Raw genomic sequence first — 57,671 nt, 5'->3', positions numbered from 1 at the left:
ATGCGGCCTCCGGACCGTATTCCCTCAAGATTATGACGATTGTGGCCGTATCGCTGCTGCCTTTTGTTTTGGGCTATCAAATTTGGAGTTACTTCGTTTTCCACAAACGGGTACATGAGAAGGAGCATCTGGAGTACTGATGGGAAAAGATCTGCTGGGATACAAAGGCGCCAAGACGGTATTCTTCCTTGTCGCCGCATGTACCCTGGCACAGAGCATGGCCATCCTCCTGCAAGCCAAATGGCTGGCGGAAGCCGTATCCGCCCTGTTTGCGGGATCAACGCTGCAGGAGCAGGGGGAGACCATTGCCTTGTTCCTGCTTGCATTTCTGGCACGCCACGGGATCTCGGTCGTGCAGCAAGGAATCGCGCAGCGCTTTGCCGAGGAGACGGGCACGAGCCTGAGAAAGCAGCTGCTGGAGGAGCTGTTTCGGAACGGGCCATCCTTTGTCCGGTCGGAAGGAACAGGCAATGTGGTTACGCTTGTGCTGGAGGGCATCGGCAAGTTCCGCAAATATGCGGAGCTGACCATACCTCGCATGATGGGGGCGGGCATTACCCCGGCGCTGGTATGGCTGTACGTTTTCATGACGGACCGGATCTCGGGCATTATTCTGCTGGTGACCATGCCGATCCTGATCGTGTTTCTCATTCTCGTGGGACTTGCCGCGAGAAAGCAGACCGAGCGGCAGCTGGATTCCTACCGGATGCTGTCCAATCATTTCGTGGATTCGCTGAGAGGGCTGACCACCCTGAAGTTTCTGGGACAGAGCCGCAAGCACGGCGCGAGCATACAGCAGGTCAGCGAGGGGTATCGTGCAGCTACCATGCGGACGCTGCGCGTGGCGTTTCTGTCCTCTTTTGCGCTGGATTTCTTTACGATGCTGTCCGTGGCGTCGGTTGCGGTCAACCTGGGCCTGCGCCTCATTAACGGCAGCCTGGAGCTGCTGCCCGCGCTGCTCATCCTGATCCTCGCACCGGAGTATTTCCTGCCGGTGCGCATGGTCGGGGCGGACTTCCACGCCACGCTGGACGGCAAGCAGGCAGGGGAAGCGATGCAATCCATCATCCGGGAAGCCCGGAAGGGGCACACGAGCGGAAGCTCGGGTCCTGTTACCACGGAGGGTTTGGCTAACGGCGCGGGTCCATTCGAGCCAACGGGAGCGCTTGAAGCCCCGGCGGCAGAAACGATGGAACGAACCCCAACGGGCCTAACATTTAAAATTCAAAATAATTTCTCGGGTCCCAGCCGCAGACCGCAGACAACATTCCGATGGGAAAAGGACAGCGTGCTGGAGCTCTCCGGTATCGGCGTCAGACACGAAGAACAAGGGCCGGCTTCATTGGAGGAGGTCACCTTCCGAATACCGGGACAACGCAAGATCGGCATCGTCGGGGAGAGCGGAGCCGGCAAATCCACGCTGATCGAGCTGTTAGGCGGCTTCATGGCGCCAACATCCGGAGCGATGGCGCTGAATGGCATGATGCTGGAAGAATCGAACCGACGCGAGTGGCGGTCGGAGGTCACCTATATGCCGCAGCAGCCGTATTTGTTCGGGGCAACCTTGGAGGAGAACGTGCGCTTTTATGCGCCGGAGGCGTCCAGAGCTCAAGTGGAAGCGGTGGTAAAGGCGGCCGGTCTGTCGGAGCTGGTCGAAAGCTTGCCGGGCGGCCTTGCGGAGATGATCGGCGGCGGCGGACGCGCTTTGAGCGGCGGCCAGGCACAGCGCGTGGCTTTGGCCAGGGCGCTGCTTGGCGGCCGGCAGGTTCTGCTGCTGGATGAGCCGACGGCGCATCTGGATATTGAGACGGAGTATGAGCTGAAGGAGACGATGCTGTCCCTTTTTCAAGACAAATGGGTATTTCTGGCGACGCACAGGCTTCACTGGATGCAGGATATGGATTATATCATCGTTATGCACCAGGGGCGCGTTGCGGAAACGGGAACCCACGAGGAGCTTATGGCACGACAGGGCGTCTATTACGGACTGATGACATCGCAGATGGAGGGAGTACAATGAAGCAGGAATCGTGGTTTCGACCCTATGTAACGGCAAATTTCTGGCGCTTTTTGCTCATTGTCACGCTGGGCGTGCTCACCATTTTGTTTGCCGGGATGCTCATGTTCACATCCGGTTATTTGATCTCCAAATCCGCCCTGCGTCCGGAAAACATCCTGATGGTGTACGTGCCGACCGTAGGGGTTCGCACCTTCGGCATCGGACGGGCGGTGATCCATTACGTGGAGCGCCTGGTGGGGCATGATACGATTCTTCGCATCCTGTCCCGCATGAGGCTTCGGCTGTACCGCATTCTGGAACCGCAAGCCCTCCGTTTATCCTCCCGGTATCGCACCGGGGATCTGCTGGGCGTGCTGTCCGATGACATCGAGTATTTGCAGGACGTTTACATCCGGACGGTTTTTCCATCGATTGTTGCGCTTGTGTTATATGCCGGGGTCATTTTGGCCGTCGGCCAGTTTGATCCGGCATTCGCCCTTCTGCTCGCACTGTATATAGCGGTGCTGATTCTGGTGCTGCCGCTGATCTCGCTGCTGCTCACCAAACGGAAGAATCGGGAAGTGAAACAGGCCCGCAGCCACCTCTACCGGAAGCTGACCGACGCGGTGCTGGGCATTCATGAATGGTACGTCAGCGGCCGGCAGGCGGAATTCCTGACCCGTTATGAGGCGGATGAAGCCGAGGTGGACCGGACCGACCGCTCGCTTAAGCGCTGGTCGCGCTTGCGCGCCTTTATCGGTCAAGGCGTGGTTGCCGTGACGGTGGTCTCGGTGGTGTATTGGTCGGGACGGCAGTATGCGGACGGTGCCATCGACGTTACGCTGATCGCGGCTTTCGTGCTGGTTGTGTTCCCGTTAATGGATGCATTTCTGCCGGTGTCCGAAGCCGTTGAGCGGATTCCGCAGTACGGCCAATCGGTCGCAAGGCTCCGGGCGATTGAAAGCGCGGATGCCTCCGAAGGGCGGCAGGACCTGCCGCAGATGCTGGATAAGGCAGAGGTGGAATCCATCATAAGCCGCGGCGTTCATGTGAAGGCGGACGGCGTCAGCTTCCGCTATGATCAGGGGGCAGACGGCCCATCGGGGCTGGAACCATCCGGCGTGGACAGGGAGGCGTCTGCATTAACCGATGTGTCGCTGGATATTGCTCCCGGCGCCAAGGTAGCCGTCATCGGACGCTCCGGTGCCGGCAAATCTACCCTGCTGCAGCTGATCCAGGGCGTACTGGCGCCATCGGGAGGAAGCCTTACCCTAGGCGGCGTGGAGTCTGCGCGTTTCGGCGATGAGATCTCTTCCGTCATTTCGGTATTGAACCAGAGTCCGCACTTGTTCGACACAACGCTTGCGAACAATATTAGGCTTGGATCCCCGGACGCCACGGAGGCTGAAATCCGGGACGCCGCCGCCATGGCACGGATTGAACCGCTGGTAGCCTCCCTTCCGGAAGGACTTGGCACCCGCATGCAGGAAGCCGGGCAGCGTTTCTCCGGAGGAGAGCGCCAGCGCGTGGCTTTGGCCCGAATCCTGCTGCAGAGGACGCCTGTTGTCATTCTGGATGAGCCCACGGTCGGGCTGGATCCCAAGACCGAGCGGGAACTGCTGTCCACCATATTCGCCAGCCTGCAGGACCGCACCTTGATTTGGGTGACGCATCATCTGGTCGGCGTGGAGCGCATGGATGAGATCCTCTTCATGGAAGACGGTCGAATCGTTATGCGGGGCACCCATGATGAGCTGATGGAGCGATATCCGCGGTATCGGAACTTGTACCGTTTGGATCGTCCGGCGGTATAGACAGCTGAGGCGATTTACCAGCAGAAGAACCGGCCTTTCAGGAGGTTGGTTCTTCTTTTTGTTGCGTTCTTTTTTCTTATAAGTCCGATAAAAGATCGGAATCCACGCGGCTTCTGGAAAGATGTAACATTAGTCTTAAGCAGGATCAAGGGTTCATTACAACGTTAGGGGTGTGGTATAGGGTGGATTCGAAACGGTTGGTGAACGTATTTCGTCATTTTGCTGAGCGGGAATGTCCGGGTTCCAGCGTGTTCTATGAGTATTTGGCCCGGCATATTGCCGATGATGAAGAGGTGCTGCAGGTCGCTGCGTTGGTTCCGTCCGGCCAGCCCGTGCCCAATATGCTGTTCGGAGCGGTTCAATACTTGCTGCTTCAGGGCGAGGGTCCGGAGCTGAGGGCGTATTACCCCGGCCTTGCGGAGCACCCGAAGGAGATGGCCTCCTGTTATCCCCATTTCCGGGCATTCGTGCTGGAGCATGAAGCAGCCATTATCGGAATCCTGAAGCGCAAACGGGTACAGACGAACGAAGTCCGTCGCTGCGCGTACCTGTATCCGGTGTTCTGCTCCATTTATGACAAGGTCCGGAAGCCGCTTGCCCTGGTGGAGCTTGGAACGAGTGCCGGATTGCAGCTGCTGTGGGATCAATACAGTTATTCCTATGGAGACACGGCGAGTTACGGCCTTACGGAATCGAAGGTGCGCATTACATCGGAGATCAGGGGAGACCGCAAACCGTTCCTGCCGGCCTCCAGTCCGCCGGTTGTTTACCGGATGGGGATCGATCTGCATGTGAATGACGTACGGAACCCGGAACATTTCTTATGGCTGCGAGCTTTGATTTGGCCGGGCAATCACGATCGGGTGTCCATGCTGGAGCATGCGGCGGAGGCGTTGAAGCAGCAGTCAGACGTACGTTTCCGGGAGGGGGATGGGACGGTGCTGCTGCCTGACATCGTGAAGGAGATTCCGGAAGAGGCCGTGATCTGCGTGTTTCATACGCATGTGGCCAACCAGATTCCGGAGGCGTCCAAGCAAATATTGCTGCGGCATCTGAGCGAGATTGGAAGCAAGCGCGATATTGTGCACGTCTACAACAATATGCAGGATGAGGATCTGCATGCCGATTATATCCTCGGGGGCGTGCCGAGCAAGTTTACGACGGCACGCACGGATGGGCATGCGCGCTGGTTCGAGTGGCTGTTATAAGGCAGGGAGATGATTGACTTAGCCTGAATAAGGACGGCGAACGGAACGGTGATGGCCGTTCGTTACAAGTCATATGCCCGTAAACGACCGCGAGCCCGGAAGGCAGCCGGGCTGAGACTTAGAGAACAACAGCCGCAGCCTTCATCGCGTATATTTTTTTATTGGGCAAGTCTGTGTCATAATAGGAGAGATGGAATATAAAGCGCTTTATGCTATGCGATTGAACCCGAGGATCGGGCTCTTCCATGGTGGAAGGGCTCTCGTTCAGGGCATGGCAGCATTCAAGGAGACCAAAGGAGGAAGTTGGGATGGATTATCGTATTGAGAAGGATACCCTGGGTGAGATTAAAGTGCCTGCGGATAAGTTATGGGCAGCGCAGACACAGCGCAGTTCCGAGAATTTCCGGATAGGAACCGAAACGATGCCGAAGGAGATCATTCGGGCGTTCGCGATATTGAAGAAGAGCGCGGCCATCGTCAACGGCAAGCTCGGCAAGCTGGATGCAGATAAGGTGGATGCGATCACAACCGCGGCCGATGAGATCGTGGACGGCAAGTGGGATGAGCATTTTCCGCTGGTGGTTTGGCAGACCGGCAGCGGCACGCAGTCCAACATGAACGTGAACGAAGTCATTGCGAATCGGGCCAATCAGCTGCTCGAGCGAAAAGACAGCACGCTGCGCGTTCATCCCAACGATGACGTCAACAAATCCCAAAGCTCCAACGATACGTTTCCGACGGCGATGCACATGGCTGCGGTCGTGGCCATGGAAGATCAGGTGATGCCTGCGCTCCGCCGTTTGAAGAAAACGTTCGAGAAGAAAAGCGATGAATATAAGGACCTGATCAAAATCGGCCGTACGCACCTTCAGGATGCAACGCCGCTGACGCTCGGACAGGAAATCAGCGGCTGGCACCGGATGCTGGAGAAGTGCGAATTGATGCTGGCTTCGGCCGTAGAACCGCTGCGCGAGCTGGCTATTGGCGGCACCGCCGTGGGTACCGGCATTAACGCGCATCCGAAATTCGGAGAAATGACGGCGGCCGAAATCAGCCTGCAGATCGGAAAAAGCTACACGTCCGCCAGCAACAAGTTCCATTCGCTGACCAGCCATGACGAGATCGTATTTGCCCATGGGGCGCTGAAGGCGCTGGCTGCCGATCTGATGAAGATCGCCAACGATGTTCGCTGGCTGGCAAGCGGTCCCCGTTCCGGCATCGGTGAGCTCACGATCCCTGCCAACGAACCGGGAAGCTCCATCATGCCGGGGAAAGTAAATCCAACCCAGAGCGAAGCGCTGACGATGGTGGTCTGCCAAGTGATGGGCAACGATGCCACGATCGGTTTTGCGGCAAGCCAGGGCAATTTTGAGCTGAACGTCTTCAAGCCGGTCATCATTTATAATTTCTTGCAGTCCGTGCGTCTGCTGGCGGATGCCATGGATTCGTTCGACCAGAATTGCGCCATCGGCATCGAAGCCAATCTTGACGTGATCCGCGCGAACATGGAGCGGTCGCTAATGCTGGTGACGGCGCTGAATCCGCATATCGGATACGAGAATGCCGCCGCCATCGCGAAACGTGCGCATAAAGAAGGGACAACGCTTCGCGAAGCGGCGCTGGCAAGCGGTCTGCTTAGCGGAGAGGATTTTGACCGGATCGTCCGTCCGGAAGAAATGATACATCCGAAGGAATAGGGGAGTTTTCTTTTGAGCTTTATTTCTAGGCAGGTTTCCCGTTGAACCAAGGGCCCATTTCACCACGGTGAAGTGGGCTTTTGTTGATTAGAGATTGTTACCCACCGAGCCGAACGCATTCGATCATCGCAAGAAAAACATCACGGAACGCCGCTCGTCTGCCGCGAAAGTGCTTCAATCGTTTATCTCCGGCTTCGCAGCGGTTATAATATGGTGACAGCATCTGACAATACTTCACAAACAAACGTAAGAAGGATGGATGATAACTTGAAGAAACATCAATGGATGGCTACGCTGCTCTCTCTGATATGCACCGGGCTCGGGATGTTTTATATCGGGACGCCGGGCATGATCATAGGCGGAATGCTGCTCATGGCGCTGCAGGGAGCGGCTTTGTTTATTTTTTTCATGACACTGGGATACTTGGGCTTGATTATCGGTCCGCTAGCAATTGGGATTCATATTATAGGTTTGATCATACCGGTCATCTACTTCAGCTACCGATCGCCAAGGAAACCGATGTTCGACGAGAAGCGGCGGCGTCAGCTCGCCTCCCCTTGGAAAATCGTCGTGCGGACGATCATCGGACTGGCCTTGTTCGCAGGGTCGATTTACGCCGGGTACACCTGGGGATCCGCCCCGTTCATGAAGACGGCTGCAGAGAAACGCGAGGTTCAGGAAGCGGCGGAGTCCTATCTGGAACAGAAGTACAACGAACCCTTTAAGGTCACGGACGTGGATTATACCTGGGCCATAGGCTCGTATCATCTTACGGCTCATCCGGAGCAGGCGCCAGAGCTTGAATTTACGCTGAGCAGTAATGAAGCCAGCCCTCCCGTCATATCGAATGATACCTACCTGAACCGGCTCTGGGGACAGCAGCTGAGGGACCGGCTGAAACCTCTGCTGGATGAGCTTTATCCGGGCCAGGCGTTTGGGGAGGCGTATGTGAACGCCGGTGCCGAAACACTAGAGCGTGATTATAGCCAACTGGCGAATAGCGCCGAGGGTGATGTCAGTCAGAACATCAGATTGATCGTATTCGCGGATTTGACGGCGGATAGTCTGGCGCAGGAGAAGGAACGGGTGCTGGAGCTGATTCGGCGGCTGCCTTCGGTGACGGTGCCGGGGGAGACGGATCTTGCCATCGATTATTATGCTGCGGATTTGAAGACGGCGGAGAGCGTAAAGAAGGTGGAGCAGGATATCGATTATATGAAGGGGAAAACCAGTACTTACAGCTTCAGGGTGTTCGACATTTCGGACATTACGTCCGCGGAAGACATCGAGATCAGGGGGCTGGAATGAGGAATTTTGCAGGAGTATAAAATCGATTCTAGATTCAGAAGCCAGGCGGAGTGGATAACTCCGCCTGGCTTCTTGTTGATGAATCATGATCCAACATGTGAAGGGAGCCTTCGTTAATGCAGGGACAGCTGGATGCTGCGTCCTTTCGGCGTCTTCGTCATGGTCAGCTTTAAGTTCAAGGCCTTGGCCATGTCGCGGACAGGGACGTAGAGGGTGTTCTTTATGAACAGGGGACCGTCGTACTTGCTCTTGTCCAGCTTGCAGTGGTCCGATTCTTCGGCACACAGCCTCGCCGGTTTATAAATGTCGATATCGTTCACGCTCATCTCTTGCGTAGCCCGCCGTACGATCGTATATCCCCAGCTGTCGTTTCCCCATACCGATACTGGGGGACCGCTTGCCGCTTTCAGGTCATATTGATGAAAGTTGTCCAGCTCCTCCTGCAGCGTATACGAGATTTCGTATCCCATTGCATCGGCTAAGGATTTGAGCGGAACGTACGCCTTGCCTTTGCGAACATGGACGTCCTTTATATGGGTGCCGCCGACGTTTACGTAATAGCCTTCCGCTTCGTTAGCGGCTGCTTGCTCGCCCTGCCAGATGAGGGAAGCGGCTAACAGGACGCTGGTCAGCGCGAAGAGCGATATCCTTCTGAATTTCTCGATCGTCATAACCTCCTTGCATATCGAATGGGTGTTAGGAAGCCGAATGGGGAGCCTATCTACTATATAGACTCTTTTTCCGATCCATTGGTTAGCCCGTTTTCGTAAGAAAATAAGGACAAGCCTGCGAATGTAAGCTCTTTAGGAACCTTGATTCAGGCTGGCCTGCAGCTGTCAGCAAGGAATCCAGCACCGCAATGATCCGGTATTGACGCCATTATGGGGAAGCCGATGGGGGAGGCAGATAGCATGCATGATAAAAGGACGGATCAAGCTGATGCGCTTGATCCGTCCTTTTATTGTGGGGCTGGCTTCTTATGTCATGGAGAAGCACCAATGCATAGGGTTGAACCGGCTTCGCATTACATGCTCACGGTATTCCTGGCATCCCGGTAACCCGACAACTTGTTAACGAAGAAGGTGATCAGGAACGAACAGAGCAGGCTGGCTGCCATCGAGATCAGGAAGCCCATCGTGTTATTCGATGTAATGGGCCCGATGAAGGAGGGCACATAGGCCGTCCCCCGGACCCCGAACAAACCGACGAGCATGCCGCCAAGTCCAGCCGAGGCAATCGCTCCGGCAAATACAAGCTTGTTCGAAAACATGAACGGATAGGCGGCTTCAACGAAGGTGCCAAACCCCATGTTGATGGCGAATCCGGGGGCTGCGACGGCGGCTTCTCCCTTATCCCGCGGAGCGATAATATTGGCTAGCGTGATGCCTGCGGATACCATCACCAAGCCGACCATATCGACCGCGCCGAGGAAGCTGTTGCTGGTTGTTTCCATCTCCAGCAGCACAATCGGCAGGATGGCCGCATGATAGACGCCGCCGATGATGGCGGGCCAGATCAGCAGGCCGGCAATCAATCCGGCCATGGCGGGACTCCAGGAGACAAGCGTCTCGATCAGGAAGCGGATGCCTTGCCCTGCGCTCAGCGCAATCGGCGCAATCAGGAAGTAGACCAACAAACCGGCAATCAGTCCCGACACGCCGCCGGCAACAATGTTGACCGTCGTAGCGGGGAAACGCCACTCCACGCATTGACGGAATATGTAATGGACGATAATGCCTGCGCCGATCCCGCCGATGATGCCGCCGATAATGCCTCCTTCGACGGACAGAACGCCTGCCACGATGCCCGCCACGATGGACACCTCGTCCAACTCGGAGACCTGTTTGGCTGCAATGACGGCAACGATGACCGGCAGCGCCTTGATCAGCAGGTCAAACACTTCGGTCAACGAAGATAACCCCGGGATTTTGCTGACCGCCAGGATCAGGGCCATGCCGATGAAACCGGGGAGAGACGCCATCATGATGCCCCGAATATTGATTCTTCGCCATGGAGACGAGCTGCCGGACACCGCATGGATATTTGCGGACGCATTCCCGATGACCGGCCGGTACGTAAGCCGCCAATGCTTGCTGAGGGAAGTGACAAAGGTGACCGCGCGGGTTCTGTTGGTTGTTCCGGTTGTGCCGGAAGCGGCAATGACATGTGCGCCTTTGGTTTGGATGATGGCCATGGAGGTACCACCCGTACCCGTCACCGGGAGGCGGAATTTGGCAGCGGCCTCAATGGCATGCCGGTTGCTGCCCTCCGGATCGGCGCTCATGACGATGATGCCGTCAATTTCGCCGAGTTCAATCTGCTCGGCAATCTCCCGGTCCAGCCGCTCGGCCGCCTGATTGACCTGCTGAAGGGTGCCTTCAGCGACAATGATGGGCTCTCCTTGGGAAGAGCTCCAGCTGTAAAGAGCCGCAGGCGTCGTATCCTTGGCTGCGTCCATGGAGACCTGGGCAGCGATAAACTGCAGGGCCCCGCAAGACAGGCCTGCACTCTCCATCTGCATCAAGATCTCATCCAGCAGCTTGCGCGGGTCTTTGCCGCCGAGATTGTACAGATTGCCGCCGCTGCTTCCGATGATGGCGATTTGACGATTCATGACTTGCTGCCCCCAATACGTTAGAAATTAGATAATTTCTATATTACAGCAGAGTTATAACTTATTAAAGTGTTAAAATGCGATCCCGCCAAACCAAAAGCCGCCATGCATACCCGGTAAGGGCTGCATGGCGGCTTGGTCATCCTGTTATCTATTCGTTGCTTTCGCTGGCCGCTGCAACGGCAGAGGCTTCTTCCGCCGCTTCTTCAGGCGTTTCTTTGACGATTTGCAGCTTCGTGTAACGGTGGGTCTTCTTCTCGATGACGGTGAACGTCAGGTCATTGTACCTCCACGTATCGCCTTTGGCGAGTTCGGAGTTATGACCGTACAGCCAGCCGCCGATCGTATCCAGGTCATCGGTGCTCAGGTCCGTATGAAGCAGGTCGTTGATCCGGTTAATGGATACCTTGCCGTCTGCGATGATGCGGTTCGGCTCAGGCTGGGTCAGCTCGCGCTCTTCATCTTCGTCGAATTCGTCGCGGATCTCGCCGACGATCTCCTCCAAAATATCCTCGATGGTGATCATCCCGGACGTACCGCCGTATTCGTCGATCAGGATGGCCATATGTGTGCCTTCCTGCTGCATTTTTCGAAGCAGCTTCTTGATCGGAATCGCTTCGGATACCGTCATGGCCGGATGAATCAGCTTGGTCAAGTCGATATTGGAATTGTCATCGAACTCCAGGAAGAACTGTTTGGTGTTCACCATGCCGACGATCTGATCCTTGTCTCCGCGAACAACCGGGAACCGGGTGTACTGCTCGCGCTTGATAATCTGCAGGTTGGCGGCAAGCGGCTTGTCAACATACAGACAGATCATATCGGTACGGGGTACCATAATCTCTTTGGCAAGCATATCATCAAAAGCAAAAATTCGGCTTACATAACCGTATTCGGCTTGGTTAATCTTTCCGCTCTCATAACTGTCGCTCAGAATCATGCGGAGTTCTTCTTCGGAGTGAGCCTCCTCATGTTCACTGGCAGGGTGCATGCCGAACAGACGGACAATCTTGTTGGCAGATCCGTTCAAGAGCCAGATGAATGGATACATAATGCGGTTAAACCAGATAATCGGCGTCGCACACAGGAACGACACGGCTTCAGCCTTATTGATAGCGATCGTTTTCGGTGCAAGTTCGCCGATTACGACGTGAATGTAAGTCATGATAATAAATGCAAGCAAGAAAGAGATCAGCGAAGCGATCGCCGCAGGAATCGAAAGGCTGTCAAACACCGGGTGCAGAATCTTCTCGATGGTCGGTTCCCCGAGCCAGCCGAGACCGAGCGCCGTGATGGTAATCCCGAGCTGACACGCGGACAGATATCCGTCGAGATTCGATGTTACCTTTTTGACGGCGAGAGCACCTTTGCGCCCTTCCATCACCAATTGGTCTACCCGGCTGGGACGAAGTCTTATGATAGCAAATTCCGTCATAACGAAAAAAGCGGTAGCTGCGATAAGCACAGCGACTAAGAATAAATTTAAGCCTATATTGTCGTCCAAACAAAACACATCCTTTTTTATCTGATCCGAATTAGTTTTTTAATAACCATCAATTACTATGCATGGCTGTCAACGTAATTCGACCGGAATTTTAAAGGTTCTAGCTTCATGTGCTTGAGGAGGAGAAACATATCGGTATCCGTGTTGCATGTAACGTTATGCAAGGAAAGCAGAGACACATGGCGTTGTGACTCCAGCATCAACCGAACGGGTTCCGGACTTTTAGGTACCGGCGTCGGCGCTGGCAGAGTGCCTTCAGAGGCTTCCATTCCCTGCGTCGCCGCAGCGGAATCGGTGATGTCCACCAGGGGAACATTACAAACGGAAGCAATCAGCAGTAAGCCAAGTGTGGAACATATAATTCTGTTTATCCTTCGTATGGGGTCCAAGTCGGATCGTCACTCCTACAATTCGTAATCGATTTGCTCTAAAAAATATATGGCTTAATTGTCAGCGTATGAATATGAAGTGATTTGAGTAGTTGTACGTAATTTCACCACGAACGCGGTCTTCAAAACAAGGTATATTGCTATTAATCATAAGAAAAAGTAAGCCACTATGTCAAATAACAGTCGCAATCGGCTATATAAATCCTTATATATCAAGGGTTTCGGATGATCGCCAGGCATACAAAAAAAGACAACCCTCCAAGATTTCCGGAGAGTTGTCCCATGCTGCAACGGACTATTTATGGTATGGCTGTTGTCTGATATAGCTGTCGGACAGATGAAGCAGCTTCAGCGCGCGTTCGAATTCTTCCTTGGTAGCCTGGGTCTTCTTCACGTCCGAATTCGGAAGCGGATGCTTGGTTCCGTCCTCAAAGCCGATGCCCGGAATGTACAGGGTCGTATTGTTGATGAACGTGCCCGAAGGCAGGTAATACCGCTCCGGCAGCAAATTATTATCGGTGTGATTGAGCAGATCCTGGCCAAAATGTAGCTGATGGTCCATCGATACGCCCAGCAGGTTGGCCACCGTCGGCAAGAGGTCGATTTGTCCGCCGACCTGCTCCTTCACTTCGGGCTGAATTCCCTCGCCATGGATGATAAGCGGAATGTTGATCATATCTCCGGAGGTATATTCGCGGCCGTAAATTTCGTGCATCAGCTCTTTATCCTTGTGGTCCAGGGAGTAAATCGGCAGTCCAAGATGATCGCCGTAGAGAACGATCAAGCTGTTATCCCATACGCCGTCTTTCTTCAGCTGCTCGATGAATTTGCCGAGTGCGTCATCGGCATAATTCTGGGAACGGATGTAGTCGCCGACAAAGGTGCCTTCATACCGCTCCGGCAGGGTCATCCGATATTTATCCTCAGGAATCGTGAACGGATGGTGAGCCGACATGGAAATGACCTGGGTATAGAAAGGTTTACCGGCATCGTTCATTTTCTTCAGCTCGGCGGCCGTTTTGGAGTACAGAGCGTCATCCGAAGCGCCGAAGAACAGCTTATCGTCTTCACCGAAGAACGCTTTATCGTAATAACGGTTGAAACCGAGCGCCTTGTACAGCTCCCCGCGGTTCCAGAACTCCACGACGTTGGTGTGGAAGGTCGCCGTATCATATCCTTCCCCTTGCAGCAGTCTCGGCAGGCTTGGCAGAACCCTGTCCGCATAATGCTGCGTAGCCGCACCCCGCGGCGGAATGTAGAAGGAAGTATTCACAACAAACTCGGCATCCGAGGTATTGCCTTGACCGACATTCTGGTAGAAGTTCGGAAAGTAATTGCTCTCGCGGGCCAGCTTGTTGATGTTAGGCGTAATTTCCTTGCCGTCAATCTTGAGGTCGACCAAGAACTTCTGGAAGGACTCCATCTGGATGATGATCAGATTCTTGCCTTTGGCGACACCTGTGAGCAGGGCCTCCTTATCGGACGCTTCCAGGCCTTTCAATGCGTTGACTTTATCCTGGGTAATGGTTTTGGCATCCACGAGCTCTTTATTCTCCTGTTGGAAAATCGTGTAGGCCTCGTAGTTCAGAATCCCCATTTCCTGCGCCTTCACGATTTCGTTCATGCTTGCGCGGTTCGGCATGATCTGGAACAGGCACAGCATTAAAGAGACAACAAAAACAATCGGGATAATTTTGCGTTTTTCTTTTTTCGCATGCCGAGTCTTCCAATTTTTAACGCGGTCGCTGCGCCACAACAGAACAAACATCACGATGATATCCGTAAAGATCAGCAGATAGTAAGGGTCCATCAAGGAGAATACGCTGTTGCTCACCGCCGTTACCTGGTTCACCTGCTCTAACGCGTGATAGGTAACGATGACACCGTAATATTTATAATACATAATGGCTGCAAAGAAGATGGCGGTCAGCAGCAGATTAACGCTCATATAAGCCGTCAGCTTTCGCTTGGAAGCAACCCATTCGATCAAGCTGAACACAAGCCAGATAAAGGGAATTTCCGTAATCAGCGGTTTCCATGGCATGACATCATCAAAAATGACCGTCCAGGCCAGGTAGCTTTTGAGCAGCATAATAACAGAGAAAAATATAAATGGCTTCGTAATCGTTAACCGAAACCGCGAGGTGGAGAACACCTGTATCGCCTTCCTTTCAGGGCCGCCACAGACCTGTTCGCAAAACTTCGGCGGCTATTCGTTTTTTAAGAATACATAGACGTTATTCTTACTGTAGATTTACGTTCCGTATACCATTTATTTAACAAAACTAATGAACAGAATTTATTATGACCTCTTCGGAGGAGGTTGTCAAAGAGTTAAAGTAAGTCCCGAAATTTCCTATAACAACACAAAAAGACGACGAAAAAACCGGCCATCGCCGGTTTTGTCAGAGTTTTAGCAAATATTAATAAAGAAAGGACATGATCAGCGGTGCGGTTCCGAGGGTGAAGAGCGCGGCGACGATCATCGAAATGCTGGATATGGTTCCCGAGAGGGAACTGAATTCGAATGCTTTGGAGGTGCCGGTTCCGTGGGCGCTGGTCCCAAACAGAACCCCTCTCGCGATATCGCCCCGGATCCGGAAGATCCGCATGACGGCGGGTCCGATCATGGACCCGAGAATCCCGGTCATAATGACGAAGACGGCGGTCATGTTCGGCACGCCCCCGATCACCTCCGATACGTTCATGGCGATAGGCGTCGTAATGGAGCGCGGCACCAGGCTGGTAGCCAGAGAACTGTTCAGGTGCATCCATTTTGCGAGAAACGCGGAAGATAACATGGCCAGCACCGATCCCGTCAGCACGCTGAGCATAATCTCGGCCGCGTGTTTCTTCAGGGTTTGGAAGTTCTTGTACAGCGGCACGGCAAAGGCGATCGTGGCTGGTCCGAGCAGCTTGCTGATCCACTGCGCACCTTCATTGTATGATTCATAGGATACGCCCGTTTGTGTCAATATCACAACAATCAGCACCGGCGTGATCAGGAGCGGCGATAAATAAACCTTCGGCAGGCGGCGATACAGCCTTTTGGCTCCCCCGTAAATCCCGATCGTTAACAGCAGGCCGAGGATGACGGTCAGCAGGATGTTCATGGCGTTTTACGCCCCTTTCTGGATGAGATGAAGCCGGCCGTCAGCCCAGAGCTTACCATCACGATGACGGTGCTGAACAAAACGACGGCCAGAATCTGGAGCCCTTCGGTTTCCAGCATCGGGAAATATTTCATGACCCCGACCGCGGCGGGGATAAAGAACAGCAGCAGTTCGGCGAGAAGCCAATTGGCGCCAAGCTCGATCCACTCCAGACGGAGGATCTTGGTTTCGAGAAGGATAAACACAACCACGATTCCGAGAATGCTGCCCGGAATTCCTATATTCAGCCAGGCGGCCAGTTGATCCATCCCTAAGGAAAGAAGCATGAATCCGGCCACTTGAAGCGTTCCTTTCAACATGTTGACCATGACCGGCCTCCTTATTTTCATTGGTATTGAAATTTTACAACGATAATTTTCATAGGTAAAATGCATATATCGAATGATAAGTATTCCATTTATCTATACATAGCCAAAATGAAGGGAGCATCGGGAATGGACATACGGCACCTGGAGTATTTTCTTGAGGTAGCGAGGAACCAGAGCTTCACCAAGGCCGCAGAGAAGCTGTATATTACGCAGCCGACGATCAGCAAAACGATTCGCAACATGGAGGACGAGTGGGGCGTCACCTTGTTCTATCGTCAGGGCAAACGGATTGAGCTGACCGACGCCGGCCACATCATGTACCAGCAGGCCCAGCAGATGGTGGAATCCTTCCAGCGGGTATCGGCCGAGCTGGAAGATCTCATGAACCTGAAGCGCGGCCATCTGCGCATCGGGCTTCCGCCCATGGTGGGCTCAAGCTTTTTTCCCGAAGTCATCGGGCAGTTCCACCGGGAATATCCGAAGATTACGATTCAGCTGATCGAGGACGGCGCCAAGAAGGTGGAGGCGGACGTGGAGAGCGGCCAGACGGACATCGGCGTCGCCGTGCTGCCTGTCAATGAAGACGTATTCCATTACTATTCCTTCGTGAAAGAGAAGCTGAATCTGCTTCTGCATCCGTCCCATCGGTTGGCCGGAAGGGAGCATGTACACCTGAGTGAGCTTGCTGACGAGGCGTTTGTATTGTTCCGCGAGGACTTTACGCTCCATGACCGGATTATCCGCGAGTGCGTCAGCGCCGGCTTCGAGCCGCGGGTGGTCTACGAAAGCTCGCAGTGGGATCTCATCAGCGGCATGGTTGCCGCCAATTTGGGGATCGCGCTGCTTCCCGAAACGATATGCAAAGAGATCGATTCTTCGCGCGTGACGATACTGCCGCTGGACAATCCGTCGATCCCGTGGCAGCTCGGGATGATCTGGAGAAAAGACCGCTACCTGTCCTTTGCCGTCAGGGAATGGATCAGCTTTACGCGTTCCCTGCTGGGCGAGCATGAGTAAGTTTGTTATAAATTGAAGGGCATTTCATACATTTTCACGCCTTGGACATAATATCCATAGTAAAGAGAACCCATTTACAAGATTTATAACCAAGGAGGAGTGACATTCGTGAGTGGCCAAGATCATGATGCTAAACATGGAGTAAACCAAGAACGGGCAGGATACGCCGAGAATCGGGGCGAGACGGAGCGGGAGGATACGCTGACCAACCGGCAGGGACATCCTATTTCGGATAATCAGAATGTGCGAACGGTCGGGAATCGGGGGCCGATGGCCCTGGAGAACTATCATTTTTTGGAGAAAATCACGCATTTTGACCGCGAACGCATTCCGGAGCGCGTCGTGCATGCCAGAGGTGCGGGAGCGCACGGATATTTTGAAGCGTACGGAAAAGTAGGCGACGAGCCGGTTTCGAAGTATACCCGGGCCAAGCTGTTCCAGGTCGAAGGCAAGCGCACGCCGGTATTTGTCAGATTCTCAACCGTAATCCACGGTTCCGGCTCGCCTGAAACGCTTCGGGATCCGCGCGGGTTCGCCGTGAAATTCTACACCGAGGAAGGCAACTGGGACCTGGTCGGCAACAACCTGAAAATATTCTTTATCCGCGATCCGCTCAAATTCCCGGATATGGTCCATGCGTTCAAGCCGGATCCGGTATCCAACGTTCCGGGTCCCGTAGGCATGTTCGATTTTGTCTCCCGTTCCCCGGAAGCGACGCATATGATCACGTTTGTGTATTCCCCTTGGGGCATCCCGGCCAACTATCGCCAAATGCAGGGCTCCGGCGTGAATACATATAAATGGGTCAATGCAGAAGGCACCGGCGTGCTCGTCAAATATCATTGGGAGCCGCTGAAGCAGGGGATTAAGAATCTTACGCAGGAAGAGGCGAACAAGATTCAGGGCATGAATGACAGCCATGCGACGCAGGACCTGTACGAAGCCATTGAACGCGGGGATTTCCCGGAGTGGGAGCTGTGCGTGCAGATTATGAGCGACGACGAGCATCCCGAGCTGGAATTCGATCCGCTGGATCCGACGAAGCTGTGGCCCGAGGATCAGTTCCCGTTCCTGAAGGTAGGCAAAATGGTGCTGAACAAAAATCCGGAGAACTACTACAACGAAGTGGAGCAGGCGGCCTTCGGCACGGGCGTGCTGGTTGACGGGCTTGATTTCTCGGACGACAAGCTGCTGCAGGGGCGTACCTTCTCCTACTCGGATACCCAGCGGCACCGCGTGGGCACGAACTACCTGCAGCTGCCGATCAATGCGCCGAAGAAACGGGTCGCTACCAATCAGCGGGGCGGGCAAATGTCCTTTTTCGTGGATAAAGCGCCTGGTCAAAGCCCGCATGTGGATTACGAGCCGTCCATGACGGATGGGCTGGTGGAAGCATCGCAGACGGCGAAGCCGCATCAGCCGCATTACGATGCCAACCTCGTGCGGCAGAAGCTGGATCGCACGCTGGATTTCAAGCAGGCCGGGGATACGTACAGAGCGTTTGAGGATTGGGAGCGAAACGACCTGATCAACAACCTCGTGGGTGCGCTGATCCAATGCGATATCCGGATTCAAGACAAGATGGTGGAATATTTCACGAATGCGGACGAGGACTATGGGCGCCGCGTGCGGGAAGGACTCGAGCAGGCAAGGAAGGGCTCGAACGAGACCGTCCGGGAGCAGGCCGTAGAGGATGCAAACCGTATGGGCCACGAGGCAGACCCTTATTGATGCTTTGCCGGCCTTAGAGACGCCGTCCCGCAAACGCGTACAGCACGGAATGGCGAAGCCGCCTGCACAAGAATGACGTGCAGGCGGCTTTCCCTTATAAGGTTGTAAAATATTTGCGGAATGTTAAGATGTTGCAAGGAAACCAAGCGATACATATCGAATCATCATAGAACCATGGGAAGAGGAGGCTTGCGTTATGGCAATACAAGCGGGAATCATCGGCTACGGCCTGTCCGGGTCGGTGTTTCATGCACCTATCCTTAGAAGCGTGCCGGATTACAGGGTGCACACGGTTGTATCATCGGATCCGGACAAGGTCCACCAGGATATGCCCGATACGGCCGTTGTCGACAGCGTGGATGAGCTCTTGTCCATTACGGATATCGATGTTGTCATCATTACGAGTCCGAATGCAACGCATTATGAATATACCCGGTTAGCCATCGAGGCCGGAAAGCATGTGGTCGTCGAGAAGCCGTTTACCGTAACATCCGCCGAAGCGGACGAGCTGATTGATCTGGCCAAGCAGAAGGGCGTGCTGCTGACGGTGTACCACAACCGCCGCTGGGACAATGATTTTCTGACCGTCCGCAATCTGCTGGAGACGGGAGCCTTAGGCAAGCTTTCCATCTATCAGTCGCAGTTCAGCCGCTACCGTCCGGAAGTTCAGTCGGAGCGGTGGAGGGAGCAAGCGATGGCCGGATCCGGGATCTTGTATGACTTAGGTTCGCATTTGATCGATCAGGCGCTGTTCCTGTTCGGCCTGCCGGAGACGCTCTGGGCGGACTTGAGAACGGAGCGCAAAGGGTCCAAAGCCCACGATTATTTTCATTTGGTGCTGGGTTATAAGACGTTTCGCGTCATTCTGCATTCCGGTTCGCTGGTACGGCAGGCAGGGCCGAAATTCGAGCTGCATGGCGATAAGGGAAGCTTCCTGAAATATGGAACGGATCCGCAGGAAGGCCAGCTGAAGCAGGGCATGCATCCCGGGGATGCGGGCTGGGGCGAAGACCAGCCGGACCAATACGGGGAGCTGGCTACCGAGCTGAGCGGGCTGGCGGTGCAAGGGGAGATTGAGACGCTGCCGGGACGCTATCAAGCTTTTTACCAGGGATTGGCCGAAGCAATCCTTAAAGGCGGTTCGCTGCCTGTTCAGCCTGAAGAAGCCCGCAATGTCATTCGGATGATCGAATATGCCCTGCAGAGCCATCAGAAGGGCCGGTTGATCAAGATCACGTAAACATGCGGCCGCATCCGAAAACAGGACTGTCCTGGATTGACACATAGTTTGCTCCGATTTGTGGGATATTAGGTGATGCCACCCTTGGGACGTCTTTCATCAGGGGAGTCGATCCATATCACAACAATGAAGGAGAGAGAACGGATATGAAGAAACGTGGTATCCTTCGGCCGGCCCTTATGCTTCTTGTGAGCCTGGCGGTGACGCTGTCCATCTCCGGAGCTGCTTTGGCAGGCGGAAGCGGTCCGTTTCACTTTGGATTTAAGAAAAGCGTCAACGGCCAGCTGCCCTCGATCAATGAGGAGGGCTTCAAGGAGCTTCTGCAAAAATACGATGCGGTCTTCATGGGCGATGCCGAGCAAAAGGAGCTTTATCTTACGTTTGATAACGGGTATGAGAACGGGTATACCTCCCGTATTCTGGATACGCTTAAAGAGAAGAAGGTGCCTGCCACCTTTTTCGTGACCGGACATTATGTAAAGACACAGGAAGATCTGCTGAAACGGATGACGGCGGAAGGCCATATTATCGGCAACCATTCCTGGAATCACCCGGACGTGACCACGATCTCGGCAGAGAAGCTGACCGAGGAGCTGGAACGGGTGAAGAAGGAGGTAATGCGCATCACCGGCCAGCCGGACATGAAATATTTGCGCACGCCCCGCGGCATCTTCGATGAGCGGTCCCTGGCGACCAGCAAGCAGCTGGGGTACACCAATGTCTTCTGGTCGCTCGCGTATATGGATTGGGACGTGAAGTCCCAGCGCGGCGCGCAGTATGCTTACGATAAAGTGACCGCGCAGCTCCACCCCGGGGCGGTCATTCTGCTGCACTCCATCTCCAAGGACAACACGGAGGCGCTGGGACGGATCATTGACGAAGCAAGGAACCGGGGCTACGAATTCAAGAGCCTCGATCAGATGCAAAAGAAATCCCCGTAAGCATATGCCGCATATGCTTACAGCGTGCAGACGCCATCCTGCCAGGAGGCCGTCTGCACGCTTTTTTTGTTATCGAATGCCCGCGGATGCTTCGCTTTCCGGAACGAATGTTTGGTATAATACCCTTCATATAGAACATGAACGAAGGAGACCATCATGCCTCATACTATCCAAATATCCGTCAGGCCGCTGGTGGAATATGTCTTTCGCAGCGGCAGCATTACCTCCGGTTTTCGCACGGCGACGTCCCTGACCGAGGGGACCCGTGCACATCAACAGGTACAGCGCGACTATGGCGAGAACGATCAGAAGGAAGTTCAGCTTGAAGCGGAGATTCCTTACGAGGATCTGCTGTTTGTGGTGGAAGGTCGCTGCGACGGCCTGATTCAAGAGGACGAGCGGATCATGATCGACGAGATCAAGTCGACCTCCGGCGATTTGGGCGAGATTACGGAGCACACGTACCCGGTTCATTGGGCTCAGGCCAAAATGTATGCCTATATGTACGCGAGGTTGCATGAGATTCCGACGATGGCCGTGAGACTGACCTACTTCCAGGTCCCGAGCGGAGAGCGGAAGCAGTTCGTGCAGGAATGGAGCTTCGCTCAGCTGGAATCCTTTGTGCTCGAGGTTGTGGCGGCCTACGCGCCTTACGCCAACCTGCTGCGGGAGCATGGCGAGCGGAGGGACCGGAGCATCCGCGAACTGAAGTTTCCGTTTCCCGCCTACCGCGAGGGACAGCGGAAGCTGGCCGGAGCCGTGTATAAAAGCATCGGGGAAGGACGAAGATTGTTTGCCAAAGCCCCTACGGGCATCGGCAAAACCATATCCACGCTGTTTCCTTCGGTCAAAGCGATCGGCGAGGGCCTGTTATCCCGGATTTTTTACCTGACGGCCAAGACGATTACCCGAACCACCGCGGAGGAAGCCATGGCGCGCATGGAGCGTCAAGGGCTCTGCATGCATACGGTCACGCTGACGGCGAAGGACAAGATCTGTTTCAGCGAAGCGGAAGGCTGCAGCCAGATGGGCTGCGCGTTCTCGGAGGGCTACTATGACCGGATTAATGACGCCATACTGGATTTGCTCTCGAATGAAACGTTGATCACGAGGCCCGTCGTTGAAGAGTATGCCCGCAAGCATACGGTGTGCCCGTTTGAATTCTCTCTGGATGCCGCGTACGCCGCCGATGCCGTCATCTGCGATTACAACTACGTGTTCGACCCGCGCGTCTCCTTCAAGCGGATGCCGGAGGACGTGAAGAAGCGCAGCGTGCTGCTCATTGACGAGGCGCACAACCTGGTCGACCGGGCGCGGGGGATGTTCTCGGCCGAGCTGAATAAGTCCGCGTTCCTGGAGCTGCAAAGGGCGTACAAAGAGAGCAATCCCGGGCTTTACAACACGGCGAAGCGGGTGAATAACCGCTTTAAGGTGCTGCGCAAGGTCAGCGAGGAGGAAGAGCGGATCGTCGGGTCCCAGCAGCCGGAGATGATGGTCGAGCTGCTGGAGGATTTCTCGCTCCAGGCAGAGGCCGAACTGATGACCGGCAAGAGCGGGGATGAGGCCGATGCGCTTTTGGAATGTTATTTTGCCGTGCAGGGGTATCTGCGCATCTCCAAGCTGTATGACGACCGCTTTGTCACGTATGCGGAGATGAGCGGGAGCGAGGTGTTTCTCAAGCTGTTTTGCCTGGACCCCTCTTATTTGCTCCAGCAGGCGGGTAAAAACTACCGCTCCAGCGTATTCTTCTCGGCAACGCTCATGCCGCTCGGATATTACCGCGACATGCTCGGAGCCGAGAAAGAGGATTACAGCCTCTCGATCCCCTCGCCCTTCTCTTCCGAGCAATTGGATGTTCGGATTTTGCCGTTATCGACGCGCTTCAAGGATCGGGAGCGCAATAGCGAGGCCATCGTTCGGATGCTGAGTGCCCTGGTTCAGGAAAAACCGGTGAATACCTTGATCTTCCTGCCGTCCTATCCCTACATGCAGGATATTCATGAGGCGTTTGCCAGAATGAATCCGGAAGCCCGTACCTTGCTCCAGGGGCATGGAATGAGCGAGGAGGAGCGGGAGGCGTTCCTGAATGCATTCCAGGCGGATGCGGAAGATCCGCTGATCGGCTTTGCCGTGATGGGCGGTATTTTCTCCGAAGGCATCGATTTGAAGGGAGAACGGCTTTCGAGCGTGGTGGTCATCGGCGTAGGATTGCCGCAGCTTTCCTTCGAGAATGATATCATCAAGGATTATTTTGATCGTACCGGCAAGAGGGGATACGATTACGCCTACGTGTACCCCGGCATGAACAAAGTGCTGCAGGCCGGAGGGCGCTTAATCCGATCGGAGCAGGACAGCGGGACGCTGACGCTCGTCGATGACCGCTTTCTGAATCGACAGTACGGGATGCTGCTGCCCGAGGAGTGGAGGCATTACAGGCGCATCTAATTTTTTCATGGGATGTTGACACCTGGAAATACGAACCCTATAATACGGATATATTAATTAAGCTGAAGGAGGCTGATGTCAAATGGTTATGATGCATAGTGGATGGGTCGCATTGACGTTGGTCTCTTTGGACGGGAAATTCTAATGGTACCCGGGGTGTAAGGCATTGGGTTTAACATGTCTTCATCTCCGTACCTAAGAACCCGCAGGAGACCGTGCTTGGTATCCTGCGGGTTTTTTGTGTCTATGCAAGGCTCCGGTATGATCTTTGGCGGTTTGGCCGCCGAGGATCGATGCCTTCGTCCTGCATAGTCTCAGATCAGCCGCGGATACAAATCTGCGGTTTTTTTTGTGTTTGATCATTTGTTAACAACCAATCCAACAACGATAAGGGGATATCACGAATTTGACGAAACAAGACATGACAACGTTGCAAGCCTATGGATGGAATGAACATTGGCGTTTGATGGCCGCTCAGATCCCGAAGCAGGACAAGGCGCTGGTGCCGGCCCGCATTACGGCCCAATTCTCGAAGCAATACCGCATTATCACTCAAGAGGGTGAGCAGACGGCCATTGTCACAGGCAAGTATGAATACGAAGCGGGCAGCAAAAGCGACTTTCCCGCAGTCGGCGATTGGGTCATGGTGGAGCCGCTGCAGGGCGAATCCCGTGCCGTCATTCATCATCTGCTGCCCCGCCAATCCGCCGTCACGCGCAGGGAGGCAGGAAGCGTGCCGGATGAGCAGATCATTGCGGCCAACATGGATACCGTGTTTATCATTAACGCGCTCAACAAGGATTTTAATGTTCGCCGGATTGAACGCTATCTGATTGCGGTCTGGGAGAGCGGTGCCGCACCGGTCGTGCTGCTCACCAAGGCGGACCTATGCGAATCGCCGGAAGCGTACGTCTCGGAGGTAGAGGCGGTTGCTCCGGGCGTGCCGGTCCATGCGGTAAGCTCCCTGATGGATCAAGGGAAGGAGCAGCTTGGAGAGTATCTGGTGCAAGGGAAAACGGTCGCCATAACGGGTACCTCCGGTGCCGGCAAATCGACGCTGCTGAACTGGCTGTCCGGCCAGGAAATGCAGCGGGTTCAAGGGATACGCGAAGAGGACGCAAGAGGGCGGCACACCACGACGCACCGGGAGCTTTTCGTGCTGCCGGGAGGCGCGATCATGGTGGATACGCCGGGCATGCGGGAGCTGCAGCTGTGGGATTCGGAAGAAGGCTTCGAGGCGACCTTCGCGGATATTTCCGCGCTGGCGCAGCAGTGCCGGTTCCATGATTGCCGTCATGAAACGGAGGCCGGCTGTGCGGTCCGGGAAGCGCTTCAGGACGGAACGCTGGATGCAAAGCGATATGCGAATTACAAGAAGACGGAGCGGGAGCTGGCCCATATCGCCCGCAAAGAGAGGGTAAGCAACCGCCGCCAGAACAAGAGCTCGGGCAAGTCGACGCGCAAGGGCGACCGAGGCCGCAAAGGGGCATATCAGCAGCTGCTGTACGATGATGAATAATGGATGTTAAGGGAAGGCCGGAGTCGATTTGACTTCGGTCATCTCTCGGGTATATAGTTAGGTAACCAAATAAATTGGCAATCTATCTATTTTATTCGAGCCGTTGCCGAGAAGAGGTGGACCATGGCGGAGGATCAACATCCAGATTTACATAAAGAAATGAACGGGAACGAGGACCAACATTCGCGGGAGGGACCATGCATGAAGGGCGGCAGGCGGGAGGACAGCGTTGCCGGCAGGCTCTTGTACAGCATACGCATGTTCCACAAGCAGGAGTGGGATCAGCACTTGATTTCAGGGTATACACCCGGCGAGATCCGCATTCTGATGGGACTCAAACATCATATCGAGCCCGATGGCCCCGGCATGAAAGTGTCCGAGATCAGCAGCATGATGAATGTTACGTCGCCGACGATCACGCAATTCATCAATGCGCTGGAGAGCAAAGGGCTGGTGGAGCGGGTGATGGATGCGCAGGATCGGCGTGCGGTCCGCGTGCAGCTGACGGAGGAAGGGAACCGCGTTGTCCAGCAAACCTATCAGAACGTCAAGAACAGCTTTAACGAGCTGGTGGATTTCCTCGGGGAAGAGGACAGCGTCAAACTGACGGAGCTGCTGACGAAGGTGTACCATTTTCATGAACAAAAACGCAAATCGAACGAAACGACATCAGACAACGAGTAGGGGTGGGGGATTTGTTAAAGCTGTTTCACTATATGAAACCGTACCGGACAGCGGTCATTTTGGTCCTGCTGTTCACATTTTTCCAGTGTCTGTCTGATCTGTACTTGCCTACCTTGATGGCGGACATCGTGGATATCGGCATCGTGAAGGGAGACGTCCCTTATATTTGGCGCGTGGGCGGCTTCATGCTGCTGGTTGCGGCGGGGGGCATGATTTGCTCTATTGCCGCGAGTTATCTCGCATCCAAATCGGCTACCGGATTCGGGAAAATTCTTCGCGGGCGCGTGTTCTCCCATGTCGAGAATTTCACGCTGCAGGAATTCGACAAGATCGGCACGGCCTCGCTGATTACCCGTACGACAAACGACATTACGCAGGTGCAGCAGGTTACGATCATGATCCTTCGCATGATGGCGATTGCGCCGATGATGTGTATCGGGGGCATCGTGATGGCCGTGTCGAGAGATCCCGGACTGACAACGGTGCTGTTGATTGTCCTGCCGGTTCTGGCACTTGCTATTTTCCTGATCGCCAAAAAAGGCATTCCGCTCTTCAAAGCGATTCAGGTGAAGATCGATACGCTGAGCCGGGTGCTGCGGGAGAATCTGACCGGAATCCGGGTCATCCGTTCCTTTAACCGGATGGACCATGAAACGGTCCGCTTTAACGATGCGAACGAGGACCTGACGGCCACTTCGATCAAAGTCAATAAAATCATGGGGGCGATGATGCCCGTCATGATGCTGGTCATGAACTTTGCCACGCTGGCGATCGTCTGGTTCGGAGCCCACCGCATAGATGCCGAGCATATGAAGGTCGGCGACCTCATGGCGTTTCTCCAATACGCGATGATGATCATGTTCTCGCTGATCATGCTATCCGTCATGTTTGTCATGATTCCGCGCGCCCAGGCATCGGCGGTCCGGATCAATGAAGTATTGAACATGATGCCTGAGATCCACGATCCGAAACAGCCGCGCAATGCCGGCGTGCTGCAGGGATCGATCGAATTTCAGGATGTGACCTTCTATTATCCCGGCGCGGAAGAGCCCGCCATATCCGATATCTCCTTCCATGCCGGCCCAGGCGAAGTCACGGCGATCATCGGCGGAACCGGCTCGGGCAAATCCACGCTGATCAGCTTGATCCCGCGTTTCTATGACGTGACATCGGGCCGGATTCTCGTCAACGGAACTGATATCCGCGACATGATGCAGGAGGATCTGCGGAACCGGATCGGATTCGTGCCGCAGAAGGCGCTGCTCTTCACCGGGACCATTGCGGAGAATATCCGCTACGGCAAAGAGGATGCCACGGACGAGGAGATCCGGCATGCAGCGAAGGTTGCCCAGGCCGCCGATTTCATTTCCTCCATGGAAGGCGAGTACGATGCCGAGATTTCGCAGGGCGGCAGCAACGTATCCGGGGGCCAGAAGCAGCGGCTCTCGATTGCAAGGGCGCTGGTTCGCAGACCCGAGATTTATGTGTTTGACGACAGCTTCTCGGCGCTGGATTTCAAGACGGACGCCAATCTTCGCGCAGCGCTTCGCGAGGAAACGACGGAGGCCACCGTTTTGATCGTTGCTCAGCGGGTCAGCACCGTCATGGACGCCGACCGGATTATCGTGCTGGACGAGGGACGCATTACCGGCATCGGCACGCATGAGGAGCTCATGGCTTCCAGCGATGTGTACCGCGAAATCGTCACCTCGCAGCTGTCAGAGGAGGAGATCGCATGAGTGAGAAGAAACGGGGAGGACATCCTCGGGGACCGGGCGGTCCCTTTGGCGGCGGCCCGCACGGGCCTGGGATGCCAGGGGAAAAAGCCAAGGACTTCAAAGGCACGTTTCGCCGGTTAACGCGATATCTCAAGCCGCATACCGGCAAGCTGCTGATCGTCTTGATCGCAGCGATCCTCAGTACGATATTCAGCATCGTGAGCCCGAAAATATTGGGGGATGCCACCACGATCCTGTTCAAAGGCTTCATGGCTAAGATGCAAGGCGTGCCAGGTGCCGGGATCGATTTTGACGCCATTCGGACAATCATGCTCTGGCTTGCAGGACTATATCTCTTAAGCTCGCTGTTTGCGTACATCCAGCAGTATGTCATGGCCGGCGTGGCCCAGCGCACCGTGTATGATTTGCGCAAGGATGTGTACAACAAACTCGGCCGCCTGCCGCTGAAATATTTCGACGCCCGCACGCATGGGGAAACGCTGAGCCGGGTGACCAATGATATGGACAATATCAGCAGCACGCTTCAGCAGAGCTTGACGCAGATGATTACGTCTGTGGTCACACTGGTCGGCGTCATCGTCATGATGCTCACGATCAGCCCGCTGCTGACGTTGGTGGTTATTCTGACCCTCCCGCTCAGCGTGGTGGTGACCATCATGGTTGCCAAGCGCTCGCAGAAGCATTTCGTGGCCCAACAGAAGCATCTGGGTCAGCTGAACGGACATGTGGAGGAAATGTACACCGGTCATAAAGTAGTGAAGGCTTTCGGCCGTGAACGGCAGTCCATGGAGCAATTCGACGAGGTTAACGACAAACTCTATGATGCCGGTTGGAAAGCCCAGTTTATATCGGGCACCATCATGCCGCTCATGAGTTTTGTCGGCAATATCGGATATGTGATCGTCAGCGTCGTCGGCGGTGTTTTGGTTACCCGCCGGGCGATCGAGATCGGGGATATTCAGGCCTTCATTCAATATTCGCGCCAATTTACGCAGCCGATTACTCAGCTTGCGAACATCGCGAACGTCATTCAATCCACCGTAGCCTCGGCAGAGCGCGTGTTCGAAGTGCTGGACGAGGAAGAAGAGGTGTCAGAGCATACCGCTCCCGCCGAGCTTAAGCAGCCGCTTGGCGACGTGACCTTCGAGAACGTGAGCTTCGGCTATAAAGCGGACCAGCTTCTCATCGAAAATATGAATGTGGACGTGAAGCACGGCCAAACGGTCGCGATTGTCGGTCCGACCGGTGCAGGGAAGACCACGCTCATTAATCTGCTGATGCGGTTCTATGAGCTGAATCAGGGCAAAATTACGATAGACGGCACGGATATTACGGCTCTTCGGCGCAGTGAACTGCGCAGCCTGTTCGGAATGGTGCTGCAGGATACCTGGCTCTTTAACGGGACGATCCGGGATAATATCGGATACGGACGGGAAGGCGCCACGGAACAAGAGATCATCCGGGCGGCTGAAGCGGCTCATGCGGATCATTTCATCCGGACGCTTCCGGAGGGCTACGATACCGTTCTGAACGAGGAAGCCTCCAATATATCGCAAGGGCAGAAACAGCTTCTGACGATTGCGCGGGCCATTCTCGCCAACCCGTCGATTCTCATCCTTGATGAGGCCACCAGCAGCGTGGATACGCGGACGGAGCTTTATATCCAGAAAGCGATGAATGAGCTGATGAAGGACCGGACCAGCTTTGTCATTGCCCATCGGTTGTCCACGATCCGGGATGCTGACCTGATTCTGGTCATGAACAAGGGCAGCATCATCGAGCAGGGAACCCACGAAGAGCTGTTGTTCCAAGGCGGCTTCTACGCCGACCTGTATAACAGCCAATTCAGTGATCAGCATGAAGCCGGATAACGAGGCAAGGAAAGCTATGACAAGAAGACCCCTTCGATTGCGAAGCGGGTCTTCTTTTTGTTGATTAATCGCTTCATAACAAAGGGTAATAATAGAAGCAAGCCAATCAGGCACGGATCAGAGGGAGGCGGGAATGATGTATCATCGGGCTTTGTTGGTGTATAACCGCAGTGCGGGTCAGCAGGAGACCCTGCAGCAGCTTGCGGCTGTCATCCCGATACTGGGGGAAGGCATCAAGGAGCTGGTATTGTTTCAGACCTCGGCGCCGGGAGAAGGGGAAACCGCAGTGCAGGGAGCAGGGGGAGGCGTATGAGCTCATCCTGGTTATGGGAGGAGACGGGTCGGTCCATGAGTGCGTGAACGGCATTGCGGCGCTGGAACAACCGCCCCTTATCGGGATTCTGCCCGTGGGGACCTGCAACGACTTTGCCCGCTCCATGAATCTGCCGGTCGAGCTGGCATCGGCAGCTCAAGCATTAATGAAGGGACAAGTCCGCGCATTGGATATCGGCACGGCGCATGACAGGGTGTTTACGAATTTCTTTGGCGTCGGGCTCATAACGGCCACTTCCGAGAACATCAACCCCGATCTGAAAGGAGCGCTTGGCAGGCTCAGTTATTTCATCAGCATGCTGCAAACCGTGCGATCGGCCGTGCCGTTCTCCTACAGGATGGAATATGACGGCCATTCCAGTGAAGGTGAAGCGATTATGATCTACATATCGAATGGCCGATACTTGGGAACCCGCCCGCTGCCTTTTACATTCGATTCGTTGACGGACGGTTTGCTGGATGTGCTCATCATTCGCGAAGCCGGACTCCCCCTGTTAAAAGAGCTGCTAAGCCGTAAAATCGAAGGGGAGTGGAAGCCGGCCAACGAGAGCATCTCGTATGTGAGGGCCGCTTCGATCAAGCTGATAACGGATGGGCCCATGAAGGCCGACACGGACGGGGAGATATATATGGAGACGCCTGCGGCCGTATCCGTCAAGCCGCGCCGCTTAAGGTTTTTGACAGGCTCGGAGTAAGCCGGCAGGCATATTTGATATTGCAATTTCATATGGTTCTTTTATAATGATGTTTATGTTTATATCTTTAAAGGGAGCCATGATCATTATTGAATAAGTCCGAACTGAACCGAATTACGCAAGAGCTTCTACGTCGGTCGGGCAGCAGTGTCACCGTGGAGATGGAGGCGTATTTTCCAGGGGGCCGGTTAATCGGCGGAAAATATGTGATGCATTCGCACAGCGTGACGATGTATACCGAAGTCATACGCCAGCAGTGCTTGCAGCTGTTTGGCACGCTTGAGCCGTTCCATGCCTATTTTGCGGTGGTATTCGCACATGAGCTGGGCCATTCAATGGACATGACCCTGACAGAGCTGTGCGACCGGATGGATCAAACGGTGGATGAATGGGATCAGAGGCAGCTCGCGCTTCAAATCGAGGAAAATGCTTGGAATAACGCCATGCCTTGGATCCAGGATATCGATCCCGATTTCATACAGGTCATCGTGGATCAGTCGCTTGCGGCATACCGCGAGGAGCTGGCGCCGGAAATCGCATAGGCTGTCGTGCAAAGAGCATCTTCGCCATATCAAGACACAGGCACCCGTCAGGGTGCCTTTTTGAATGAAAGAATAAATCTGCAGAGATTTGCCGTCCGAATCTCGTAGGTGCTGCTAATCTCGCAGGTGATGTATAAAAAAGAAGTGAAGCCCGGTGGCTTCACTTCTTTTTGGTTTAGGGTCCTCTTAAGGCGCGGTGGGCTGGGATTATTAGCTCTCCGGGTCCAATTGCTTCAACGGTTCAATAGCCGGTCCTTCCAGCACCTCGCCGTTATGGCGGAAGCGTGATCCGTGGCAAGGGCAATCCCATGAACGTTCGCCCTCGTTCCATTCCACCTCGCAGCCGAGATGGGTACAGGTGGTATCCACAAGATAGAGGTTTCCTTGATCATCCTTATAGGCCCCGGCACGCTGCCCGTTATGGCGGACGACGGCGCCTTCGCCCGGCTTCAGTTCAGTAATATCGGCGTGGGACATTTCGAACTTGCCGGCAACGAAATCCTTTGCAACCATGGCATTTTGCGCGACGAATGTTTTGATGCTCGGGTCTGCCTTGAAGCGGGACGGGTTAAAGACGTCGGCATAACGGTTATCTTTCTCCAGTATTTGATCGCAAATGATCTTCGCGGCCAATGTTCCCGTTGTCATCCCCCATTTCCGGAAGCCTGTCGCGACAAAGATCCGGTCCTGATTGGACGTGATCGGCCCGATATAAGGCATGTTGTCCAGCGTGATCAGGTCCTGGGTCGACCAGCGATAAGGAATGGCGGAAGCGCCCAACAGATTTCCTGCAAAAAGCTCCAGGTTTTCGTAATGCTGATGGGTACAGATGCTGCGTCCCGTCGGATGGTTCTCGCCGCCGACGATAACCAGCTCCTCGCCGTTATAGGTAGCCGACCGCAGGGAACGGGTCGGCTGATCCACGCTCAGGAACATCCCGCCGGGATAAGCGGTTTCGGGTTTGACGGCAACCGCATAGGAACGTTCTACATGCAGCCGCGTGAAGTACAGCCCTTTCCCGTCATAGAACGGAAAATGAGACGCGGATACGGCGTGGTTGCAAGTAATCCGGTGGCCGCCCCGTTTGGTGAGCAGCGTGATCGGTCCGTCGGTTTCGACTTTTTCATCCATGGTCGTATTCTCATAGATTCGTCCACCGAGCTTCAGGAATTGTTCCGTCAGATGCTTAAGATATTGCAGGGGATGGAACTGATATTGCCCCGGCATCTTGATCGCTCCACGGACGGGCATAGGCAGAGGAAGGCTTTCCTGCCATTCTCCCGGGATGCCGAGCTTCTCGTAGGCTTTGATTTCGTCCTCCAGCTTGGAGAGGTATTTGTCTTCCGTTTGAGCGTAAATATAGGCATCCTCCAGCTTTAGCCCAAACTTCTCCTCGTCGCCGCCAACAATGTCCCTAATGAATTCAATCGCTTCCCGATTCCCTTCGTAATAGAGCCTTGTCTTCTCATCCCCGAAATGATTCAGGAATTCATGATAAATCAGCCCGTGCTGGGCCGTGACTTTGGCTGTTGTATGGCCGGTGGTCCCGTTCAGGATTTGCCCTGCCTCGATCAGCACGACATCTTTACCTGCCTTGGCCAGCAGATAAGCGGTCGTGATGCCGGTTATGCCGGCCCCGACTACCGCCACATCCGTCTCGATATCTTCGGCCAAGCGGGGAAAGGTAGGCAGTTCAGTTGTAGCTACCCACAGCGACTCCGGAAATTGCGGCAGTTCCTGATGCGATGAATTGGATGGGTTCATTCACGATTCCTCCTTGGTTACTATGGGGATCACCCATAAACTCATTCTCTTGTCTTCATTATTACCACATGGGAATGATTAGAAACTATGCCGATTGGATGGAAAGAAGCTTCCTGAAGTTTTCTGGAGGATTGTAAATATTTTGGGACATTTATGCAGAACCTAGGGAGACAAGCGGGAGTTCACGGAAATATAAGAAAATGGGGGATGGTATCATGACCAGCGAACAGTATTTGAACGCGGACCAAGCCAAGAACTGCCTGAAGGAGCAGCTTAACCGCATCGGTGATATCGAGCAGCGCGAGCTGAAGAACGAGGGTGAACACGCGCTGCTGGTCTATTTAAAGAGCATGTGCGATCCTGTCATGATCAACGATAATTTGATTAACCGCTTTTATGAGCTAAATTCCTTGGACTTATACGAGCAATTCATCCGTTCCTTTCCATCGAGCATGGAGCCGAAAGATGAACAGGAATTGCTCCGCAATATACTGAGGGGCTGCGTTGCCATATTCATACAGGACACCGTGCTTCTTTTTGACGCCGTCTTGGTTAATGCCGGTTCCATCCAACCTGCCAGTACGGAGAACGTCATTCAGGGACCCGACGATTCGTTTACGGAGAATATCGAGGTGAACCTGAACCTGGTTCGCCATCGATACCAAACCACCGATTTGAAGACGGAATTCATGACCGTCGGCAAAATATCGCAGACCCGGATCATCATTATGTACGATGCGCTCAAAGTAGAAGAAGCGGTACTGCAGGAGCTTAAAAAGCGATTGTCCGAACTCAAAGCGGATATTGTGCAGTCGGCATCCGAAATCGAGAGACACACGATGCACCCCAGATTTCGGTTGTATCCTACGCTGATGCTGACCGAGCGCCCTGACCGGACCGTATTGAATATATCGCAAGGAAAGATTGCGGTATTAATGGATTCAACGGGGTATGCCCTTCTGCTGCCGGCCATATTCAATGATTTCTTTACCGCGATGGACGATAAAATCCAGCTTCCCCCGATCGGCTGGTTTCTCAAGGCCATTCGGTATATCGCCTTGTTTGTAACCGTGCTGATGCCAAGTTTTTACGTGGCATTCACCTCCTATAACCCGGAGATATTGAGGATGCAAGTTACGCTTCTCATTGCAGGAAGCCGGGCCACGGTGCCGTACCCGTCCTTCTTCGAAGTGATCTTTATGCTGCTCGCGATGGAATTTCTGACGGAGGCCAGCGTTCGGCTGCCCAAAGCGATTGGCCAGGCCGCGACCACGGTCGGGGGTCTCATTCTGGGAACCGCCGCTACGGAGGCCGGACTGGTCAGCAACATCATGATCATTCTGGTGTCCGCGGTTGCCATAACGAATTTCGTCATCCCGATCACGATGATGAGCTCCGGCATCCGCGTTACGAAGTATCTCTTCATCGTGCTTGCCACCTTCTTCGGCTTGGTTGGCATCGTGTTGGGTGTGGTGGCCATGATCATGTACCTCACGAGCCTACGGTCCTTCGGCAAACCTTACTTGAAGATGTTTGCCGTGGATTGGAACAAGAAAGGAGACCAGCGAAGTGGTTAGAAACAAATATTTTTATTACCTCTTCCTGCTCAACGCAACCATCAACCTGATTAATTATGTCCCCCGCATCTTGATTACGGATCGCTTTGACGGTGCGCTGATGTCGATCCTCGTATCCATCCCGATCGGGACCCTGATTATGTTCGGCTTCATAAATCTGATTCAGAAATTTCCGGGGCAAGGGCTGCCGGAGATTTTCCAATCGGTGATGCCGAAAGGGATATCCGGCATCCTGCTTGTGTTATACGGACTTGCGTGGTATTTCTCCAGCGTCATTACCTTGACCAGCTTCGTGGATATTACCAACCGTTACATCAGTCCGGACGTGTCTCCCTATATCGTTCTGATGGGATTTCTGGTGGTTGTGGCGCTTAGCGCCAGGCTCGATTCCGAATCGATTCTTTACGGGTTGGAGATGATTTTGTACATCACCGTTCCTCTGATTGCCTATATGTCATGGCGCGTCTTCAGCAATCCGTATTTCAGCTGGGATGCCGTGAGGCAGATCATTACCCATGCCTGGAATTTACCTAATTACGGGACGGTTGCGGGAGCAACCTATATTTTTACGGGATACGTGAACATGGTGGTATTCAACCGGATCTTTCACCGATTCAGAGTCCGCCATATTTGGGCGATCGTGGTAGTCAGCATACTGACCCTTCTCGTTTCGATGTTCGCGCCCATCGGGATATTGGGAGCCGCAGGAGCCGGAGGACACGTGTATCCGGCCTTCTCGACGATAGACGCACTGCGGATCCGTTATTTCATCGTTGAACGGATGATTTATGTCTTCTACGTGGCATATATGTGCCTTTCCCTAGTGAATTCCATCATACACTGGCATGTTGGCAAGGAATTGATCCTGGGGGGCTTCGGTTTATCGGGGGTTCAGGGCAAATCGATAGATAAAAAGCGAAAAGTCGAATGGTGGGTCCTGGTGCTCTTTTCCCTTATTACCTTCGGAACGTCGATAATTGTGAATCAATACATATTGAACGATATGGCGATCGTATTCCTGGACGTCCGGTTTGGGGGCGAGTTCCTGCTGCTTGCCATGTTAATCTATGCGGTATGGAAGAAAAGGAGGAAGAGAGCATGAATGGCCTGAAACGAGGGCTGCTCTGTGTCATGTGCTGCTCTTTTTTGTTTCTGTCGGGCTGCGAATTTCGGGATATCGATCTCAGGCTATTCGTAGTATCCATAGGGATCGATGTCTCGGAGAAAAATCCCGAAATGCACCGTTTCAGCTTCAAAATCGCCATTCCTTCGGGCGATCCGAAGACCGGGGACAAAAAATCCCTGCTCATAACGGAGGAATCGACAAGCATTGCGGAGGCGATCCGGGAGGTCAAATCCAAGGTGGATAAGGAGCTCGACTTCGGACATTGCAAGGGTGTGATGTACGGCGAGGCTTTCGCGCGAACAGATATCAGCAAAATTCAGGATTGGACCGTTCGGAGACGGGACATGCAGCTGCTCATGTATCCGGCTGTTGCCGTTCCTACCGCAGAAGCCGTATTGAAAGCGGAGCCTCCTACGGAGCGGATCGCCGGAAACGCCATATTTCTGGCGCTCAGCGAGGAAGGCACCGAATCCCCTTTTATCTCGAAGACCTATTCCTTCGATCTGAGCCGCCGAATGTTGGAGGAGGGGGAGGACCCGGTTATGCCCGTCGTGGAAACGACCGAAGACAAGGTTCTGAATATCGATAAAGTAGCCTTGATGGACAAGAACAAAGTGAAGTACATCCTGACCCCGGATGAAACCAGGCTGTACAATCTGCTGGACCTCCGGAATTTAAGCACGAATTTCGGAACGAAGATTGGCGGCAAATTGCTTGAAGTGAACACGGACAGAACCCGGGCCAGATACAAGATCGTAACGGATAAACGAGGGGAAGGAACGATTGATTATAAGATAAGGATCACGGCGATATTGGAGGAGAAAGAGGATCCCGCGCAGCTGGATCCGAGGGATCTGGACAACATCGAAGCGCAATTCAACAAGGAATTATCCCAAGCGGTCAAAAGCTTTTTGGAGAAAATTCAAAAAACAGGACTGGATCCGCTGGGTTTCGGCCTCCGGTATGGCGGCACGCATTGGAACAACCGGACGGAGATGGAGGAATGGGCTGCCATTTATCCGAATGCCAAGTTTAATGTATCGGTCAAGGTGAAAATAAAGTCTACCGGCTATAAACGCTAGGCGGGGGATATCTGTTTATCGTACAGGAAGATGTTACAATAAGGATAAGCATCTATCTTGTATGAAGGAGGTTTCACATATGGAATTCAGAAGATTGGGCGGAAGCGGACTGAAGGTTAGCGATATCAGCCTCGGGAGCTGGCTGACCTACGGGGGATACGTGGAACGGGAAAATGCGGTCAAGTCGATTCAGACTGCCTATGGACTCGGCGTCAATTTTTTCGATACGGCGAACGTCTATGCTCAAGGAGCGGCCGAAGTCGTCGTGGGCGAGACGTTAAGGGCATTTCCGAGGGAATCCTATGTGCTGGCCACAAAGGTGTTCGGCAAGATGGGAGACGGACCGAATGATCAGGGACTGTCCCGCAAGCATATCAAAGAGCAGTGCGATGCCAGCCTGAAGCGGCTGGGCACCGATTACGTCGACATCTACTACTGCCATCGATATCATGAGGAAACGCCGCTTGAGGAGACGCTTCGCGCGCTGGATGATCTTGTCCGGCAAGGCAAGGTGCTCTATGTCGGCGTCAGCATGTGGACGGCGGCCCAGATGGAAGCGGCCTTGGCTGTTGCGGACCGGTATTTACTGGACCGCATCGTGGTGAATCAGCCGCTGTATAACATGTTCGAGCGCAAGATCGAGGAGGAGATTATCCCGCTTGGCGAGAAGAAGGGGATTGGACAAGTCGTATACTCCCCGCTCGCTCAAGGGCTTCTGACCGGCAAGTACGCCTCGAAGCAGGACGTGCCGGAGAACAGCCGCGCGTCGAAGATTGGAGCAGACCGGCTCAAAATAAACGAAGATCGCATACAGAAGGTGCAGGCGCTGGGCCTTGTCGCAAGCGAGCTGGACATGACCGTCGGCCAATTGGCTTTGGCCTGGATTCTGCGCCAGAACAACGTAGCCAGCGCGCTGGTGGGCGCCAGCCGTCCGGAACAGGTGGAAGAGAACGTGAAGGCTTCCGGTATGAAATTGTCCTCGGATACGCTGGCTGTCATCGAGGACATCCTGAAGGCGGATCCGAATTAGGAGAGAATCAGGTCATTGATTTCGGGTGCGGAGCATACGCGGTTGCGCCCGCTTTCCTTGGCGCGGTACAGCTCGCGGTCCGCTTGCTGGAGCAGCTCCTTGGCATTTTTGGACCGGATCGTATCGGGATGCACAGCAGCGCCGATGGACACGGTGATTCGAAGCTTGGCTCCGTCTTCAAGGGTGAAGACGTGGTCCTCTACCGCGGCTCGGATTCGTTCCGCGATCGCGGCCGTCTCGTCGATGGTGGCTTCCGGGACCAGTACCGAGAATTCCTCCCCGCCGTTGCGGGATACCTCATCAAAAGAACGGGAATGATCCCTCAGCACTTTGCTGAGCTGCTGCAAAACGACATCTCCGGCCGCATGGCCGTAGGTGTCGTTTATTTGTTTGAAATGATCGATGTCCACGACCAGGACACCCAGCCGCTCGCTGAAATGCTGGGCTTCGAGGAAGCGTTCCGACAACAGCTGCTCGAACTGGCGCAAATTGTGCAGGCTGGTCAGGTAATCCGTTTCCGCGTTCTTTTTCATCTGCAGGAACAGTTTATTCGAGGTGTTGATATACTCGGTCAGCATGTAGATGACCACCGTGGCCAGCACCGATATGACGAGCTGTTGCGTGAAGACGGTAAACACCTTTTGATGGTTCGGGATGTTCATCCACATAATGAACAAGATGACCAACATGCTGGATAGGCTCATTAGCAGCATTTTGCTCAGACGATTCCAATGGGTGCGGGAGAGGATCCCGCAGACGACGCTGATCAGCAGCATGCCCGCACCTGCAATGGCCGAGGAAGCGGACATGCCGAACAGGATCAGCCGTCCAAGTGCAATCAGCATGCCGGCAATCAAGGACGGAAGCCATCCCAGGTAGGTGGCGATAACCATTATGGCCAGATGCCGCAAATCAGCAAAAAACCGCGGGTCGATGGGGAACGAGTAGTACATTAAAATGATCCCATAGATGCCAAAGAGCAGCCCGGCGTTGATCTTGACGGTGAAGGAGGGCACCACGACACCTGCGACATATTTTTGGGACAGCAGTCCGGATAAGTATAAGAACGTTACAAATATACAAAAATTGGTAAATAGTATATTAGTCATAGGGGATCATTCCTTTCACGTACCCTGCGGTAGGAACGACAGAGCGATGAAGACATTCACCCCTATTTTATCGGAAAATGGAATTGTATGTCGAATGATAAACGTAATTTTTGTTAATTTTCTGGGACCTGCAATGGTAGGCGAACCTCGAACATCGTCAACTCTGTCGTACTGGTCACCTGGATCGTGCCATGATGGGCATCGACGATGGTTTTTACGATGGCCAGGCCAAGCCCCGAGCCGCCGGTTTGATCGGTCCGCGATTCATCTGCCCGGTAAAACCGCTCGAACAAGTGGGGGATGGCATGCTGGGGAATCGGAGGACCGTAGTTGATCACCTGCACGATGGCAAACTTGGGATCCTGTGATACTTTTAAATCCACACGCCCGGCCTCCCGTCCGTGCCTTACCGCATTGGACAGCAGATTCTCGAAGGTGCGCATCAGCTTATCCCCGTCCGATGAGATCATGATTTTCTCCACGGCAGGCGTAAACACGACCTGTACTCCTTCATGCTGCCCGGTCAATGAAAAGTCCACGGACAATTGGGCAAGCAGCTCAACCAAATTGATGTCCACACGGTTAATCGGGGAATACCCCATCCGGGTGTACTCAAACAAATCATTCACGAGGCCGCCCAGACGCAGCGATTTATCGTAGGCGATATCGGTGTAATAGCGGAGTTCGACCTCATCCTTGTAATGGTCTTCGTTGACCAGCCGCAAGTACCCGATGATGGAGGTGAGCGGGGTGCGCAGATCATGCGATACGTTGCTGATAAGCTCGTTTTTGGACTGGACCGCCATCCGCTCCTCTGCCAGCGACAGCTTGAGCTGCTGGGCCATTTGATTGATTTGCACGGCCATCTGGCCCAGCTCGTCGTTCGAGCTTACGATGATCGCCTGGTCCAACTCGCCCCTCGCCAAACGCTGCGTCCCCTGCATCAATTGATTGATTTGGCGAATGGTGCCTTGACTTAAGAGAAGCACCATGCAGATAAACAGCACGATGCCGATGATCGTCGGGACGACCGGAAAGCCGAAGAAACTCGACAGCGTGCGTTCCACTCTGAAAAGGGTGTCTACCCAGGGCTCCTTCCAATACTCCCGGCCGATCAATCGCATGATCTGCTGTGCGATGAACAATATGGACAAGGTCAAGGCACCGCTGGCGAAGAACAGCGTGATAATCTTCCACTGCAGCTTACGCATGGATTTTGTACCCGACGCCCCATACCGTTTGGATGAGTTTATAACCGAGTTCCTTCTCGAGCTTGTCCCTCAGGTTGCTGATATGAACCATGACCGTATTGTTGGAGACGTAATATTTTTCCTTCCAGACCTGCTGGAAGATATCCTCGGCGCTAAAGATTCTCCCCGGCTGACGGGCAAGCAAGTACAAAATCTCGAATTCCCTGGCCGTCAGGGAGATCGCACGGCCATTGGCCGTTACTTCATGCGTTGTCCGGTTAATGTCGAGCCCGTCGATCCGGATCCGGTCGCTGTCCCCCTGGTGAAGGTCCACGTTGTACTGGGTGGAGCGCCGCAGCAGCGTTTTGACCCGTGTCGTCAGTTCCAGCGGATTGAACGGTTTAATCATATAATCATCCGCGCCTGTCATGAGCCCCAGTATTTTATCCATATCCTCGCTCTTCGCGCTCAGCATCAGAATGGGAATGGACGAGGTTTCCCGGATTCTGCGGCAGGTGTCGATCCCGTTCAGCTTGGGCATCATGACGTCCAGAATCACGAGATCTATCATTCCGTTGTTCGAGGTCATGGCCTGCAGGGCTTCTTCCCCGTCGTGGGCTTGGATTACGCGGTATCCCTCATTCTCCAGATAAATGGAGATCAGCCCGGATATTTCTTTATCGTCATCTACGATTAATACGCTTCTCATTCGATATCCTCCCGTACATCTCCCATGAAAACTATGATTCCTTTAGGAACAGTGTACCCTAAATCAACCGCATAAAGTGCAGCTTTGCCTTCAAAAACTAGGGAGTACTTGCACAATAGCTATTTAAAAAGGCCGGATACGAGATTCGAAAGGATGCCTTGGCGATCGAATCCGTAATCCATCAGCTTCCGGGTTTCCGTAAACCGCTGATCGGCGTCCCCGGTTCCCATCACGACGGAAATCAGCCGGTTTCCGCCCCGTGACGCGGTTCCCGTGAAGCAATAACCGGCCGAGGCCGTATACCCGGTCTTAAAGCCGTCATTGCCTTGGTAAGCATGCGGCTCGCCGGGCAGCATGAGATTCGTGGTGTGCAGGGAGAGTTCCTTCTGCGGGACGGGCAAATCCCGCTGGCTGGTTACCTCAAGCAGATCCGGGTGTTTGTTCACCAGCCATCTGGCGAGCATGGCTGAGTCCCGGGCCGTCATGACGGTGTCCCCTTCGGAGGCCGCCTCGGCAAAAGGAACCAGGTCGGCCGCAGGCAAACCGGAAGCGTTGGCGAATACGGTGCGGTCAGAGAGGCCGATTTCCTTCGCCCGGGCATTCATGGTCTCCACGAATCGGGCCTCCGACCCGCCGAGGTGCTCCGCAATAGCAACGGCCGCATCATTGGCCGAATGGATGATGAGTGCTTCGAACAGCTGCTTCAGCGTGTAACGTTCGCCTTCATGCATGCCGATGGCCGAACCGGGTACCTCTGCGGCATATCGGCTGACCGGTACGTTCTCGTCCCAGGCATGCTGCCCGGAACGAACAGCATCCAGCACCAGCAGCTCGGTCATCATCTTGGACATGCTTGCGGGAGGAAGGGGGAGATCGGCATGCATCGCATAGAGCACGCGGCCCGTATCCGCATGAATCAGGATGGCCGAGCTCGCTTTGATGGGAGGGGGTATAAATACCCTCGCTATGAACACGGCTATCAGAATGACGCCGAACAGCAGCAGCAACAGGCTTAATTTCGCGCGTCCCTTGCGGCGGTTCGCACGTTGATGCCGAAGCGTGCCGGTTTGCTGCCGGGATGTTTCAGGGGCTGGAGGTGCCTTGCGGGGATGCTTGGTTATGGATTCCATGGCGCTCTATCGTCTCCTTTGACTGGTTATGCGTCTCATTTATGTATGTTCTAAGTCTAGCCAGACAAACTAAAGTAATTTTTAATTGAATCTAAAGAAATCTTAAAGATTACCAGCAGCGTTTTTGGCGCGGGATGTTGACCTTGAAACGAATAAGATTTATACTTGATCTAAAAATAAATTAAAAGGGTGAATACCTTGAAATCTTTAAATCTGACGACGCAACGCCAAGCGGTGTACGATGTCCTTCGGGAATCGCATGATCATCCGACTGCTGCGGATATCATGAACCGGCTGGTGGAGAAAGGATATAATCTCGCGTACGGGACCGTTTATAATTCCCTGCGTTACTTGACGGATAAACAACTGATCCGGGAATTGAAGCTGGGCGAGAGCGCGAGTCGATACGATGCCCGTACCGACGAGCACCAGCATATTATCTGTGAAGTCTGCGGCAAAGTGGACGAGGTCATGACGGAGGTGCCAGAGGATTGGGCTGCTACGGTAGCCGGTGAAACCAACTACGTTATCCATCATGCTCACGTCGTATTCGGGGGGGTGTGTCCAGAATGTCAAATCAAACGGAAGAAATGACGGAGCTCGGGAAAGTCTATGCTTTTCCGGATTTCCAATCCGGCAATCTGTATGTGCGTCCCACGACGCCGATGGCGATTGGAGATGCTTGTCCCACCACGCTGCGGGCCGCATTGATCAGCCGGTCTCCGGGGCGCGTGAACGAAATGTTCATAACCTTGACGGAGAACTGCTTCGAGGTCATGATGTTCCGTAAATGGGAACCGCGTCTGCAGTCCGCCCTGAACACGGGACTCATTATCGCCGACATGACGGGCTGCCGGAATATGGCGGCGTTCAACAAGGAGAAGGAGCTTCTTCTGCCGGAACATACCACGATTCCGATCCTGTATCTTGTAGGCGAGGAGCTCATGAGCAATGCAGGATCAAGCCTGTTGGATGAAGAGCTGATGGTATGGCCGGCCCGTTCCAAAGATACGATGATGTATCAGGTGCAGCGGACGATTCGCTTGTTCTCCCCGGCAGCGGGTTTGTCGGGTGGAGAAGAGGTCATGCGGGGACTGATCTATAAAGATTTATCGATCGACCGGGATAAAATGACCATCCACCGGGGCAGCACCCCGATTCACTTGACCAAGACGGAGTATCATCTGCTGATGCTGCTGCTGGACAGCGAAGGGGCCGTATGCACGCGTGAGGACCTGATGTGCAAAATTTGGGATACCGATTTTATGGGCGGCAGCAACGTGGTGGATGTCCACATCAAAAGCTTGCGCAAGAAGCTGAACGACAACGCGGGTGCCCCGCGCTATATCGCAACGGTTAGAGGAGTGGGATACCGCCTGGCGGATTAATCCCCTCCTTTTTTTTGTTCATTCGCGATTGTCGCAATGATTCATCCGAACTTCATATAAGGCTCATGGAAGGGTCACATAACGCTCACGCGACAATCATGATCCGAGCGAACCTCCGATGATACAATCATTTCATAAATTTAGATTCAGTCTAAAATCAATTATAGAATGATGGAGGGTTCATAGATGGATAGATTGACAACCAACCAAGGTGCTCCCGTAGGAGATAACCAAAATTCCAAAACGGCGGGCCGCCGCGGACCGACGCTGCTTGAGGATTATCATCTGATCGAAAAAATAGCCCACTTCGACCGTGAACGGATTCCGGAGCGCGTCGTTCATGCACGCGGAGCTGGTGCCCACGGCGTATTTGTGGTCGAGCATGACATGAAGCCGTATACCAAAGCGGCATTCCTGCAGGAAATCGGTCAGGAAACCCCCGTGTTCGTCCGGTTCTCCACGGTTATCCATGGAACCGGGTCGCCCGAAACGGCACGCGATCCGCGCGGATTCGCCGTGAAGTTCTATACGGAGGAAGGGAACTATGACATTGTAGGCAATCATCTCCCGGTCTTCTTCATTCGGGACGCGATCAAATTCCCCGATATGGTGCATTCCTTGAAGCCTTCGCCGGAAAGCAACATTCAAGAGCCAGGCCGGTATTGGGATTTCATGACGCTGTCTCCGGAATCCACCCATATGATGACCTGGCTGTTCTCGGATCATGGCACGCCGGCGAACTATCGCGAGTTGGACGGCTTCAGCGTCCATGCGTTCAAGTGGGTGAACAGCGAAGGCAAAGTGACCTACATTAAATACAAATGGGAATCCGTGCAAGGCATCAACACGCTGAATGCAGACGAAGTGGGAGCGGTGCAGGGCAAGGACTTCAATCATGCCACCCGTGATCTTCGCGAACACATCGCTAACGGGAATTTCCCGAAATGGCGCCTGCAGGTGCAGCTGATGTCTCCGGAAGAAATGGATGATTTGTCCTTTGATCCCCTGGATCCGACCAAGACTTGGCCGGAGGATCGCTTCCCGTTCATAACCGTGGGTACGATGACCCTGAACCGTAACCCGCAGAATTTCTTCGCCGAGGTGGAGCAGGCGGCTTTCTCCCCGAGCGCATTGGTGCCTGGCATTGAGCCGTCCGAGGATAAATTGCTGCAGGGCCGGTTATTCTCTTACCCGGATACGCAGCGTCATCGTCTGGGCGCCAATTATTTGCAGATCCCGATCAACTGCCCGTATGCCCCTGTGCGCAATCATCAACGCGACGGCTTGATGAACGTGAATCAAGATCCGTCGCCGGTGAACTATGAACCGAACAGCTATACAACGGGCCCTGTGGAAGATCCGTCCGTGAATGAGAGCGAAGCTCCGCTGAGCGGTCATGTCGTTCGCCAGCGCATCGAGAAAACGGATGACTTCACCCAAGCCGGCGAATTGTACCGTTCGTTTACGGAGCAGCAGAAGGTTCATCTGCTCCGCAATCTGGTTGATGACCTGAGCCAGGTCAAATCCGACATCCAGCTCCGTGCCGTATGCAATTTTTACCGTGCAGACGCCGAATATGGCGCAAGACTTGCCGCAGGGCTTGGCGTAGACCTGAGCGGATTCATCCCGGCCGGTCAGCCGAAGTAACACCATGCAAGCATATAAGAGCCCGCCATCCTGTTTCCGCTGTGCAGGATGGAAGGCCTTTATATAGACGGCGATCCATGGTCGCCGGCCAAAAGAGGTACCCGCATAAATGGGTGCCTCTTTTTTTCTTTAGAGTCCAGAAGTATAAACTTCAGGTTTTTTTACCCTCCTGATCCGGCAAGTAAAAACTTCGTATAAACGCGGTCTATCTTCTGCGATGTGCGTCAATGGACGCCTTTCCCGTATGGATATAATTACCTATGCCTGCCACATAATGTATGGCCCAAGGGATGCCGATAAGTTGAATGGAGTATGTATATCGAAGACGGGTGAGATTCACTGCGGTTAGTAAGGAAAGAGATTCATGAAGAAAAAGAGAGCAAACCGTATCAGAAGGAATATGATTCTTACGTTTCTTCTCGTGCTTATCGTGCCCAGCTGCGCCATCGGCATGATCACCTACCGGGACGCCAAGGGGACCGTCGAGGATGAGATTCTGCGCAGTGCAACGCAGAGCGTCGACACGGCTGATGGAATCATTAACCAAACGATTCAATCGAAGTTCCATGACCTGGCCTATTTTAGCGGGAAGATGAAGTCCGCGGATATCGACAAGGAAACAGCAGGCCAAGAAGGTGCAGCAGTCCATACATTGAAGCAGTATTTGGGACTTCACCCCGAGACGGTGGAAGTATTCATCGGAACGGCGCGGGGCGGGCTGCTCAAGGCATCGGAGGAAAAGCTGCCGCCGGATTATGATCCCAGACAAAGCGGATGGTATCAACAGGCAATGGAGGCATCGGGCCGGCCGATTATTACGGCTCCCTACGCATCGCAGGCAGGATCGCTGATCGTCGTGACGATTGCCCAGATGCTGCCGGACGGCGAAGGCGTCGTGGGCATAGATCTGAACCTCCATAGCATACGGAGCCTGGTCGAAGTGAAAGTAGGGAAAGAAGGCTACACGATGGTCCTGGACCAAGCGCACAACTATCTATTTCATCCTGAATACGAAGCAGGGACGGACGCATTGGCGCAGGAAGCTTGGATCTCCAAGCTGTATGAGCAGCCTGAAGGCAAGTTTCGCTATACCCACGACGGCATGGAGAAACAATTGAATTACATCACGAATGAACTTACCGGCTGGAAAATCGCGGGCACCATGTATGCTAAGGAGGTCAGCGACTCCGTCAACGGCATCCGTCAAACGATGCTCGTGGTCCTGAGCGTTTCGCTGGCGGCCGCCCTGGTCCTGGCGGCTTGGAACGTACGTTCCGTCATCGGTCCGATCCGCCGTATGCGCCAAGCGACCGAAGTCATTAGCGAAGGGGATCTGACGATTCGCATGAATGGCTTCAAGCGTGATGAAATCGGAGAGTTGGCCGATCACTTTCAGCAGATGGTGAACAGCCTCAGGGACATGGTGCATGGGGTCCAAACCATGACGGAGAATGTTTCCGCTTCGTCCGAGCAATTGTCCGCAAGCGCCCTGCAAAACACAAGCGCCGTGGAGCATGTCACCTCTTCCATTCAGGAGGTGGCCGCCGGCAGCGAACGTCAGCTGAACGCCGCGGAGGAGATTCTGAAGCGCATCCTTCAAGTATCCCGGCATGCCGATGACATTGCGGAGGTGCTGGAGAAGGTTACGGCTGCAATGAATCAGACGGAGGAATTGGCGCAGGAAGGGAACAAGACGGTGATTACGGCGGCGGCAACAATGCAGGATATCGATCATGCGATGAACGATCTGAACGGCGTGATCCACCAGCTGTCCGAGCGAACCGAGGAGATCGGCGGTATCGCCTCCGCCATTACCGACATCGCCAAGCAGACCAGCCTGTTGTCGCTGAATGCCTCGATCGAGGCCGCGAGGGCCGGGGAGCAAGGGAAAGGCTTTGCCGTTGTAGCCGCGGAAATCCGTAAGCTGGCCCAAAGGTCGGAAAGCTCGGCGGATTACATAACCGGGCTGATCGCGGGAATACTGGCCGAAGTGGAACGGACCATCGAGGTGACGGAAGCCGCCAGGCAGAAGGTATCGGACGGCGTGGATGCGGCGGATCTGACCGGACGTTCCTTCTCCCGAATCAAGAAGGCCGTGCATTCGGCCTCCGGACAAGTACGAACCACCTCGAAGGCAGCCAAGGAGCTGGCTCAGGATACGGCTTCCACCAAAAGATCCGTAGAAGAAATCCGCGAGGTTTCGGAGCAAACGTCAAGCCAAACGCAGACCATATCGGCAGCCTCCCAGGAACAGCTTGCTTCCATGGAAGAGGTAACGGCGTCCGCGGCAGATTTAAGCCGGTTGGCGGAAGAACTGCAGGAGATGGTCAAACGCTTTAGGATTTAAGAGAATCCAAGGCGGTATTATCATCCACTGCAATATATAAGTGGAGCAGCAGAGGAACGCAAATTCCTTTGCTGCTTTTTTGCATGCGGCAGGAAAGGGGGGCTTTTTGGAAGAATAAGACCTTAGTGGCTTTATCTATGGGATCATGGCCTTTATACTGGAGTCAGCTGCTAGAGGCTATACGGCATGAAGGTTGCATAAGCTAGAATTTAAGAGAGTGAGGCATATATCATGGCACAGCATATGAAAGATCGGGTTGTAGCCTTGGCAGGCCCGCGCAAAGCGGCGGACATGGCCAAGCTGGTGGAGAAGATGGGAGGCACGGCGGTGCTTCGCCCGGCGCAGGGGACGGTATTTTTGGATGATGAAGTGCTCCGGCGTTCCATCGAAGCTTGGCTCGAGGCGCCTGCGCCGTGGGCGATCTTTACGACGGGAATCGGCCTGGAGGCCATTTACGATACGGCCGAGCAGATGGGCCTGTTGGATACATTGAATGAAACGCTTCAACGCACCGCGATTGCGGCAAGAGGGTACAAGACCGCGAATGCTCTGAAAAAACGCGGTTTGGCACCGGTCGTCAGAGACGATGACGGCAGCACGTCCGGACTGATCCGGTCGCTTGCGCCGCATGACTTGTCGGGTCAACGCGTCATTCTGCAGCTGCATGGCGAGTCTGCGCCTAAGCTGGTCGATTGGCTTCAGCAACGGGGAGCGGAGGTGCAGCAGATTCTGCCTTATAAGCATATTCCGCCGCTGGAGGAGGATATTTCCCTGCTCGTTGACGAAATCGTTGGCGGCAAGGTTCATGCGGTTGCTTTTACAAGTGCGCCACAGTTTCGTTTTCTTGCGGATTATGCTCGTGCCCATGGCAAGCTGGAAGCCGTGCTGGAGGCGTTCCGCGGACCGGTCGTGGCGGCGGCTGTCGGCAAGGTGACGGCTCAGGGACTCCGCGAGGAAGGCATTGAACGCATGGTGGTTCCCGAGGAAGAGCGAATGGGCAGCATGATGGTGACGCTTGGCCGTTATTTTGCTCAAAATCAAGAATAATGTCATGATATAACGTAACGAAGCTAAGGATTTCGATCCATTCCAGCTCGTCGATGCATGTTCCTCAGGTTCATGTGAAATATTGAGTAGTAAATAGGAGGATGACCGATGGATAAGAGAAAAGCATTGCTGCTCGGCAGCTACACGCACCCGAAGTTTCATCCGCTGCAAGGCATAGACAAACAGATCACGCATCTGCTGAACGACATGTTCACCGTGCAGTGCACGGAAAACCATAAAATGCTTCATGAAAGCAATCTCTACCCTTACGAGCTGTGCATCGCCTATAGCGACTTGTGGGACGAGCGGGTTTCGCCGCGGCAGACCGCAGGCCTGCTGTCCTACGTTAGCGGAGGCGGCGGCTTGCTCGTGATTCATAATGGCGTTACCTTGGCAAACCGTTATGAGCTGGCGCAGCTGATTGGCGCCCGTTTTGACGGGCACCCGCCGATGGAGAAGCTGTATTTCGTTCCGGGGGAGACCGATCACGATATTACGGAGGGCGTTGAGCCGTTTGTGCTGGACGAGGAGCCTTACCGGTTCGTATTCAGTCCGTTCACGGAAAAAACCGTGCTGCTGCATTATGAGTACGAAGGCAAGCAGTGGCCTGCCGCCTGGTGCCATACGTATGGCATTGGACGCGTGGTCTTCTTGATGCCGGGCCATCATGAGCCGTCCTTTCTCCAGCCTCAGCTGCGTTTAATGATTACGCAAGCGGCCAAGTGGGCGGCGCGCGTTCCGGGTTAAGGCATTTCGAAATGATCGGGCAGGAGGGACGCGCGTGAGCGGGAAGATACTAATTGTTGAGGATGAAGCGAAAATATCCCGTTTGCTTGAAATCGAGCTGGAGAGTGAAGGATACCAGGTCACCAAGGCGGATAACGGGCTGGATGCGCTTGAGGCATACCGCAGCCAGGAGGTGGATCTCATTCTGCTGGATGTCATGCTTCCGGGTATGAGCGGCATTGAGCTGCTGCGGCGGATTCGTGCCCATGATTCCCATACGGCCGTGCTGCTGCTTACGGCGAAGAGCTCCGTTGAAGATAAGGTATCGGGGCTGGATCTTGGAGCCAATGATTATATTACGAAGCCGTTTCAGATCGAAGAGCTGCTGGCGCGGATTCGTGCTGCATTACGGCTTCAGGGAAAGCCTCATCCGGAAGAAGAACCGGCTGGGGAGTGGCTTACGGCCGCGGATTTGAAATTGAATGAAGGCACGCGGGAAGTGATTCGCGACGGCAGAAGGATCGATCTGACGCCGCGTGAATTTGACTTGCTCGTCTATTTGCTGAAGAACAAGCGGCAGGTGCTGAACCGCGAGCAGATTCTTGCTGCCGTGTGGGGGTACGATTATTACGGCGATACCAACGTCGTTGATGTATACATACGTTACGTCCGCAAGAAAATCGATCATGGCGGCACGCAAGAGCTCATCCACACCGTTCGCGGCGTCGGCTACGTGCTGAAAGAAACCCTATGAAGCTGAGCAGCAAAATCCATCTCTATTCGTCGGTGCTGATGGCCGCCATCCTGATTGTCATGAATTTATCCGTGTATTACGTGTTCAGCAAAATGACGGTGGACAGCCAGCTGGAGCAGGCGGAAGCCGAGGCGGGAAGCATCGTCAGAAGCATTGCGCATTCTGCCGCGACCATTCCCATTGACGATTTGCTGCGAAGTTATGTCCCGGCTGACGGAAAGATTCAATTCGTCCCGGCTGACAGCAAGGCCAAGTCTCCTTACGTGACCTCCTCCGGCGAGGATATGGATGAGCTGAAGCTGCCTTATAACGCCAATAAGCAGGTCGAGCAGATCCGATATGAAGGAATGCGTTATGTGCTGGTGTCCCTGCCTGTCATTTGGAGCGACGGGGCGGTATACAACATCCAAATTTCCCGCAGCCTTGCCGCTACGATGGAGACGCTGCAGGTGCTGCGCATTGTGCTGGTGGCCGTAACCGCGATCGCTTTGGTTCCGGTCATCATTTCGACGCGGATATTGGGGCGTTTAATCGTGCAGCCGATTACGGCCTTAATCCGTACGATGCGGGAGATTCGGCAGAGCGGACGGTTCCGTCGGATCGAGCTGAAGGAAACATCCAAGGATGAGCTGGTGGAGATGGGGGCTGCGTTCAATGACATGATCACGCTGCTGGAGAGCAACCATGCGAGGCAGGAACAATTCGTGTCCAACGCTTCCCATGAGTTAAAAACACCGCTCACCATCATCGAGAGTTACGCCAGTTTGTTGAAGCGGCGAGGCCTGGATCGGCCGGAGCTGTTCATAGAGTCCGTCGATGCGATCCATTCGGAAGCGATCCGGATGAAGGAGATGACGGAGCAGCTGCTGCTGCTTGCCCGCAACCAGGACCAATGGCAGGTCGAGATGGAGCAGGTGGATCTCGCAGCATTATCGGAGTCTTCCGCTCGCGCATTTCGCGATGCCTATAACCGCACGGTCGAGGTTGAAGCCGACGGCGAGGTTCTGGGCTGGACGGACAGCCGCAGGCTCAAGCAGCTCTTGTTCATTCTGCTGGATAATGCACGCAAATACAGTGACGAACATATCGTCATCCAGTTGGGCAGAAAGCCGTCGGAGGTATATATCCGGGTCATCGACCGCGGAATCGGCATTGCCAAAGAGGAGCTGGAGCACGTCTTCGACCGTTTCTACCGGGTGGACGAAGCTCGTACCCGCCGGGGCGGGGGAGCCGGCCTTGGATTGTCCTTGGCCAAGGATATCGCGGAGGCCATCTCTGCTGAGCTGGAGCTGGAAAGCCTGCCCGGCGTGGGCACAACGGCCACCATTCGGCTCCAAGAATCGAAATAAACGTCAGCAGCCCACCGTTTTCTCATCGAATTCTAACCATGCTGCGCTATACTGACGGTATAGACCGAATGGGTTGCGAGGTGATTCAATGCGTAAAAAAGTGAGTGTGCTGCTGGGCGTCATTATCGTGGTGGCCGTCATGATCATCGTGAATGCGGTATGGAGTCCGTTTACCCGTTCGACGGAGGCGATGTCGCAGGAGGAAGCCGTAAGCGGAGTATTGAAACAATATCCGGACGGTGAGATTACAAAAGCAACGCTGGATGGGGAGATGTACCGGATGGAGCTGGAGTCCAATACCGGAAGGTATGAGATGACGGTGGATGCCCGTCAAGGCGATATCGTGTCCATCAAGCAGCTGGACAAAGCGCCAGCGAAGCCAGAGCCGGAGCCCGGCGAAACCAAGCAGCCGACCGACAATCCAAGCACGACTCCTGCGGAGCCCGCTGAGAATGGCGAGAAGGGATCAGCGGATGGTGAAAGCGGAACTGTGGAGCCGCCTGCAACGATGATCACTAAAGAGTACGCGATCAAGCTTTCTTTAGAGAAGGTACCGGGAACGGTGGAAGACGTGGAATATCGCGAGAGCAAGAGCAGCCGTTATTATCTGGTCGAGATCGAGCGGGAAGACGGGCGCGAAGCGACCATTCAGGTCCACGCGATTACCGGCAAGATCATGACCGTGACTTGGGATGACGAGGATGACGATGAATAGATTAGAGGCCTGTTCGCATTTTCTCATCGTATTCTAATCTTTCTCTCCGAAAGCTCTCATGTTGTGACGGTATATTGGGTTTGTAGAGATCACACAGAGAGTTTTGAGGAGGCAAAATGATGAACAAAAGAACATGGTGGGCAGGCGCACTGTCCGTAGCGATCGCGGCAAGTGGAGTATACGGCTATAGCGCCGTGCAGGCTGCAGGATCAGGACAGACAACGCCGGCAGGAACCCAGGCGGCAGCCAAACAGGAGAAGCAGCTCATTGGAATGGAAAAAGCGGAACAATTGGCACTCGCGGCTGCCAGCGGTAAAGTGGAGAGCATTGACATCGACCGCAAAAAGGGCAAGCTGGTGTACGATGTTGAGATTCAGCAGAGCAACCGGGATGTCGATGTATGGATTGATGCCTACACAGGCAAATCCCTTGGCGTCATAGTAGATCGGGATGATGACGATGATGACCGTGACAGCATTCCGGGGAATCTGATCGGTGCCGGCAAGGCATCCGCCATCGCTGTCAAACACGTCAAGAGCGGGACAGCCGTAGAGGTTGATCTGGACCACGATGACGGCCGGTGGGTGTATGACGTCGAAGTGAAGACGGCCAAAGGCTCGTCCGAGGTTGAGATCAACGCGGTCAGCGGCAAAGTGATCAAGGCAGAATACGAGAAATACGACGACCATGATGATGACGACCACGATGACCATGATGATTGGGATGATGATCACGATGATCATTACGATGATGATCGGGATGACGATTAAACCGTTCTTCATCTGCGTAGGATAGCCGTATCAGCGAACAGCACGGGTTTTAACCCGGCTGTTCGCTTTTTTGTCATGGCATTAGTGCATTCCCGCCGTCCGCCCGATTGGCCCTCATATTTCATGGAAAATCAGGGGACATTGATAAGGGAGCTTCTCGATACTTAGAAAGCAAGTCCAAGGATAGATGTTTTTGCCAGCGTTAAAGGTTATAATGGAACCAGACAACGACCGGGAGGGATATATCGTGAGTGATCTTTTTAAGAAAGCCATCTCGTTAGGATTGGGCCTTACCGTGGTCAGCAAGGAAAAAGTAGAGAAAATCGTGGACGATCTGGTCAAACGCGGGGAGCTGGCTCCTGCGGAATCCAAGGCGCTGGTGAACCGCCTCGTCGAGCGCGGCGAAGAGGAGCAATCCCAGATCAAGTCATATATTTATGAGCAGGTGCAGCGCGTGTTGTCTGATCTGGATGTTCCCAAAGAGAGCGATGTCGCCAGCCTGGAACAGCGCATTGCCGCTCTGGAGAAGAAGGTTGTAGAACTGGAAGGATCGCGGCAGGAATAGATGGCGGTCCGAATTCGACATGCCGGACGTTACCGGGAAATCGCCATGGCGCTCATGCGTCATGGCTTTGGCTATATGGTGGAGGAGATGGGACTGTTCCATGTTCTGTCGCTGCCTGTCCGCTGGAGCTCCAAGGAGCAGCCGGAGACGATTACGCTTGGGGAACGCATTCGGCGAGTGCTGGAGGATCTGGGGCCTGCCTTTGTGAAGCTGGGCCAATTGGCGAGTACCCGATCGGACCTGCTGCCAGACCACATTATCCAGGAATTGGTCAAGCTGCAGGAACGGGTGCCTCCGTTCCCTTCCGCGAGCGCACGTGAGCTGATTGAACAAGAATGGGGCATGCCGATCGACGACGTGTTGAGTGAGTTTGAGGACAAGCCGCTGGCTGCCGCCTCAATCGGCCAGGTTCACGCCGGGAGGCTGAAATCCGGAGAGCTTGTAGCGATCAAGGTGCAGCGTCCGGGCGTGGCCCGCATGATCGGCCGCGACTTGGAAATCCTGCGGGATTTAATTTCGATTGCCGAGCGCCATTGGGAATGGGTGAAGCAGTACCGCGTGGATCGAATCGTTGACGAGTTTGCCAGAGCGATGATGGCGGAGCTGGATTACAGCCATGAAGCCCGGAATGCGGAGAAGATCGCATCCCGGATGACGGAGCAGGAATTTGTCCATATTCCGCGGATTTATTGGGATTATACGTCATCGAAGGTGTTGATGATGGAGTATGCCGAGGGTATTACCTTAAGCCGCAGGCAGGAGGTTGTGGCCAAGGGGCATGATCTCAAGGCGATCGCCGAGCATCTGACCGACGGCATGCTGCAGCAGATTTTTATTGAGGGCTTCTTTCATGCCGACCCTCATCCGGGGAACCTGCTCGTCAGGGAGGACGGCAAGCTGGTCTTTCTGGATTTCGGGCTGGTGGGTCACCTCAGCGAAGATATGAAGGATCATCTGTCAGGACTTATTATTGCATTGATGCGGCGGAATTCGGAAGGGATGATCCGGGCGATTTCCAGAATGGGTTTGATTCCGGACGATTGCGATATGGATGCGCTGCGGTCGGATATGGACCGTCTGCGGGAAGAGTATTATGACGTGCCTTTTGCTCAAGTGCGCATCGGCAAGGCATTGACCGATCTGTTTGCCGTTGCCCAGCGGCACCGGATTATGCTGCCTCCGGATATGACGCTGCTTGGCAAATCATTGCTGACCCTGGAAGGGGTCATCGAGATGCTGGACCCGAGCCTGAGTATTATCGATATGGCGGAGCCTTTCGGAAGGAAGCTGTTGAAGAAGCGGTACAATACCCGCCGGATCAGCAGGAAGGTGCTGGATGGGGTGGCGGGGCTTGCCGAGAGTTTGCTCGATCTGCCCGGTCAAGCCCGGCAGCTGTCGGCCCTGATCAGCAAAGGAAAACTGCGGGTGGAGATCAGCGTTCCGGAACTGAAAACGCTGATGCGCAAGTTGGATCAGATCAGTAACCGGCTGTCCTTCAGCATCGTGCTTCTGGCTTTCAGCATCATCATGGTAGGGCTGATTATCGGATCGTCGCTCAGCCGGGAGCCGATGATGATATGGAGCTTCCCGGTGATTGAAGTCGGATTCATCGTAGCCCTGCTGATGGTGGCATGGCTGCTGTACGCCATATTCAAATCCGGCAGGTTCTAGCCTGCCGATTCGGCTCTTGTCCGTTTGCGTTGCTGCATCCAGGCCTGGACACCGATCAGGATCCACTCTATGAGATGGAAAAATACGGCGATGACCAACGATTGCAGCCAGCCCTCCACGGGAATGGCGGGCACGATCAGAGAGGCTATGTACAGCAGCAGCGTATCGGTCACGACCGTCACTGCCTGTTTCATATAGATGGAGGTATCCTTGCGAAGCAGAAGCCGCAGCAGGGCGATGACCAATGGATGTATGAGACCTTCGAAGATCAGGAACCCGACCAGGACGAAAAGCGAGAAGCCGAGCAGCACGCCTTGGCCGTCGTAGGCAAGCGTTTCGCCAGTTCCTGAAGGATCGGGCATGGGGAACCACTGGGCATACAGCATGGAAAAGAGCTCCAATGGCATAATGATAAAGGCCGACAACAGCGGAATGAGCCACAGCTTCTTCCGGAAGGGAACGATGGGCTCCCCGTCGCGTCTTGAAATATAATTCATCATTAGATTGATAAGGCCGAATAGGATCATCAAGATCAAGGCTGTCAGGATGAGCTGTAGGATATGCATATCGGGGACACCTCCTCGCTGGTGTATACTGGATTTCTATATCATTGACATTACCAAAGTCAGGGTCGTTTGTCAGTTTTCTGGCGAAAATAGTGAATGGATTCAAACCATATCTCCATTCACTGGACACATAAGGGAAGCGCCCTGTTCTTCTAAGAACGAATGGTATCGGCCTTTTGTTGGGATTTATGTATGAAAATATGTTGGTTTTGTTTACTGAATCGAATGGATTGAGACCATAAGATGCTAAATAAATTAAATGAGGTGGAACGTTTGCCGAACTTTCAACAGCTGGGCATTGACGAACAAAGAGTACGAAAACTGAAGGAGCAGGGAATTACGGAACCGACTCCGGTACAGCAAGAGAGCATTCCGCTGCTGCTGCAGGGAAAGGACGTCATTGCCCGGGCGAAGACCGGCACAGGCAAGACGCTGGCTTTCATGCTGCCGATTCTGCAGCATATCGATCCCAAGCGGGCGTACCCGCAGGCGCTCATCGTTGCGCCGACACGGGAATTGGCATTGCAAATTACGGAAGAAGCCAAGAAGCTGACGGCAGGAGAGCCGGACGGCATCAAAATTCTGGCGGTCTATGGCGGGCAGGACGTGGAGAAACAGCTGCGCAAGCTTGAAGGCGGACGCCAATTGATCATCGGCACGCCGGGCCGGCTGCTGGATCATTTGCGCCGAGGCACGTTAGAGCTTGGCGGCGTGAAGCAGCTGGTGCTGGACGAAGCCGACCAGATGCTGCATATGGGCTTTTTGGATGAAGTGGAGGCGCTGATCCATGCGCTTCCGTATCGGCGCCAAACGATGCTCTTCTCGGCGACGATGCCTGCCGGCGTGAAGCAGCTTGCCGGCAATTATATGAATCAACCTGTCGATATCGTGATTAAGGGGGCTTCCCCGATCCCGCTGGAGCAGATCCAGCAGGTGGTGGTCGAGTGTACGGACCGTTCCAAACAGGATGCCTTACGCGCAATGATCGAAGAGCATAATCCCTTCCTCGCGATCATCTTCTGCCGGACGAAGCGCAGAGCCACCACGTTGAACGAGGCCCTGCTGGCCCATGGCTACCAATCGGACGAGCTGCACGGGGATCTGTCCCAGGCGAAACGGGAAGCGGTCATGAAGCGATTCCGGGAAGCCAAGCTGCAGCTGCTCGTTGCAACGGATGTTGCCGCGAGGGGGCTGGACGTCGAAGGCGTTACCCATGTCTTTAACTACGATATGCCCCATGATGTTGAAAGCTACATCCATCGTATCGGCCGGACCGGACGGGCGGGGGGTAGCGGTATGGCCATCACGTTTGCGGCCGGAAAAGACCTTAATGATCTGCAGCGCATCGAAGAAGGGATCTCCCAGCGGTTGAAGCGAGTACGCTATGACTCTGCCGCCGGAAGCCTTCGGGAAAGCTCTGGCGGCTCGGGCAGGGATACGGGCCGACCGAAGAAAGCAAGAAATGTCTCGTCACTTGAATCCGATAATGAACGTGGTCAAGGCAGAAGCCGTGCCGATCGGGGCACGGGTTCCGGGCGCAGCCGCGGTAACGAGCAGGGCAGAGGAAGGGCAGGATCATCGCGTAAGGATGACCGCGATTCGGGCCGGACAGGAGGCCGTACCGGAGAGGGTCGAGGACCATCGGCGGCCGGAGGCCGAGGCAGCGGCGCGCGTGAAGGCGGTCGTGCAGGCGAGGGCCGCGGACCGCAAGCCGGAGCACGAGGCAGCAGCCGTGGACCGTCCAGAACCGAGGGGCGGGGGAATCACGCCGGCCGCGGCGGACAAGGCGGAACCCGATCCTCCGAAGGCCGCGCTGCCAGAGGCCAAAGCGGTGGACGACGCGGCGGTCGGAGCCGCTAGGGAGTTCAAGGTAAATTTTAGGAGGTCTTCTGTTTCAATCCGAAGGATCACGTTTAAGTAGAGATCGTTACCCAGTCAATGACAAGGAGGCGTTACCATGTCTGAACATAATCATGTGGTGAACAAGAACGGTGAGCTGGATGTGAGTAAGGTCGATGACGCTATGGACCGGATTGACGACAAGGAGAAGGAACGGATCCTGGCTGACTTCGATGCCTTTCAATCCTATTTGAACAAACGAATTCAGCTTGCCGAGAGCATTGGCTTGAATGAAGAGCAGCTGGCGCAGGCGGCAGAGAAGGTAGCCGGATACCTCGCCGCTAACGAGGAGCCCCGCAATTCCGAGGAGAAACTTCTTCAGGAGTTATGGAAGGTCGGAACGCAAGCGGAGCAGCATCAGCTGGCTCATCTGCTGGTTAAGCTGGCTCAAAACCGTACGGCTCAATAAGGCGAAGCGTGAGATGAGGGTCCTTCCCCGGCCGACTTGCCGGGGAAGGTTTTTTTGGTTCGAAGGCAGGAGTGAACATAACTATAGGATGAAGGGCTTGATATTAGGCTTTATACATAATATGCTTTCCAATGTCTTTATTCCATCTGTTGGATTGGGTAACATCGAAAGAATAAAGGAGGAGGCGCTGCCTGAATGTCTCTGGTGATTCATGAGCAGAGAAAACCCAAAATGCAGCCTTTTTATTGGGTGCTTACGTTCGAAATGCATGTGCTGGGCATTTTGCTGGGCCTGGCGTTTACGATGGGGCCTTTGATTCTGTTGTACTTC

Annotated in this window: 50 protein-coding genes (2 of these 50 only partly in view); 37 read left to right on the top strand and 13 right to left on the bottom strand. The window is 54.3% G+C overall.

The window, feature by feature from the left end:
* The 6 genes from cydB to AC3RCL_RS30225 form a co-directional block, all read left to right on the top strand.
* Positions 1 to 140, top strand: the final stretch of a protein-coding gene (gene cydB / locus AC3RCL_RS30250) for a cytochrome d ubiquinol oxidase subunit II (RefSeq protein ID WP_009590373.1). Its footprint begins 877 nt before the window's first position; the window shows 140 of its 1,017 coding nt (coding positions 878-1,017); its start codon lies off the left edge, out of view; it ends in the stop codon at positions 138 to 140.
* Positions 140 to 2,020, top strand: a complete 1,881-nt coding sequence (cydD, locus tag AC3RCL_RS30245) for a thiol reductant ABC exporter subunit CydD (RefSeq protein ID WP_492533658.1) — start codon at positions 140 to 142, stop codon at positions 2,018 to 2,020. The genes cydB and cydD overlap by 1 nt, the downstream gene beginning before the upstream one ends.
* Complete coding sequence (gene cydC / locus AC3RCL_RS30240; RefSeq protein WP_492533656.1) at positions 2,017 to 3,813, top strand: thiol reductant ABC exporter subunit CydC; 1,797 nt, start codon at positions 2,017 to 2,019, stop codon at positions 3,811 to 3,813. Before cydD ends, cydC begins: the two co-directional genes overlap by 4 nt.
* Before the next feature lie 182 nt (positions 3,814 to 3,995).
* Positions 3,996 to 5,021: a DUF2332 domain-containing protein gene (locus AC3RCL_RS30235; RefSeq protein WP_036659291.1), complete on the top strand. Its 1,026-nt coding sequence runs from the start codon at positions 3,996 to 3,998 to the stop codon at positions 5,019 to 5,021.
* 308 nt (positions 5,022 to 5,329) lie between these two features.
* On the top strand, positions 5,330 to 6,718 hold the full coding sequence (gene fumC, locus AC3RCL_RS30230) for a class II fumarate hydratase (protein ID WP_015737836.1): 1,389 nt from the start codon (positions 5,330 to 5,332) through the stop codon (positions 6,716 to 6,718).
* A gap of 267 nt (positions 6,719 to 6,985) precedes the next feature.
* Entirely contained in the window at positions 6,986 to 8,026 is a 1,041-nt protein-coding gene (locus AC3RCL_RS30225) for a hypothetical protein (RefSeq protein WP_036659290.1), read from the top strand.
* A gap of 113 nt (positions 8,027 to 8,139) precedes the next feature.
* Here the strand turns inward: AC3RCL_RS30225 and AC3RCL_RS30220 are convergent, their stop codons facing one another.
* From AC3RCL_RS30220 to AC3RCL_RS30195, 6 genes are all read right to left on the bottom strand, one after another.
* A complete protein-coding gene (locus AC3RCL_RS30220; RefSeq protein WP_015737834.1) occupies positions 8,140 to 8,697 on the bottom strand; it encodes a hypothetical protein in 558 nt (185 codons plus the stop codon).
* A gap of 353 nt (positions 8,698 to 9,050) precedes the next feature.
* Complete coding sequence (locus tag AC3RCL_RS30215) at positions 9,051 to 10,640, bottom strand: PTS sugar transporter (RefSeq protein ID WP_036659289.1); 1,590 nt, start codon at positions 10,638 to 10,640, stop codon at positions 9,051 to 9,053.
* Between the two features lie 151 nt (positions 10,641 to 10,791).
* Positions 10,792 to 12,144, bottom strand: a complete 1,353-nt coding sequence (locus AC3RCL_RS30210) for a hemolysin family protein (RefSeq protein WP_015737831.1) — start codon at positions 12,142 to 12,144, stop codon at positions 10,792 to 10,794.
* Between the two features lie 684 nt (positions 12,145 to 12,828).
* Positions 12,829 to 14,688: an LTA synthase family protein gene (locus AC3RCL_RS30205; RefSeq protein ID WP_036659287.1), complete on the bottom strand. Its 1,860-nt coding sequence runs from the start codon at positions 14,686 to 14,688 to the stop codon at positions 12,829 to 12,831.
* Between the two features lie 268 nt (positions 14,689 to 14,956).
* The gene (locus AC3RCL_RS30200) at positions 14,957 to 15,646 is read right to left on the bottom strand and encodes a CidB/LrgB family autolysis modulator (RefSeq protein ID WP_009590333.1); all 690 of its coding nucleotides are present in this window, start codon (positions 15,644 to 15,646) and stop codon (positions 14,957 to 14,959) included.
* The gene (locus AC3RCL_RS30195; protein WP_492533652.1) at positions 15,643 to 16,014 is read right to left on the bottom strand and encodes a CidA/LrgA family protein; all 372 of its coding nucleotides are present in this window, start codon (positions 16,012 to 16,014) and stop codon (positions 15,643 to 15,645) included. The genes AC3RCL_RS30200 and AC3RCL_RS30195 overlap by 4 nt, the downstream gene beginning before the upstream one ends.
* 126 nt (positions 16,015 to 16,140) lie before the next feature.
* Here AC3RCL_RS30195 and cidR point away from each other — a divergent pair, with 126 nt between their 5' ends.
* The 4 genes from cidR (at position 16,141) to pdaA (ending at position 20,943) form a co-directional block, all read left to right on the top strand.
* Entirely contained in the window at positions 16,141 to 17,031 is an 891-nt protein-coding gene (gene cidR / locus AC3RCL_RS30190; protein ID WP_096775796.1) for a cidABC operon transcriptional activator CidR, read from the top strand.
* 108 nt (positions 17,032 to 17,139) lie between these two features.
* Positions 17,140 to 18,762, top strand: coding sequence for a catalase (locus AC3RCL_RS30185; protein ID WP_492533649.1), 1,623 nt, complete (start codon positions 17,140 to 17,142; stop codon positions 18,760 to 18,762).
* A 196-nt stretch (positions 18,763 to 18,958) separates the two neighbouring features.
* Complete coding sequence (locus AC3RCL_RS30180; RefSeq protein ID WP_452518918.1) at positions 18,959 to 20,002, top strand: oxidoreductase; 1,044 nt, start codon at positions 18,959 to 18,961, stop codon at positions 20,000 to 20,002.
* 146 nt (positions 20,003 to 20,148) lie between these two features.
* Positions 20,149 to 20,943: a delta-lactam-biosynthetic de-N-acetylase gene (pdaA, locus tag AC3RCL_RS30175; protein ID WP_096775799.1), complete on the top strand. Its 795-nt coding sequence runs from the start codon at positions 20,149 to 20,151 to the stop codon at positions 20,941 to 20,943.
* 17 nt (positions 20,944 to 20,960) lie between these two features.
* Here pdaA and AC3RCL_RS30170 read toward each other — a convergent pair whose 3' ends face one another.
* A complete protein-coding gene (locus AC3RCL_RS30170) occupies positions 20,961 to 21,101 on the bottom strand; it encodes a hypothetical protein (protein WP_192570350.1) in 141 nt (46 codons plus the stop codon).
* Between AC3RCL_RS30170 and AC3RCL_RS30165 the strand changes: the two genes are divergently transcribed.
* The 8 genes from AC3RCL_RS30165 to AC3RCL_RS30130 all read left to right on the top strand — a co-directional run bounded on the left by AC3RCL_RS30165 (position 21,100) and on the right by AC3RCL_RS30130 (position 30,771).
* Positions 21,100 to 23,388 (top strand): ATP-dependent DNA helicase, encoded by a 2,289-nt coding sequence (locus AC3RCL_RS30165; protein WP_492533646.1) that lies wholly within the window; start codon positions 21,100 to 21,102, stop codon positions 23,386 to 23,388. The genes AC3RCL_RS30170 and AC3RCL_RS30165 overlap by 2 nt on opposite strands.
* Before the next feature lie 406 nt (positions 23,389 to 23,794).
* Positions 23,795 to 24,907: a ribosome small subunit-dependent GTPase A gene (gene rsgA / locus AC3RCL_RS30160; protein WP_492533644.1), complete on the top strand. Its 1,113-nt coding sequence runs from the start codon at positions 23,795 to 23,797 to the stop codon at positions 24,905 to 24,907.
* Between the two features lie 201 nt (positions 24,908 to 25,108).
* The gene (locus AC3RCL_RS30155; RefSeq protein WP_492533642.1) at positions 25,109 to 25,591 is read left to right on the top strand and encodes a MarR family winged helix-turn-helix transcriptional regulator; all 483 of its coding nucleotides are present in this window, start codon (positions 25,109 to 25,111) and stop codon (positions 25,589 to 25,591) included.
* 11 nt (positions 25,592 to 25,602) lie between these two features.
* Complete coding sequence (locus AC3RCL_RS30150) at positions 25,603 to 27,330, top strand: ABC transporter ATP-binding protein (protein WP_492533641.1); 1,728 nt, start codon at positions 25,603 to 25,605, stop codon at positions 27,328 to 27,330.
* A complete protein-coding gene (locus AC3RCL_RS30145) occupies positions 27,327 to 29,201 on the top strand; it encodes an ABC transporter ATP-binding protein (RefSeq protein WP_492533639.1) in 1,875 nt (624 codons plus the stop codon). The genes AC3RCL_RS30150 and AC3RCL_RS30145 overlap by 4 nt, the downstream gene beginning before the upstream one ends.
* Before the next feature lie 133 nt (positions 29,202 to 29,334).
* Positions 29,335 to 29,514, top strand: coding sequence for a hypothetical protein (locus AC3RCL_RS30140; protein ID WP_492533637.1), 180 nt, complete (start codon positions 29,335 to 29,337; stop codon positions 29,512 to 29,514).
* A 4-nt stretch (positions 29,515 to 29,518) separates the two neighbouring features.
* Positions 29,519 to 30,229: a diacylglycerol/lipid kinase family protein gene (locus AC3RCL_RS30135; protein WP_492536497.1), complete on the top strand. Its 711-nt coding sequence runs from the start codon at positions 29,519 to 29,521 to the stop codon at positions 30,227 to 30,229.
* An 89-nt stretch (positions 30,230 to 30,318) separates the two neighbouring features.
* Positions 30,319 to 30,771 carry a hypothetical protein gene (locus AC3RCL_RS30130; RefSeq protein ID WP_090909828.1) on the top strand — a complete coding sequence of 151 codons (453 nt, stop codon included), beginning with the start codon at positions 30,319 to 30,321 and terminating at the stop codon, positions 30,769 to 30,771.
* Positions 30,772 to 30,981: 210 nt separating this feature from the next.
* Here AC3RCL_RS30130 and AC3RCL_RS30125 read toward each other — a convergent pair whose 3' ends face one another.
* Positions 30,982 to 32,535 carry an FAD-dependent oxidoreductase gene (locus AC3RCL_RS30125; RefSeq protein WP_192570355.1) on the bottom strand — a complete coding sequence of 518 codons (1,554 nt, stop codon included), beginning with the start codon at positions 32,533 to 32,535 and terminating at the stop codon, positions 30,982 to 30,984.
* 215 nt (positions 32,536 to 32,750) lie between these two features.
* On the opposite strand from AC3RCL_RS30125, the gene AC3RCL_RS30120 reads away from it, so the two are divergent.
* From AC3RCL_RS30120 to AC3RCL_RS30105, 4 genes are all read left to right on the top strand, one after another.
* A complete protein-coding gene (locus tag AC3RCL_RS30120) occupies positions 32,751 to 34,112 on the top strand; it encodes a spore germination protein (RefSeq protein WP_492533634.1) in 1,362 nt (453 codons plus the stop codon).
* On the top strand, positions 34,105 to 35,214 hold the full coding sequence (locus AC3RCL_RS30115) for a GerAB/ArcD/ProY family transporter (RefSeq protein WP_492533632.1): 1,110 nt from the start codon (positions 34,105 to 34,107) through the stop codon (positions 35,212 to 35,214). The genes AC3RCL_RS30120 and AC3RCL_RS30115 overlap by 8 nt, the downstream gene beginning before the upstream one ends.
* On the top strand, positions 35,211 to 36,320 hold the full coding sequence (locus AC3RCL_RS30110; RefSeq protein ID WP_192570358.1) for a Ger(x)C family spore germination protein: 1,110 nt from the start codon (positions 35,211 to 35,213) through the stop codon (positions 36,318 to 36,320). Before AC3RCL_RS30115 ends, AC3RCL_RS30110 begins: the two co-directional genes overlap by 4 nt.
* 79 nt (positions 36,321 to 36,399) lie before the next feature.
* Positions 36,400 to 37,350 (top strand): aldo/keto reductase family protein, encoded by a 951-nt coding sequence (locus AC3RCL_RS30105; protein WP_492533630.1) that lies wholly within the window; start codon positions 36,400 to 36,402, stop codon positions 37,348 to 37,350.
* On the opposite strand, the gene AC3RCL_RS30100 is transcribed toward AC3RCL_RS30105, so the two are convergent.
* From AC3RCL_RS30100 to AC3RCL_RS30085, 4 genes are all read right to left on the bottom strand, one after another.
* Positions 37,347 to 38,459: a diguanylate cyclase gene (locus AC3RCL_RS30100; RefSeq protein WP_036662016.1), complete on the bottom strand. Its 1,113-nt coding sequence runs from the start codon at positions 38,457 to 38,459 to the stop codon at positions 37,347 to 37,349. The two genes, AC3RCL_RS30105 and AC3RCL_RS30100, sit on opposite strands and share 4 nt — an antisense overlap.
* 113 nt (positions 38,460 to 38,572) lie before the next feature.
* Positions 38,573 to 39,670: a sensor histidine kinase gene (locus AC3RCL_RS30095; protein ID WP_492533628.1), complete on the bottom strand. Its 1,098-nt coding sequence runs from the start codon at positions 39,668 to 39,670 to the stop codon at positions 38,573 to 38,575.
* Positions 39,663 to 40,358, bottom strand: a complete 696-nt coding sequence (locus AC3RCL_RS30090) for a response regulator transcription factor (RefSeq protein ID WP_096775812.1) — start codon at positions 40,356 to 40,358, stop codon at positions 39,663 to 39,665. Before AC3RCL_RS30090 ends, AC3RCL_RS30095 begins: the two co-directional genes overlap by 8 nt.
* Before the next feature lie 119 nt (positions 40,359 to 40,477).
* Entirely contained in the window at positions 40,478 to 41,488 is a 1,011-nt protein-coding gene (locus AC3RCL_RS30085) for a D-alanyl-D-alanine carboxypeptidase family protein (RefSeq protein WP_015737808.1), read from the bottom strand.
* Positions 41,489 to 41,686: 198 nt separating this feature from the next.
* Here AC3RCL_RS30085 and AC3RCL_RS30080 point away from each other — a divergent pair, with 198 nt between their 5' ends.
* From AC3RCL_RS30080 to AC3RCL_RS30025, 12 genes are all read left to right on the top strand, one after another.
* Positions 41,687 to 42,082, top strand: coding sequence for a Fur family transcriptional regulator (locus AC3RCL_RS30080; RefSeq protein ID WP_009590342.1), 396 nt, complete (start codon positions 41,687 to 41,689; stop codon positions 42,080 to 42,082).
* Positions 42,058 to 42,876: a winged helix-turn-helix domain-containing protein gene (locus AC3RCL_RS30075; protein ID WP_009590363.1), complete on the top strand. Its 819-nt coding sequence runs from the start codon at positions 42,058 to 42,060 to the stop codon at positions 42,874 to 42,876. The genes AC3RCL_RS30080 and AC3RCL_RS30075 overlap by 25 nt, the downstream gene beginning before the upstream one ends.
* A 186-nt stretch (positions 42,877 to 43,062) precedes the next feature.
* Positions 43,063 to 44,523 (top strand): catalase, encoded by a 1,461-nt coding sequence (locus AC3RCL_RS30070; RefSeq protein WP_213580696.1) that lies wholly within the window; start codon positions 43,063 to 43,065, stop codon positions 44,521 to 44,523.
* A gap of 364 nt (positions 44,524 to 44,887) precedes the next feature.
* Positions 44,888 to 46,870: a methyl-accepting chemotaxis protein gene (locus tag AC3RCL_RS30065; protein ID WP_492533624.1), complete on the top strand. Its 1,983-nt coding sequence runs from the start codon at positions 44,888 to 44,890 to the stop codon at positions 46,868 to 46,870.
* A 231-nt stretch (positions 46,871 to 47,101) separates the two neighbouring features.
* The gene (locus tag AC3RCL_RS30060; protein WP_492533622.1) at positions 47,102 to 47,917 is read left to right on the top strand and encodes a uroporphyrinogen-III synthase; all 816 of its coding nucleotides are present in this window, start codon (positions 47,102 to 47,104) and stop codon (positions 47,915 to 47,917) included.
* A 108-nt stretch (positions 47,918 to 48,025) separates the two neighbouring features.
* Complete coding sequence (locus AC3RCL_RS30055) at positions 48,026 to 48,664, top strand: ThuA domain-containing protein (protein ID WP_009590348.1); 639 nt, start codon at positions 48,026 to 48,028, stop codon at positions 48,662 to 48,664.
* A 34-nt stretch (positions 48,665 to 48,698) separates the two neighbouring features.
* The gene (locus tag AC3RCL_RS30050) at positions 48,699 to 49,397 is read left to right on the top strand and encodes a response regulator transcription factor (RefSeq protein WP_096775815.1); all 699 of its coding nucleotides are present in this window, start codon (positions 48,699 to 48,701) and stop codon (positions 49,395 to 49,397) included.
* Entirely contained in the window at positions 49,394 to 50,746 is a 1,353-nt protein-coding gene (locus AC3RCL_RS30045; protein ID WP_492533619.1) for a sensor histidine kinase, read from the top strand. The genes AC3RCL_RS30050 and AC3RCL_RS30045 overlap by 4 nt, the downstream gene beginning before the upstream one ends.
* Positions 50,747 to 50,834: 88 nt before the next feature.
* The gene (locus AC3RCL_RS30040; RefSeq protein WP_492533616.1) at positions 50,835 to 51,461 is read left to right on the top strand and encodes a PepSY domain-containing protein; all 627 of its coding nucleotides are present in this window, start codon (positions 50,835 to 50,837) and stop codon (positions 51,459 to 51,461) included.
* Positions 51,462 to 51,577: 116 nt separating this feature from the next.
* On the top strand, positions 51,578 to 52,231 hold the full coding sequence (locus tag AC3RCL_RS30035) for a PepSY domain-containing protein (RefSeq protein WP_277747252.1): 654 nt from the start codon (positions 51,578 to 51,580) through the stop codon (positions 52,229 to 52,231).
* Positions 52,232 to 52,478: 247 nt separating this feature from the next.
* Positions 52,479 to 52,796 (top strand): phasin family protein, encoded by a 318-nt coding sequence (locus tag AC3RCL_RS30030; protein WP_009590344.1) that lies wholly within the window; start codon positions 52,479 to 52,481, stop codon positions 52,794 to 52,796.
* Positions 52,797 to 54,467 carry an ABC1 kinase family protein gene (locus AC3RCL_RS30025; RefSeq protein WP_277747251.1) on the top strand — a complete coding sequence of 557 codons (1,671 nt, stop codon included), beginning with the start codon at positions 52,797 to 52,799 and terminating at the stop codon, positions 54,465 to 54,467.
* On the opposite strand, the gene AC3RCL_RS30020 is transcribed toward AC3RCL_RS30025, so the two are convergent.
* The gene (locus tag AC3RCL_RS30020; protein ID WP_009590358.1) at positions 54,464 to 55,033 is read right to left on the bottom strand and encodes a hypothetical protein; all 570 of its coding nucleotides are present in this window, start codon (positions 55,031 to 55,033) and stop codon (positions 54,464 to 54,466) included. The genes AC3RCL_RS30025 and AC3RCL_RS30020 overlap by 4 nt on opposite strands.
* Before the next feature lie 243 nt (positions 55,034 to 55,276).
* Here AC3RCL_RS30020 and AC3RCL_RS30015 point away from each other — a divergent pair, with 243 nt between their 5' ends.
* From AC3RCL_RS30015 to AC3RCL_RS30005, 3 genes are all read left to right on the top strand, one after another.
* Positions 55,277 to 56,893 (top strand): DEAD/DEAH box helicase, encoded by a 1,617-nt coding sequence (locus AC3RCL_RS30015; RefSeq protein ID WP_492533613.1) that lies wholly within the window; start codon positions 55,277 to 55,279, stop codon positions 56,891 to 56,893.
* Between the two features lie 97 nt (positions 56,894 to 56,990).
* Complete coding sequence (locus AC3RCL_RS30010; RefSeq protein WP_015737797.1) at positions 56,991 to 57,341, top strand: DUF3243 domain-containing protein; 351 nt, start codon at positions 56,991 to 56,993, stop codon at positions 57,339 to 57,341.
* Between the two features lie 195 nt (positions 57,342 to 57,536).
* On the top strand, positions 57,537 to 57,671 hold the 5' portion of the coding sequence (locus tag AC3RCL_RS30005; RefSeq protein ID WP_492533610.1) for a hypothetical protein. 1,119 nt of this gene lie beyond the right edge of the window; the window shows 135 of its 1,254 coding nt (coding positions 1-135); its start codon is at positions 57,537 to 57,539; its stop codon lies beyond the right edge, outside the window.

The organism is Paenibacillus sp. MT86 (assembly GCF_058792535.1).
Note: the sequence above shows the minus strand (reverse complement) of the source record. Positions and strands in the feature narration are given on the sequence as shown.

Coding starts and splice junctions, on each gene's coding strand:
- AC3RCL_RS30025 (WP_277747251.1), top strand. CDS start 52,797: ATGGCGGTCCGAATTCGACATGCCGGACGTTACCGGGAAATCGCCATG.
- AC3RCL_RS30220 (WP_015737834.1), bottom strand. CDS start 8,697: ATGACGATCGAGAAATTCAGAAGGATATCGCTCTTCGCGCTGACCAGC.
- AC3RCL_RS30085 (WP_015737808.1), bottom strand. CDS start 41,488: ATGGAATCCATAACCAAGCATCCCCGCAAGGCACCTCCAGCCCCTGAA.
- AC3RCL_RS30015 (WP_492533613.1), top strand. CDS start 55,277: ATGCTAAATAAATTAAATGAGGTGGAACGTTTGCCGAACTTTCAACAG.
- AC3RCL_RS30195 (WP_492533652.1), bottom strand. CDS start 16,014: ATGGTCAACATGTTGAAAGGAACGCTTCAAGTGGCCGGATTCATGCTT.
- cydD (WP_492533658.1), top strand. CDS start 140: ATGGGAAAAGATCTGCTGGGATACAAAGGCGCCAAGACGGTATTCTTC.
- AC3RCL_RS30180 (WP_452518918.1), top strand. CDS start 18,959: ATGGCAATACAAGCGGGAATCATCGGCTACGGCCTGTCCGGGTCGGTG.
- AC3RCL_RS30035 (WP_277747252.1), top strand. CDS start 51,578: ATGATGAACAAAAGAACATGGTGGGCAGGCGCACTGTCCGTAGCGATC.
- AC3RCL_RS30200 (WP_009590333.1), bottom strand. CDS start 15,646: ATGAACATCCTGCTGACCGTCATCCTCGGCCTGCTGTTAACGATCGGG.
- cydC (WP_492533656.1), top strand. CDS start 2,017: ATGAAGCAGGAATCGTGGTTTCGACCCTATGTAACGGCAAATTTCTGG.
- AC3RCL_RS30045 (WP_492533619.1), top strand. CDS start 49,394: ATGAAGCTGAGCAGCAAAATCCATCTCTATTCGTCGGTGCTGATGGCC.
- AC3RCL_RS30110 (WP_192570358.1), top strand. CDS start 35,211: ATGAATGGCCTGAAACGAGGGCTGCTCTGTGTCATGTGCTGCTCTTTT.
- AC3RCL_RS30145 (WP_492533639.1), top strand. CDS start 27,327: ATGAGTGAGAAGAAACGGGGAGGACATCCTCGGGGACCGGGCGGTCCC.
- AC3RCL_RS30010 (WP_015737797.1), top strand. CDS start 56,991: ATGTCTGAACATAATCATGTGGTGAACAAGAACGGTGAGCTGGATGTG.
- AC3RCL_RS30215 (WP_036659289.1), bottom strand. CDS start 10,640: ATGAATCGTCAAATCGCCATCATCGGAAGCAGCGGCGGCAATCTGTAC.
- AC3RCL_RS30070 (WP_213580696.1), top strand. CDS start 43,063: ATGGATAGATTGACAACCAACCAAGGTGCTCCCGTAGGAGATAACCAA.
- AC3RCL_RS30020 (WP_009590358.1), bottom strand. CDS start 55,033: ATGCATATCCTACAGCTCATCCTGACAGCCTTGATCTTGATGATCCTA.
- AC3RCL_RS30170 (WP_192570350.1), bottom strand. CDS start 21,101: ATGATGGTCTCCTTCGTTCATGTTCTATATGAAGGGTATTATACCAAA.
- cidR (WP_096775796.1), top strand. CDS start 16,141: ATGGACATACGGCACCTGGAGTATTTTCTTGAGGTAGCGAGGAACCAG.
- AC3RCL_RS30075 (WP_009590363.1), top strand. CDS start 42,058: ATGTCAAATCAAACGGAAGAAATGACGGAGCTCGGGAAAGTCTATGCT.
- AC3RCL_RS30155 (WP_492533642.1), top strand. CDS start 25,109: ATGAAGGGCGGCAGGCGGGAGGACAGCGTTGCCGGCAGGCTCTTGTAC.
- AC3RCL_RS30055 (WP_009590348.1), top strand. CDS start 48,026: ATGGATAAGAGAAAAGCATTGCTGCTCGGCAGCTACACGCACCCGAAG.
- AC3RCL_RS30125 (WP_192570355.1), bottom strand. CDS start 32,535: ATGAACCCATCCAATTCATCGCATCAGGAACTGCCGCAATTTCCGGAG.
- AC3RCL_RS30065 (WP_492533624.1), top strand. CDS start 44,888: ATGAAGAAAAAGAGAGCAAACCGTATCAGAAGGAATATGATTCTTACG.
- AC3RCL_RS30100 (WP_036662016.1), bottom strand. CDS start 38,459: ATGACTAATATACTATTTACCAATTTTTGTATATTTGTAACGTTCTTA.
- AC3RCL_RS30140 (WP_492533637.1), top strand. CDS start 29,335: ATGATGTATCATCGGGCTTTGTTGGTGTATAACCGCAGTGCGGGTCAG.
- AC3RCL_RS30105 (WP_492533630.1), top strand. CDS start 36,400: ATGGAATTCAGAAGATTGGGCGGAAGCGGACTGAAGGTTAGCGATATC.
- AC3RCL_RS30090 (WP_096775812.1), bottom strand. CDS start 40,358: ATGAGAAGCGTATTAATCGTAGATGACGATAAAGAAATATCCGGGCTG.
- fumC (WP_015737836.1), top strand. CDS start 5,330: ATGGATTATCGTATTGAGAAGGATACCCTGGGTGAGATTAAAGTGCCT.
- AC3RCL_RS30165 (WP_492533646.1), top strand. CDS start 21,100: ATGCCTCATACTATCCAAATATCCGTCAGGCCGCTGGTGGAATATGTC.
- AC3RCL_RS30060 (WP_492533622.1), top strand. CDS start 47,102: ATGGCACAGCATATGAAAGATCGGGTTGTAGCCTTGGCAGGCCCGCGC.
- AC3RCL_RS30095 (WP_492533628.1), bottom strand. CDS start 39,670: ATGCGTAAGCTGCAGTGGAAGATTATCACGCTGTTCTTCGCCAGCGGT.
- AC3RCL_RS30040 (WP_492533616.1), top strand. CDS start 50,835: ATGCGTAAAAAAGTGAGTGTGCTGCTGGGCGTCATTATCGTGGTGGCC.
- pdaA (WP_096775799.1), top strand. CDS start 20,149: ATGAAGAAACGTGGTATCCTTCGGCCGGCCCTTATGCTTCTTGTGAGC.
- AC3RCL_RS30120 (WP_492533634.1), top strand. CDS start 32,751: ATGACCAGCGAACAGTATTTGAACGCGGACCAAGCCAAGAACTGCCTG.